A 50,631-nucleotide genomic window follows, 5' to 3' on the forward strand; every position below is an offset into this window, starting at 1 on the left:
GGGCGCTTTTTTTCTCGCGGGTTTAGCCTTGTCTTTGACGCCTTGCGTATTCCCAATGATTCCTATTATATCCAGTATTATTGCGGGGCATGGACATAAAATAACGACTAAACGAGCAGTTTTTTTGTCGACGGTTTATGTTCTGGCGGTCTCCGTTACCTATACCGTGGCGGGTGTATTGGCCGGTTTGTTTGGTGAGAACCTCCAGGCTGCTTTTCAGAATTCCTGGATTATTGGATTTTTCAGTCTGATATTTGGCTTGTTGGCGCTCTCAATGTTTGGTTTTTACGATCTTCAGTTGCCTAATACATGGCAAAGTAAGCTCAGTAAATCGAGCCATCATCAGCAGGGCGGTACGGTGGCAGGTGTAGCAATTATGGGTCTGTTATCCGCACTCATTGTTGGACCTTGTATGGCCGCACCATTGGCAGGTGCTTTGATCTATATCGGTCATACAGGAGATCCTGTTATGGGAGGGCTTGCCTTATTTACTCTCAGTATGGGTATGGGTGTGCCGATTCTGCTGGTAGGCGCATCGGCTGGTAAGTTGCTACCTAAAGCCGGTTTATGGATGGATGCGATTAAAGCCGGATTTGGTGTGGCGTTGTTACTGATGGCTATCTGGATGTTGGATCGTGTTGTTTCTATTGAGGTGACGATAGGATTGACCGCCGTTGTCTTGATTATCACCGCTATCTATATGCGTGCAATCGATCCATTACCTAAAGATTCCAGAGGGTGGCATAAGCTCTGGAAAGGTGTAGGCATCATGTTTTTGCTCTACGGCGTTGCTTTGTTAATCGGTTTGTTATCGGGCGGTAACAGCTTGCTCTATCCACTGAAAGGGCTTGCTTCTAACTCCGTTAATGTAGCTCAGGCGCAGGAAATCAGCTTTATAACGGTAACCTCTATCAAGCAGTTAGATCCCGTATTGCAGGAAGCGAAAAGGGCGGGTAAGCCAGTAATGCTGGATTTCTATGCTGACTGGTGTATCTCTTGTATTGAACTGGAGCACGTAACCTTTGCCGATACAGAGGTGCAGCAGGCGCTTTCGCATTTTGTTAGAGTAAAAGTGGATATCACGGCGAACGATAAAGAATCCAAAGCACTGAATAAAGCGTACCAAGTGATTGGACCGCCAGCGCTGATCTTTTATAATCAAGCAGGTACGTTGCATCCGGAGTTGACGCTAGTGGGGGTAATAGACCCTAAAGATTTCATTCGTCACTTGATGCGTGTAAGTGGTACTTAATAATAAAAAAATGGTGATAAACCATAAGGAGGAAAGAGATGAAAAGTAATTTGCTAATGGCTCTTTTGTTGTTAAGTGTTTCATCGGTGTATGCCGGTGATGCAGAGAACGGTGAACAACTTTATAAAGAAGTTGCATTAGAACGTACGATCCGAGGTGAGCAGTATACCGACGCCAATTGTGAAACGTGCCATGAGTCAGCGTTTTACCAGCGTGAAGATCGTAAAGTAACCAGCTATTCAAAGTTGGAAAGTATGGTGGAAGGCTGTAATACCAATCTGGATGTTGGCTGGTTTCCGGAAGATGTCAGTGATGTGGCCAAGTATTTGAACCGGGAATACTACAAATTTAAGTAATAATGACAAGCGTTGGCCGATATTCGGCCAACGCTTTTTTATAAGCACTCGAGAGAATCTACACGATGAAACTTCTATTAACGTCAATCGTGGTCATCTTCTCTGCCATAATTATCTATTTTTTCGTGTTGGGCTATATTTCAAAAAAAGGCCAGCCGTTAGGGTTGGTTGACTCCAAACTTGCCCCCTGCAGTCAAAAACCTAACTGCGTATGCAGCGAATATCCTGCTGATCTGACGCATTATGTCCAACCGCTTGATGTTGTTGTAGATGCGGCAAACGTTAAAAATACCCCCGCGCTGGTTATGGCCACTGTCAAAAAAGCGGTAATTGAAGCGGGTGGTAAGCTGCAACCTGTATCAACATCAGAGAAAGATTATTATCTGGCCGCCACGTTTAAGTCCTCACTGTTTGGATTTATTGATGATGTTGAAATGCGCTTCGATATTGAAGGTCGAAAGCTCCATTTACGATCGGCATCCCGTGTAGGGCGCAGCGATTTTGGTATGAACCGTAAGCGAATGAAAAAACTGAGTGAGAGCATTACGCGTCGATTACGCTAAATCAGGTATGTTACGAATAACAATTAAGTATTATGGGTTATATATGATGAAAATATTAGCGTTTGCTGCCAGTAGTAGTACGCGGTCCATTAATAAAAAATTAGTGACCTACGCGGCAACCTTGCTGGCCGATTCACAGGTAGAGGTGCTGGATTTAAATGATTACGAGTTGCCGTTATTTAGTGAAGATAAAGAAATTGAGTTAGGTCAGCCTTCGCTAGCAAAAGACTTTTTGGATAAAATTACTGCCAGTGATGCCATTCTTATCTCGTTTGCCGAACATAATGGATCTTATAGTGCAGCGTATAAAAATTTATTCGACTGGTGTTCACGCATCAATCCAAAAGTGTTTCAAAACAAGCCAATGGTTTTGCTCTCGACCTCTCCGGGTGCCGGAGGGGCTGCTAGTGTGTTAGCGCAGGCGTTAAAGTCCGCGCCATTTTTTGGCGGCGATGTAAAAGCTAGTTATTCGATGTCTGGTTTTTACGAAAATTTTGATGTTGAGAATGGCCGTATTAAGAATCAGGATATGAATGCATCATTAGTGTCGGCTCTCGGGCAACTAGCGCAGTAAGTGAGTGAATATTTATTCTTGACTGCATAGGGCTACACAGCGGCTTGCTTTGCGAAGACTGATAGGCGCAGTGTTGGCGGTGTTACTTTAACAATTTACTAAAATAACCACATAGCAATGAGAATTGATTGATGAGAGATGTTGAGATAACGAAAGAGCCTGTTGAACTTTATAAAATTCTGAAGTTTGAAGGCATTGCTTCTAGTGGCGGTGAGGCAAAAGTGGCTATCGCGGATGGTCAGGTGCGTGTGAATGGTGAAGTAGAAACCAGAAAACGGAAAAAAATTGTGTCGGGTGACATTATCGAATGTGGCACGGATAAACTGAAAATAGTACTCAAATAAGGTGTAATTTGTGCCTTGTTCAGTTCAGTGATAACAAAATCATAGAACAGTTGTCCTACTTTTAATGGTCTTACTTTTTTTATTTTCTTGATCATTTCCATTAATAATCAAGTGGCTGCTAATTTTAAGAGAGATCTACTATGAAAAACAAACTGGTATGGCTGTTAATGGCAGGGTTACTGTCTTATGGCACAAATGTAATCGCTGCTAAAACAGTACTAGCTGGCGGTTGTTTCTGGTGCATGGAATCTGATTTTGAAAAATTAGACGGTGTGACGGGTGTGGTTTCAGGATTTACCGGCGGGACATTAAAAAATCCAACCTACAACGGTAATCATGCAGGCCATTATGAAGCGGTTGAAATTACCTACGAGCCAGACAAAGTAAGCTACAAAGAGCTGCTGGCGCATTACTGGGTCAATATCGATCCATTTGATCCGCGAGGTCAGTTTTGTGATAAAGGCCACAGCTACTTAAGTGCGATTTTTGTCGAAAATGATGAAGAAAGAGCGATTGCTGAAGCCTCAAGAAAAGAGGTAGTAGCAGAGTTTTCGAATGAGAAAGTGATTACGCCTATTTTGGACGCCTCGACTTTCTATCCTATTCAGGGGAATGAAAGCTACCATCAGGATTATTACAAAAATAATCCTTTGCGTTATAACGCGTATCGATGGAATTGTGGGCGCGATAAACGCCTTGAAGAGATCTGGGGCGAAAGAGCGACACACTGACACATTTATTACGTTCATATTACACTCACACAAATAAGAAGGCGTTGGCGAAACATGAAAGGAAGCTGTTTATGCGGAGCTATTGAGTACGCAGCGGATTCATTGGATATGCCAATCATTCATTGCCATTGTTCAACCTGTCAGAAAGCGCATGCGGCTCCGTTTGCTGCAACAGCAGGGGTGATGCGTGAGCATTTTCGATGGTTGAAGGGTGAGTCGTTATTGTCTTCTTTTGAGTCTTCTGCTGGAAAACAGCGCTATTTTTGTTCAGTGTGTGGCACGCATCTGGTCGCAGAAAGAGAGAACCAGCCGCACGTGATTCTTCGTGTGGCGACCTTAGATAAGGATCCAGGTATTAAACCAGAGGCCCATATTTGGGTGTCGCATGATAAGGCATGGCTGGAATATAAAGGTATTCCAGCTCATGCAGAAGGGCGCTAATAGCAGGCGGCTGCATAATCGCTCGATAACATAGGCCGTAGAACTGCTAATCAGTCAGCGTATTATTCTGGTAATCTTCTATGGCCTGCTCTACTTCTTCCATGGTGTTCATGACAAAAGGCCCATATTGAGCAATGGGTTCACCAATTGCTTTGCCTGCAATCAGCAATAATCTGGCGGGTTGATCGGTTGCATCCGCTGAGTTGATTGAGTCAGCTGCAGAGCCAGTTGAATGAATAGTTACCTGGTCACCCGCACCTAATACGGCGGCCACATTATCTGCCAGAATTGAATCACCTATCTTTGCACCGCCCTCAAATAGATAGATAAAAGCACTTAACGTATCTGAGACAGGTAGTGTCAGTACTTTACCCGCAGGTATCTGGATGTCCAGATAGATAGGAGCAACGCTGCCTCCGGCAATAGGTCCGGTAGCTTGCTGGCCTTCTAGTTCACATTCACCGGCAATCACTTTGATAATGCAGCCATTGCTCAGTGTTATGACAGGAACTTCTTCCGGTTCTATATTCTGATAGGCCGCCGGTTTCATTTTTTCGTTGGCGGGCAGATTTATCCATAACTGGAACCCCCGCATCAGACCTTCGGCCATTTTTGGGCGCTCTTCATGTATAACCCCGCGCCCTGCTGTCATCCACTGTACGCCGCCTGAGCGTAAATCGCCTTCATTGCCCATATGGTCCCGATGCAGCATGTGGCCATCCAGCATATAGGTCACCGTTTCGAAGCCGCGATGTGGGTGTGGGGGGAAACCGCCAATGTAGTCATCAGGATTAATAGATGAAAAAGCATCTAGCATTAAAAAAGGATCAATCCGTGTTGCCGGATTGCGGCCCAGACTACGTTTCAATTTCACACCGGCACCGTCCTGGCTATTCACCGCTGGGATGAGGCGGGCAATGTTTCTTTCTTTCTGTGATGTGTTCACAATTTATCTCTCCCATGTATTTTATTAAGATCAAATTCTGGCCCCGTCGGAATAATACCCGTTGGATTTATCATGGTGTGGCTGCAAAAATAGTGCTGCTTTATGTGATCAAGGTTGACGGTTGCGGCAACGCCGTCTTGCTGATAAATATCTCTGAGATAGCCCGCGAGTGCTGGATAATCTGCGATACGTTTATGGTCACATTTAAAGTGGCTGACATAGACAGGATCGAAGCGTATCAGTGTGGTGAAAAGGCGTATGTCGGCTTCGGTTAAATCTTTGCCCTGCAAATATCGCTGCTTCGTAAGACGTTCTTCTAAGGTATCTAAAGACGTAAAAAGTGCTGTAACAGCTTTGTCATAAGCGGTCTGTGTGGTGGCAAATCCAGCCTTATAAACACCATTGTTAACAGTGTCGTAAATCCATCTATTAAGCTCGTCTATTTCTTGGCGTAAGGCGAGTGGATAATAATCAGCGTCGTTGGCGCCAACATCATTAAACGCAGTGTTGAATAGACGGATAATGTCAGCTGATTCATTATTAACAATGCATTGTTGTTGCTTATCCCACAAAACCGGCACGGTCACTCTGCCTGTGTAGTCAGGCTGGTTATGACGGTAGACCTGATAGAGATAATCCGTTCCTTGCTGTGAATCGCTATCAGATCCGAATGACCAGCCATTTTCCAGCATAAGGGGGTCAACAACATCCACCGTTATTAAGCTCTCGAGGCCTTTAAGTGCCCGCATGATTAAAGTGCGATGTGCCCAAGGGCAGGCAAGAGACACATAAAGGTGATAACGCCCGGCTTCTGCAGGAAAATCAGAAGAGCCGTCGGCTGTGATCCTGTTCCGGAACTGCGATTCATTGCGGATAAACTCGCCGTTATGTGTTTTGGTGTCATACCACTGATCGTGCCATTCACCGTTAATCAACAGTCCCATTACTTTTCTCCCGGTTGTTTCTCATTATGCTTTATGTGATTTAATTAAAGAGTTGAATTAAAGAGTTGAATTAAAGAGTTGAATTAAAGAGGCAGCAATCTGAGTTTTGGTATTTGCCAGTTTAATTAACAGTGGCAGCAATCTGAGTTTTGGCGGCAGCTAAGGATGTTTCAGCTACAGCACCCATGTTAAGGCCTTCGGCATAGATAACGTCTATGTTTTTAATGCCCAGTAAACCGAAAAACTGTGTCATGAATGGGATCTGGAAATCAGCACCGGATTCATGATACAGGCCGCCGCGCGTAGCCAGCAGATAAACAGGTTTGTCTTCCAGTAAGCCAACAGGGCCTGTTTCAGTATATTTAAAGGTGGTGCCTGCACGTGCAATCTGATCCAGATAGGCTTTCATCTGTGATGGAATACCGAAATTGTACATAGGCACACCGATGACGATCAGGTCGGCATCACGGATTTCATTAATCAGGGTATCAGAATGATCGGCGATGGCTTGTTGCTCTGCCGTTCTGTCTGCTGGTGGTGTCATGAAAGCCGTTACGCTAGTCCCATCAAGATGGGGCGTGCTATTGCTAATCACATCACGTACAACAATCTGGCCGTCGGTATGTTTGTTTTGCCATTGTGCGATAAAGTCAGCTGCCAGCTGACTGGATTTTCCGCCGTCACCAAAGATGCTGCTTTTGATATGTAGAAGTGTTGTCATGATTTGGTTCCTTTATGTATGAGTGAGCAGACAGCATGTGCCGCATTGCTATGGTCACTATTTTATATTTAATATAGAGATTGAAAACGGGTATAATTAGTGCAATTTAATCTAATTATTAGATGTATATAAAATGACTACACATGTGACACTGGAACAATGGCAAGCCTTGATCGCGGTTGTCGATAATGGCGGGTATGCGCCTGCAGCCGAAGCGCTCAATAAAAGTCAGTCCTCGATTAGTTATGCTATTCAGAAACTGGAAAGCGGTCTTAATATCCGGGCTTTTAAGATAGAAGGCCGCAAAGCGGTGCTAACCTCCGCCGGGCAGACTCTATACCGTCGTGCAAAAGTACTTTTAGAAGAAGCGGAGCAGATGGAAACAATGGCGCGTGGCTTTGCGACAGGCAAAGAAGCAGAAATAAAAATTGCGATGGATACCTTGTTTCCTGATTATGTGTTGTTAGCAGCACTGCAAACATTTATCACTGACAACCCCATGATTAGAATCGAGTTAAAAGAGACCGTACTTAGCGGTTCCGATGAATCCTTATTACGAAAAGAGGCCGATATCGTTATTAGTGGGCATGTTCCCCCTGGATTTTTAGGTGATCCGCTAATACAGGTTGCCTTTCGCGCAGTGGCTGCACCAACCCATCCTTTGCATCAATTAGCCCGGACGTTGGACTACCAGGACCTGCGCTTGCATCGGCAGCTGGTGGTAAAGGATTCAGGAAGCCGGGGGCAAGACGCAGGTTGGTTAGGCGCAGAGCAACGCTTAACCCTGAGTCATAGCAATACGTCCATCCGTTGTGCGGTAATGGGGTTGGGGTATGCCTGGTTTCCGCTGTTAAAAATACAAAACGAACTTAATCAAGGCTTACTAAAACCTTTGGAACTCGCCTCCGGTGCTGAGCGCTTGGTTGAATTATATTTGATCTATCGTGAAGGCAGTTATGCAAGGCCCGCCACTAAACAGCTAGGTGAATTGATCCGGGATAATGTGAAAAAAGCCATGCTATAGTCAATGCTGACGCCTGTATGGCCGTAAGAATAGCAGTAGGATTAATTATAGAAAATCACAGAAAGCTAAAGAGGTATCGGTAAATTGAGATCGTTAAATTGGGATAGCTATGTCATTAATCCGTGAAAAGTGGAACCGTCGTTATGCGAACAAATCAGATGAGATATCATCGGTACCCGCCGCAGTAACGATAGGCTGGCCTTTATTAAAACAGGGTTTAAAAATGAGCTCTGTTCTGGATCTTGCCTCGGGCGATGGCGGCACTGCATTGTTTTTAGCGAGTAAGGGGTTTGATGTTACAGCCGTGGATATCGCAGAAGAAGGGCTTAAGCGATTAACCGAGTCGGCACAGGCGCAACAGTTGAGCATACGGACACAGCAATTAGATCTTGATGATAGGGTCGCTTTAAGCGCGTTGGGTGCGTTTGACAATATCGTCATTAACCGTTTCCGGCCATCGTTGCCGTTATTCGCGTGTTTACCTGAGTTACTGCGCCCGCAAGGCAGATTAATGCTCAATAGCTTTAATCTTCAGCAACATAGAGAAAAAGGATTCTCGGAGCGTTTCTGTCTGACCCATCAGGAGTATCTGAACATCTCATCGTTATTATCGCTTGAATATTATCGCTCGGTAGCACGGGAAGGAGACTATATGGATGAATACTTGTTTTTGAAAAAGTAAGTAATGGATTACATTGAGATTTGGTGAGGGATGTTGCCGCTATTCAAAATGTACCTTGTCTCTGCATTGTCTTATGATGTATCTCTTTTATCAATAAGTGGCAATCATTCTTATGGCGGACGCTCATTTTATGACGAAAACTAAGCAGCTGACCGTTTATCATCAGGATTTGTTTCCGACCCGAGTCTGGACGGTTGACTTAGGCGCGTTGGAGTCATATCGGTCTGGCTGGATTGATATGATTACGCATATGCGTAGTAACCGCCCTGATCCTGCCGGACGCTCAAATCGCTTGGGTTGGAATAGTGAGCCGACGTTATTTGAAGATAAACAATTTGCACCCTTGGCAGACGCAGCTCGTGGTGTTGTTGATCTTATTTTCAATGAAATGGGTCCCCCCGATTTCCCCAATAAGCTTGAAGCATGGGCTAACGTCCATGATGCTGGTGGTTACAACACCTATCACAACCATTCAGGTGCGTTACTCAGTGCTTGCTACTATTTAAGTGTGCCGTCAGATAGCGGCGCTCTGGTTTTACGTGATCCGCGTCCGGGTGCGATGCTCTCTCCTTGGCAAGGGAGTTTACGCCCTAATTGTGGGAGCGAGATATCGATCACGCCACAGGTGGGGCAGTTAATCGTATTTCCCAATTGGCTAGAGCATGGAGCTGAAGCGCATGCCGGGTGTGAATCTCGCATTTCTATTCCAATAAATGTCGTTTTACAACTTTGAAGCTGTTCACTTACTAAATAGTCTATTTTTTCTCTTGTTGCTCCTATATTCAGCTACATAGTATATGCTTTTATTTTGTCGTTTATATAATGCTGCTATCTTCCGAGGTTTTTAATGCGCAATCTTCAATTAGTTGAATCCATGCTAGTTATTCCAGAACAATCGATCGCTAACTCTCAAATTATGCTTGGTATTAAACCCATTGTAAGTGCTGTCGCAGTGGCTATGCTCAGTATGGGCGCAGCGCAGGCGCAGGCATCACCTTATCCTATCTGTGGGTCAGTGAGTGACTCGCAAACAACTACTCATCAAGTGACGAGTAGTTGTACGGTTACTTCTGGTGGCGCGATTGATGTGATAGGTGATAATGCTGTCTTGGTATACAGCGGTAATGAAAACAGTACGAGCATTACCAACAGCGGTCAGATCACAGGTACAACAGGTATTTATGTTGAAGATACCAGCCCTGGCTATTCAACAACAGTTTATAACACTGGAACGATAGCGGGAACGAGTTATGCAGTAAATCGAGCGGTAGGTGAATCAGCACAAGATATCAGCATCTATAATTCTGAGGGTGGACAAATTATTGGCAATATCGTTGCTACTGATATTGTAAACTATGACTCTGGTACCGTAACCCTCAAGAGTAATGTTGATCTTAACGATATTAGAAATTCCGGTGGTTCCGCCTCCGCAAGATTAAGCCGAGACTTTTACGGAGAGTCGGGCAGTACGCTGCGTATCGCTATTGTCAGTACCAGTGGAGAGATGGATTACAGTTACCTACAGGCGGCTAATGCTTCCCTTGATGGTAATACGACTCTTGATGTCGATGTTAAGAGTAGTAGTGGATTATCTCTTGGCCAGGAGTTTTATGTTATCCGTGCACCAGGTATGACGGACCTTTTTGATCAGGTGACTGACAACAGCGCGATGTTTAATTTTGAACAGCGTCTCAATACAAGTACCGGTTTAGACGGTGGTATTTATATTGATTCGGTACGCGCTTTATCTGCTTTTCAGGCTTCGGGTAAAAATGCCGGATCAGCATTGGATTCAGGTGCTCCTGGTTTAGCTGGCGTGGTTACTGCATTAGGCCAGTTATCCACTACGCAGCAAGTATCTGATGGTGTTTCGCAAACTGAGCCTCTTAGTGGCGTGAGCCAAGCTACGGGTAATGCTTTACAGGGCAGTAATCGCGTTATTCAGGCGCGTCAGGAAGGTCAGAATGGCCGGTCGTCAGGTGATGATCTGATGACGGACAAGCACGCCTGGGTAAAACCCTTCGGTAGCTGGACGAATCAAGATGACCATAAGGGTGTATCAGGTTATGAGGCCAGCAGCTACGGCATAGTGGTAGGTGCTGATGCAGAAGTATCTGACGCTAGCCGTTTCGGGATTGCTTTTGCGTATGCCAATAGCAACGTGGATAGCAATTCAAGTGTGGCGCCCCAATCGGCCGACGTGAATAGCTACCAGCTGGTTGCTTATGGTAGCCACAGTCTCAATGAGAGTACGGATATTAATTTTCAAGCGGATATTGGTAGGCATGACAATGAGGGCTTACGTCAAATTGCTTTAATGAACACCACTGCAAAAAGTGATTATACCAGCTGGAGTGCGCATGTAGGGGCTGGGCTATCACGTACCTACACACTCACTGAACAAACCACGCTCACGCCTGCAGTGCGTGCAGACTACACGCGGATTCGCGCACAAAGCTACACTGAAACAGGTGCCGGGGCTCTGAACCTCGCTGTTAATAGTAATGATAGCGAGGAGTTGATTCTCGGTTTAAATGGCAAGCTGGTGCATGCTTTCTCAGACCAGTCTTCCTTTACCGCGAAGCTGGGTGTTGGATATGATGTGATGGATCAAGACACGAGCATCACTTCCGCCTTTGCCGGCGCACCTTCCGCTAGCTTTGTTACAGCAGGGTTGGAGTCTAGCCCATGGTTAGTGCGTGGTGGTGTTGGTTTTGTCAATAAAGTGAGCGACAGCGTCGAACTTTCCGCTAATTACGATGTTGAAGTGCGTCAGAATTTTGATAACCAAACGGCATCTGTGAACCTCCGCTGGCTGTTCTGATAGGTTGGAGTGATAAGAAAGTGAGTTGATAAAAAGGCCAAGTGTGAATAGCGCTTGGCCATTTTTTATGGATAAAAGCTGTTTATAAGTGCTCTCTGTTTTATAAGTGTTATTGATTTTAGAGGTGTTCTTCAGATATGACGCATAAGTATGTTGCCGCCTTACACCGGTCCAGCGTTTCAGGGTTCCGTTATGGGCTGCGTCAACCTGATCAGTTATTGCATTTAAGCTTCGCTAAGATAGAGCAAAATTTTCCTTGGCCAAAAATTGATATCTGGTTGGCTGAAAAGCTCAATGTAGAGATGGTTGATCCCTGTTCGCTGGATGGTTTAGTTCAAGCACAGCATCCGATGACCTTAAATGCCGTTGCGTGGTGTTGGCGAGTATTACTCACAGCCCGTGCGCTGTTATGTATTGGTGGCGTACCCGTGTTTGAGTCGGGTCGATTGCTTCGGTTATCCACGGATGCCAATGATTCTCACCTATGGCATGCAGAAGCGGCTGTTGCACAGGTGGATTATGTGGCGGAACAATGGTTTAGTCGTGCTTATGAAGCGGCAGCCATCATAGTTACGGGTCTTGCCGCTCATCTTGATGATTTTTCTGACCCGGAGCCACTTTACCGTCAACTTGAAACTCACTTGATCGGGCCCATGTGGGCGGACAACGCATCCTCGCATTCAAACTTGGCTCTACTGCGTGCTGCTGATGCAGCGCACATCCCCTGGCATCATCAAGGGGGTGGTGTTTATCAGCTTGGCTGGGGTAAGCGCCTTCGGCGTTTCCAGCATAGCCAGCTTGAGAGTGATTCGTTTATGGGTAAAAAAATTGCCGGACATAAATATGCCACTGCGCAGTGGCTGAGCCGTGCAGGGCTGCCAGCGCCCCATCATCTATTAGTGAATACGCAAGAGGCAGCCGTTCACGCGGCGCAAAGTCTGGCACAAAAGCTGGGCTGGCCCGTCGTCATTAAGCCCGCTAACAGTGTAGGCGGGCAGGGCATAACGCTTAATATATGCACCGAAGCCGGAGTACGTGCTGCATTTACGCATGCGTTACAGGTTTCCAGGCAGGTGCTGGTAGAGAAGCAGGTAAAAGGCTGCGTTCACCACGTGCAAGTAGCGAACGGCAAGGTTGTTTATGTACTGCGTCGACAACCTGTTGCCGTAAAAGGTGATGGTGAGCATACCATGGCGGAGTTGATAGCCGCTGAAAATAGTGCACGACAGCAAGCAATGTTGTGGCAACGCAAACCGACGTTACCGCAAGATGATTTAGCGATAAACTGTATTCAACGTGCTGGTTTTGCGCCTAACCATATTCCGCCCGCCGGCATATGGGTGCCCCTACGCAGCATGCCGACGAATATCGATGGTGGTCGTGATGATGATGTGACGAGTGTGATCCATCCCGATAATGAGGCGCTTGCCTTGCGTGCTGCAAAAATATTGGGGCTTGGATTGGCGGGTGTCGATATTATTTCATCTGATATCAGCAAGCCCTGGCATGTCAATGGTGCCATTATTAATGAAGTAAATAATGCCCCAATGATCGGTGTCGGAACAAGCTCGATAGGCGCAATACCTGAAATACTAATGGAACTAGTTGACGGTAATGGACGCATCTCTGTTGAAGTTTTTGTAGGCGATAGAGAGGCCTTTGAGCAAGGACGTAAGCGGCAGCAGGTGTTGATCGGTCAAGGGGTTGCCTGCTTTTTGACTAACCATGCGATCACTGAAGACCCGAAAGGCATTCTTTGGCCGGTCATTGGGCAAGGTGTTCATTCTCGAATACGCGCTCTGCTGATGGACAAACAAGTTGAAGCGATTGTACTCATATTGCAAACCGATGAGTGTTTGGCAGCAGGGCTACCTGTTGACCGACTATCACGGCTGGAGATTGTAAACGCAGTGCTGGTTAGTCATAACGCCATGCCCATAAAGCCGGATAGCGCGTCACAATTACTCGCACTACTGAAGCAGCACATGTCACAGTACCATTCAGATTCTCTTTCTGCGTATAAGCAACCGATAAACAGGAGCCCGCATGTCACAATCTGAGCACAGGGTGGTTTTGGCACCCAATGGTGGGTTTCAAGGCTATGCACATGGGTTGCACCAGACTGTCCAGATTCTGAGCTTGTCTTTGCCTGCGTTACCGTCAGCACTTCCGTGGATGAGGATAGATGCATGGTTGGAAGGGTGGCTGGATGATCCGTTAGATCAGTATCCGGAGGATCAAAAATGGCTGGAATCAGGCCAGCAAAACAGTAACGCAGCACGTTTAGCATGGCGCATTGCTGTAGCTGCAGCAATGCTATTCCGGGTCTGTGGAATCCCATTTTTTGAACCGGGTCGTGTGCTCGCTGTCTCTTCTGCTTCTACCACTATCAATAGCCCAATCAAAAGTGCTGCGTGGCAGTGTGAACTAGCGATACCGAGAATCGACGGCATATCGCCCCAGATTATCCTAATGACGTATGAGACCTGTACAGCATGGTTTATCCATGTTGCTACTGCGCCACACAGCGAAGATTTGCTTAGCCGCTTCTATCAACAGTTGGAAACTAAGACGTTGCCTCACTTGCTGGCGTCTACTCTACTATCGTCATCGGCGATGGTTTTATTAGGTGCCGCCCATGAAAAAAATATTCCATGGTCTTATGAAGGGCAAGGCATATGTCAGCTTGGCTGGGGTGAAAAGTCATTACGCTTTCTTAATTCCAGTATAGCGTCCGATTCAGTAATAGGCACTGAAGCGGCAGGCCATAAGTACATTGCGGCGCAATGGTTACATCAGGCCGGCTTGCCTGCATCTGAGCATTATTTAAGTAACAGTGAAGAACTCGCTATTGAGGCTTCGCATCAATTAGGGTGGCCTGTTGTTATTAAACCTGCTGATTGTGAGCGTGGAGAAGGCGTCAGTGTTGATGTTGATAGTGACGCAAAGGTGCGTGATGCTTTTGAAAATGCACGGCTCTTATCTGTTCAGGTATTAGTTGAACGCCAAGTACCAGGGAATTGTCATCGTGTGCTGGTGGTTCGCGGTGAGGTTATGTATGTGGTTAAGCGATTACCCATCGCGGTAGAGGGTGATGGGTACCATACAGTTGCAGAGCTGATAGCGACTAAAATGGATAACTGGAGAAAACAACCTCCATGGCGCAGACCTCCTCCGCTGATAGTAGATGAATTAGCTAAGCAGTGTCTTTACAGCGTTGGACTTACCTTTGATTCAATTCCTCAAAAAGGAGAATGGGCACCGCTGCGGCGTATTGAAAGTACGGCTGATGGTGGCCGTGATGAAGATATGATCGCCGTATTACACCCCGATAATAAGGCGTTGGCTATCCGTGCGGCTGCATTGTTTGATATGGACGTTGCCGGTGTGGATATCATCTCTACTGATATTAGCGTGCCTTGGCACATGAATGGCGCGATCATCAACGAGATTAATGCCGCGCCTGCCATGGGTGCGGGTCCAAGCGCTAAGGCGGCGATGCCTGCTGTGATGGAGTGCTTAATAGACGGTGATGGTCGCATCAAAATTGAAGCCTTTATCGGTGGCGATTCCGCCTTTAAACGGGCGCTGCAGCGTCAGCAAATACTGGTGACTGAAGGTGTTACCTGTTATTTGATCAGTCATCGGTTGACTCTGGACGAAGCAGGCAATAATCAACCAATGGCGTGCGAGGGTTTGTTTTTGCGTTGCAGGGCGTTGCTGATGGATAAATCAGTTGGCGCTATCATGCTTGTCATACAGAACGATGAGTTGATTCAAACGGGCTTACCTGTCGACGTACTGGACCGGGTTGAAAAATTCGATGATGACTTATGTGGGAACGTTAAGCAGATGTTAGATTGGCTCAATGACTATGTGGCCGTGTAGGTTGCCGATTATATTGAATCGCTATGTGAACAGCCATGCTGAAACCTCGTAAGGAATTTATCTACTTGAATATAAACATTTTTCAGTTACCCCGCCGGGTTTGTTGTGCTGCGTTCCTGGCAGTGCTTGCGATGCTGCATGGCTGTGTAAGCATTCCATCGGTTCAGGACAGAACCAAAAATGCACAACAACTTGCCGCTCAGCAGGGGTGGGAAGCGCATATTATAAAAACACCTTCTTTTAATCTGATGAGTTATCAGCCGCCGATGCATCAGATTGAGCAGCTGACTATTTATATTGAGGGTGACGGGCTGGCATGGATAACGAGTAGGCAAGTATCTTCCAATCCTACACCTAGTAATCCGCTGGCGTTAAAGCTCGCACTAAGCGACTCGACCAGCACATCGGTTTACCTCGCCAGACCTTGCCAGTTTGTGACTGATAAATACCGGCACGGTTGCGAAAATAAATATTGGACAAACGCTCGTTTTTCACCCGAGGTTATCAGTGCAATGAATCAGGCCGTTAGCCAGTTGAAAGAAAAATTTCAAGCGAGCCGTCTGGTTCTGGTCGGGTACTCAGGCGGCGGTGCAGTAGCCGCATTGTTGGCCTCCATGCGTGATGATGTGGTTAAATTAATTACCATTGCAGGTAATCTCGATCATCAGGAATGGACTGATTTTCATCATATCAGCCCCCTAAAGGGATCTCTTAATGCGGCTGATTATCGCCAACAACTATCGGCTATCGAGCAAATTCATTTTGTCGGCGAAAAAGATAAAGTGATACCGCCATTTTTAGCTCAGCGCTTTATCGGTGGATTGTCAGTCAGCGCGAAGGCAAAAGTAGTGGTGGTTCCAGAGCAAACTCATGGCTGCTGTTGGGATAGTCTTTGGCCTGATGTGCTGCTTGGTTTGCAAAAATAGTTCAGGATTCGACTTTTGATTTTTATTGGCTATTTATTTTAGCTATTTGTTTTAGATATGTGCTTTAGCTATTTGTTTTGTGGATGGAATGATTATCAATAAATCCCGATGTATTAGTCGGCGTGTGTGCATCTGATCTGCTATTATGGGTGCCATTTTGGTCATCTTTACTAAAAAACCGACCTCGTACAGGATTGCACATTGAGCTTACTTGACTTTTCGACCCTTAAATTAAAACCCGCGTTGCTTCAAAATCTGGAATCTATTGGCTATACGGCGATGACGCCGATCCAACAGCAGAGTTTGCCGCATATTTTGGCAGGCAAGGATGTTATTGCACAGGGGAAAACCGGTTCAGGGAAAACAGCCGCCTTCGTTTTAGGGATGCTGGAGAAGCTTGATGTTAAACGCTTTAGGATTCAGGCGCTGGTGCTTTGTCCAACACGTGAACTGGCCGATCAGGTGGCTCAGGAAGTGCGTACGTTGGCGCGTACTATTCACAACATCAAAGTACTGACCTTGTGTGGTGGTACACCGTTAGGCCCACAGATTGGCTCGCTGGAGCATGGCGCACATATTATCGTCGGCACACCGGGGCGTATTGAAGATCATATTTTAAGAAACACACTGAAATTAGAAAACGTCGAAACGTTAGTGCTTGATGAAGCTGACCGTATGCTGGAAATGGGCTTTCAGGATGTGCTGGACGCTATCATTGAAAAAATTCCTGCGCAGCGTCAAACCTTGTTATTCAGTGCGACGTTTCCGCCTAAGATTGAGTCTGTTGCTAAACGTATCATGATCGACCCTGTGATGGTGCAGGTTGAGTCGACTCATGACGATGATAGTATTCAGCAGCACTTGTATAAGATCAATGATGAGTCAGAGCGCCTGACCGCTTTGCGGTTACTGCTGTTGAAAAACCGTCCTGAATCGACAGTTGTCTTTTGTAACACCAAGATTGAAACGCAGGACGTAGCCAACGAGCTGCGCAATTACGGTTTCAGTGCGGTGGCATTGCATGGCGATCTCGAACAACGGGATCGTGATCAGACATTGATACGCTTCTCCAATAAGAGTGTGTCTATTCTTGTTGCCACCGATGTAGCGTCTCGCGGGTTAGATATAGACGCGCTGGATGCCGTTATTAATTATCAGATTGCGCGTGATATTGAAGTCTATGTTCACCGTATCGGGCGTACCGGACGTGCCGGCCGCAAAGGGTTAGCCTGTACCTTGTTCAGTGATAAAGAAACGCACAAGGTTGCCAGATTAGAAGAATACATAGGGCAGCGAATCAGCATCGAGTCTCTGCCGTCAGACAGCGCTCTGGATAATCCTATATTCACGCCGGTTATGTCTACAATACAAATTGACGGCGGTAAAAAGCAGAAAATCAGAGCGGGTGATATTCTGGGAGCACTAACCGGTGACAATGGTATTGAAGGCACGCAGGTCGGTAAAATTCAGGTGTTGGATAATAAATCCTATGTCGCTGTGCATCAGGATGTTGCTAGAATCGCCCTCAAAAAAATCACAGAAGGTAAGTTAAAAGGGCGAACCTATCGCGCCCGCCGCCTGTAGTCGCTTTTCTTTTCCAAATACAAACAGATAACCGGGGCGGTCACTTGTCTCTCTCGGTTTTAGATTCATAAAAAGGCTTTCATCCATAGGATGGAAGCCTTTTTTCTTTGAAGTAGAAACTTTGTAAAACCCGTTAACTTATTTTGTATCTAGAAACCTCCTGCTTTCGTTTCTATATTAAAGAGTCTTTCTTATCTAAACGAGAAGGAATGACTATGACTAAACACCCATGTGTATGATTAGTATTGAGTTTACGTAATCGAAAGAATACGATTAATTTGTATAATAATTTTTGTTTTTACTGGGATTTTATCTAGTAGTTCTCTTTTCGACGACTAGTTTAAATAGGTTATTTTTCTAATTTATTGGTTCATATTGGGGATCCTATGAAACGCTATCCATCCATCATGGCGCTGCGTGCTTTTGACGCTGTTTGGCGTCTTGGTAGTGTCTCGTCAGCGGCTGAAGAGCTCAACCTTACCCGAAGTGCTGTGAGTCACCAGCTTAAGATGTTAGAGGAGGCCGTTGGGTTTCAGTTAACTCAACGCGAGGGGAGAGGTATTGAGTTAACCCAACATGGGCAGCTCTATGCATCAGAAGCTAAGCGGGCATTGAATATTCTTCAGGAAGCCGCGCGTGTTAATAGTGGGCATAAGGTTACGGGTAGGCTGAACATTAGTTGTGCCCCAGGTCTGGCTAACTACTGGCTTTGTCACCACTTATCAAAATTTATGCGTAAATTTCCTAAGCTCACGTTGTATATATCTTCTCCTGAAGAACCTGCTGATACCAGCAATGACAATATTGATTTGTTTATTGCGTATGGCAACGGAAACTGGCCGGATCAATATGTGAAACAATTAATTACTATCAGATTGTTTCCAGTATGTAGTCCGTTATTTTTTCATAGTAAAGGAGGGCTTGGTTATCCCTCAAATTTAGTGAATATGCCCTTGCTCCACTTGGTAAATTATACAGACTGGAGGGTATGGCTTGCGGCCAATGGGGTGAGCAATATTCAATTAGAAGGAGGAATCGTTTTCTCCGATGCTAATTTCGTACAGTCTGCAGCAATATCCGGGCAGGGTATTGCTATGGGGGACAATATGGTAAGTGGAGACGCTCTTGCTAAAGGGCTCTTAATTAGACCTTTTGATATTAGTATTGAGTCTCCCCGCGCATACTATTTAGTATCATCGCCTGAGAAGGTTGAGAGACCAGAAGTTCAAGCATTTATGGAGTGGCTTGAAAGTTTGGTATCAGATGCGCAAGCACGTCATGACCGTTTAGATCGCTAATGCTTGATTTACTATCACTTCCCCATCTTGTTTATCACCCTTACTTATGCTCTTCTTTAGGGCGTTGAGCTAAAGTAGGGCGCTCTGTAACTTCTACTTAGTACGTTTACCGCTTATTTTTAGAAAGAAATGCTATTTGAGTAAGCGGGTATAGCATCAAATAGAAAAAGGTCTATTTGGCCCATATATTGCTTCCATAAAAATATAACGAATTCTTTTTGCAAACTAACATTCTTCGCTTTTGGTTTTATGCCTCTTCTCCATTCTCGCCTTAATTGTCAAAAAAAATCGAACAATCATGCCTATTTTATTCGATTGATATCAAATTTTATTTGATCAAGAATGAAATCTAGATTTTAAAACAACTTTTTGAGCTTGAGGCCTTCTCGTTGTTAACGAATGATCAGATTTATTAAAGGCATTCTATGAGTAATCAAACAGGAAATGATTTTGTTCGAGATGTATATCCGAATCTGCCAGAGGTAGAGCGTGTACGCGTTGACCTAGCGGCGGCTTACCATCTTATTGAGTATTTCTCGATGAGTGACAGCATCTATACACATATCTCAGCACGTGTACCGGGTGATAAAGAACACTTCCTGATTAATCCTTACGGAACAAGGTTTGGTGAAATTAAAGCTAGCGAGCTAGTCACCATGGACTTGGACGGAACGATTATTGATGACCCTTGTGATATGGGAGCTAACCCAGCAGGTTTCACTATTCATTCGGCTATCCATGGTGCTCGCCCTGATTTGAAATGTGCCTTACATACGCACACCGTTTCGGGTGTAGCGGTATCCTCAACACAAACAGGAATATTGCCTATCAATCAATGGGCATTGCAGTTTTATCATGGCGTTTCTCGCCATACGTATGAAGGAATAGCCCTTAACCTTGAGGAGCGAGAACGCCTCGTAAATGATTTAGGCCGTACTAATAAAATACTCATCTTAGACAACCATGGGTTAATGACGATGGGAAGTAGTGTCGGCGAAGCATTCACGCTGATGTACAACCTAGAGCGTGTTTGTAAAGTACAGCTGGCTGTACTGGCGAGTGCTCAACCCATCAATAGTATTGATTCTTCAGTGTGTGAATCGACATATGAGCAATACAAACATTTCGCTGAGATCAGTCAGCGCCATGGTTTTCACGCCGAATGGCTCGCTTACCTTAGGCTCTTAGAGAGAGTCTCACCAACGTACAAAGAATAATTGCTCACTCAGTAGCAAAAATCAGAAAAGAGTCTTTATTCGAACTAAGGAGAGAAAAATGAAGAAAATAGTTATGGGAGTTGTTATCGCCTGCTTGCCTTTCGCTTCAAGTGTTTATTCGAAGCCTAGCGATGGTGGAACTATTAATGTTGTCGTGCAACCAGAGCCGCCAAGCTTGATGATCGGTATGTATTCCAACGGAACAACACAGCAAGTTGGAGGTAATATTTTTGAAGGGCTGTTGCGATATGACAAAGACCTTAACCCTCATTCATTGCTTGCAACGTCGTGGGAAAACTCCAATGACGGCAAAACCTGGACATTTCATCTAAAGCCAGATGTGCTTTGGCATGATGGTCAGGCTTTTACTTCTGCTGATGTTGTCTTCTCTGTTGATAAACTTCTTAGGCAGACTAACGCTCGCTTGAGAACGTCGTTGGCGTTTGTGGATAGTATTACTGCTACGGATGATTACACCGTAGTGTTTCAGCTGAAAGAGCCATACGGTCCATTCATTCGTTTGTTTGAGGTCGGCACCATGCCTATGATGCCCAAACATATCTACGCGGGTACAGATTATAAAACTAACCCCGCAAACCATCATCCAATAGGTACAGGACCATTTAAGTTCGATGAGTGGCAGAAAGGTTCATTCATTCATTTGACGAAAAACGAAAATTATCACGTTAAAGGTCTACCTCATATTGATGATATCTACTGGCACGTTATTCCCGATGCCGCTTCTCGTGCGGTAGCTTATGAGACCGGTAAAATTGATGTATTACCAGGCGGCTCCGTTGAGAATTTTGATGTTGCGCGTCTAAGTGAGCTCGACAACACCTGTGTAACGACGGATGGTTGGGAATTTTTCGCTCCTCAGGCATGGTTGTGGCTAAATAATCGTCAGGGCCCTACGGCGGATAAACGTTTCCGTCAGGCCGTTATGTACGCAATGGATCGCGAATTTGCTAAATCAGTGCTGTGGAATGGTTATGGGGAAATTGCTAAGGGGCCCATAGGTTCAAAAACAAAATTCTTTGATGACTCCCTGCCTGACTATGAATACAACCCGGAAAAAGCCAAAGCACTTCTAAAAGAGATGGGGTATGACGGCACGCCTGTACGTTTGATGCCCATGCCATATGGTGAGACTTGGCAGCGTTGGGCCGAAGTTATCAAACAAAACCTGAAAGAAGTGGGCATCAAAACAACGATTGTTTCCACTGATGTCGCTGGATGGAACCAGAAAATATCGGACTGGGATTACGATATTTCGTTTACCTATCTTTATCAATATGGAGACCCGGCACTAGGGGTCGCTCGATCATACATTTCTAGTAATATTGCTAAAGGCTCTCCGTGGAATAATGCGGAAGGTTATAACGATCCGCAGATCGATAAATGGTTTGATGAAGCGGCTGTTGCATTCCCAGACTCAAAGCGAGCTGAGTTATACAAAAAAATTCAGCACAAGCTTGTTGAAGATGTGCCCGTAGCTTGGTTGATGGAGCTTGAATTCCCCACTATATACAACTGTAAAATCGAAAATCTTATCGACTCAGGTATTGGTATAAACGATGCCTTCGGGACTGCTTGGATTAAACAATAGTCGCCTAGGGACGGCTCCAGGGCTGTCCCTTTATTTTTAAACGGTGCGGATAATGAGTATTAAAATCTTACTTTATATTGCTGGCAGGGCAGTCAAAGGGCTGCTGGTGCTACTCGTCATTGCAGTGTTTAATTTTTTCCTGATTAGGGCTGCACCAGGAGATCCTGCACAAGTTATGGCAGGTGAAGCGGGTGCCACAGATGAGGTTTTTCTTCAGCAACTTAGGGAACAATTTGGTCTTGATCAACCCCTCTATTATCAACTGTGGGTCTACATTAATAACATGTTGCATTTCGATATGGGGATTACCTATCGTCAGCAGATGCCAGTCTTCGATCTGATTATGGATCGTATGCCAGCCACTTTATTGCTCACTGGAGCGGCCTTTGTCTTGTCTTTGTTATTGGGTGTTTTAGCGGGGGTAGTGGCGGCAGCAAAGCATAGGAAATGGCCTGATTCAGCGATAACTGTTGCAGCGTTGGTGTTTTACGCCACACCTCTCTTCTGGTTAGCAATGATGGCTTCACTCTTGTTCTCTGTGTACCTGGATTGGTTGCCAAGCTTTGGCATGCAAACCGTAGGAGAAGATTTTGCTGGCTGGGATAAAGTGCGGGACATCGGAATACACTTAGTGCTACCTGCAGCGACGTTAGGGCTGTTCTTTACTGCGGTATATGCCCGCATGACGCGAACATCTATGATCGAAACCAGTAGACTCGATTTCGTTAAAACGGCAAAAGCGAAAGGTATGAAACCCTCTCGTGTCCTTTATCGTCATGTTCTTCGTAATGCATTATTACCCGTTGTCACTCTTGCTGGTCTTCAGGCAGGTCAGCTAATAGGCGGTGCAGTTTTAACAGAAACGGTATTTGCCTGGCCTGGCATTGGGCGACTGATGTTTGATGCTTTATTCCAGCGAGACTACAACCTGCTACTGGGCGTGTTTTTCATATCATCAGCAATGGTCGTTCTTTTCAACCTGATCACCGACGTTATTTATTGTGTGGTTGATCCCCGAATCGAGTTATAAAAATGAATATTATCAAAACTTTAAGTCAAAATAAGGTGGCGATGGTTGGGTTTGCTGTTCTCGTAATGCTAATACTCGTAGCTGTTCTAGGCCCCTATGTTTACGAAGGAACGCCTTGGAAAATGGTACAGAGACCCTTTATTCCGCCGTTCGAAAACAGCAGCTACTTATTAGGCACTGATATCCTGGGTCGCGATGTACTCGCTGGTCTGATTTACGGTACCCGGATTTCGCTTCTTGTTAGTTTTGTGTCTACCGTTATAGCCTTATTAATTGGCATTCCTTTAGGCGCCTATGCGGGGTATTTCGGTGGATGGGTCGATGAAGTATTAATGCGCTTTACTGAAATATTCCAAACGGTTCCAAGTTTTGCATTGGCGATAGTGCTGGTCGCTATCTTTGAACCTTCTGTTTATTCAATCACTGGCGCGATAGCGCTGGTCAGTTGGCCTCCCGTAGCGCGTCTGGTTCGAGGTGAGTTTCTGCGGTTGCGCAATCAAGAATACGTTCTGGCAGCAAAACTGAATGGGCAAAGTAACCGAAATATTATCCTTAAAGAAATCTTACCCAATAGCCTATCTCCCATTATTGTGCTTGCGTCTTTAATGGTAGCGACTGCGATATTGCTGGAATCTTCGCTTGCATTTTTAGGACTAGGGGATCCCGAAATCATGTCGTGGGGCTATATGATTGGCTCTTCCAGAACCGTTATACGCCAGGCATGGTGGCTAAGTTTCATTCCGGGTGTTGCCATCGCCGTGACGGTACTCGCCCTAAATCTCCTTGGTGAAGGGCTCAACGACGCCTTAAACCCTAAATTATCTGGTAAACGGGAGAGTTGATATGACGCCTTTATTGAAAGTAGAGAACTTAAGTATTCGTCTTCCTGAAGGCGCTGATCGTGAGTTCGCTATCAGTAACGTGAACTATGATCTTCTGCCTGGTGAGATTCTCTGTGTTGTAGGCGAGTCAGGCTCAGGTAAGTCTATGACAGCGAATGCCATCATGGGGTTGCTTCCAGCTACCATTGAGGTTAATCGGGGAACCATAATATTTGATGGTTATGATCTCGTTTCCCTGGAAGAGCGACGCGCCAGAGCGCTGCGTGGAAATCGTATAAGCATGATCTTCCAAGAACCAATGACGGCGCTTAATCCTTTGATGCGGATTGCAGATCAGATAAGTGAAGTCTTTTTGATCCACACCGACATGACGTCAAAAGAACGTGAGACAAGGACGTTGGCATTGTTAGAAGATGTTGGACTACCGGATCCTGAAAAGATGATGCGGGCCTACCCACATCAGCTTTCAGGAGGGCAGCGCCAGCGAGTTATGATTGCCATGGCGCTGGCATTAGAACCTTCAGTACTTATTGCGGATGAGCCTACCACTGCATTAGATGTCACCACACAGGCACAAATCCTTAAATTGATTAAGGATCTTCAAAAGAAACATAACACTGCCGTTATGTTTATTACCCATGATTTTGGTGTGGTCGCAGAGATTGCAGACCGCGTTGTGGTTATGGAAAAGGGAATAATGGTAGAAATCGGCAGCCGCGATGAAGTGCTAAATAATCCCCAGCATTCCTATACTCAAAAGCTAATAGCGGCGGTCCCCCCACTCACTGCACCGGAGCGAATCAGCCATAAACAATCTGATCGAACGCCTGTGTTGTCCGTCAATAATTTGTATAAAACTTTCAGTACTGGTGGTAGTTGGTTCCGAAAAGGTCGAGTCGTTAAAGCTGTTGATAATGTCAGTTTTGATCTGTATAGAGGTGAAACGCTTGGGCTTGTTGGAGAGTCAGGTTCAGGAAAATCGACGGTAAGTCGCTGTGTGGTGCGTTTATTGGATTCAGATAGTGGTGAAATAGTATTGGGAGGAAGCCCTATTCAGTTGTTGAAAGGCCGCGATCTCGCTCCCTTCAGAAAGCGCATTCAGATGGTTTTTCAAGACCCTTACGGGTCGCTTAATCCCAGAAAAACAATTGGCCAGATAATTGCCGATGGACCCATAGCCCAGGGCATGTCTCCCAAAGATGCTATGGCTAAGGCCGTTGAGTTGCTGGAACTAGTTGAGCTTCCTGCGGCTGCTTTAGATCGATATCCTCACGAGTTTTCCGGCGGGCAGAGGCAGCGAGTGGGTATTGCCCGTGCTCTCGCGCATGATCCGGAAGTGTTGGTAGCTGATGAGGCAATCTCTGCTTTAGATGTTTCGGTACAAGCTCAAATATTAGATTTGATCGAGACGCTTAAAAAGCGATTAAACCTGGCGGTTCTTTTTGTGGTGCATGATTTACGCGTGGCTGCGCAAGTCTGTGACCGCGTAATTGTTATGCAGCGAGGAAAAATTGTTGAATCTGGTAACACTCGCCAAGTATTTGTTTCTCCGAACCACGCTTATACCAAGAGCCTGATTGCTTCTATTCCGGGTGCTCATTGGCGGTCAGGGAAGGACGCTAAGCCTCCGATACCACAGGAGGTTGTTGCGTAATGCTATATGGAATAGTACATAGCAGCCAGCTGGATATGAATGTCTATCTGAAGTGCTTTGAAGACTATGCAGATGAAGTAACGGTCGTTACAGAGGATATGCCGCATGATCCTTCAAAAATAACTTTCGCGCTGTTATGGCACCCTAATATAGATTTCTTTGAACGTTATCCAAATGTGCGTCTTGTCGCCTCAATAGCTGCTGGCGTGGATAATATTTTTGCGTGCCAAAGTATCGATGCCCGGGTTCAAGTCTGTCGTAATCGCGATCCAGAGCAAGCTTCTATAATGAGTACTTTTGCTCTTTGGCACATCATTAATCATCAACGCAATTTTCCGCTCTATCTGCAGCAACAACGAGAAAGTCGATGGCAAAGTCTGCCCATGAGAGCGCCCAGTGAAGTCAATATTGGAGTGCTGGGCTTGGGTTTTTTAGGGGAGCATATTGCTAATGATTGCCAGAGGTTAGGATTTTCCGTTGCCGGTTGGCGTAAGCATAAAAAAGACATCAAAAACCCTAATGTGCCGGTTTATCACGGCGCAAATCAACTTTCAGCTTTTTTATGTCGTACGGAAGTATTGATATGCGTTCTTCCCCTCACCGAAGAAACCCGAGGGATTTTAAATAGGGCTTTATTTGAACAATTAAAACCTAACGCCTATTTAATTCATATTGGTCGGGGTGGGCAGCTAGATGCGAAGGATTTACTTGAAGCGTTAGATGAAGGATTTCTTTGCGGTGCTTCTGTTGATGTTTTTGAAGAGGAGCCGCTTCCGCAAACTAGTCCTTTCTGGAAACATCCTAATATTATAGTTACGCCTCATGATGCAAGTGATGTACGCCCCGTCGCCGCTGTTTTCAACCTCATCGAAGAGGTGCGTCGATTTTCGGCGGGGATACCTTTGATGAATAGTATTCAATCTAACATTGGTTATTAAGTAGAGATTTATTATGACTGTTGAAAAATGTAATCGTGACCGACTGTGGAGCTCAATCATGGCGATTGGGGAAATTGGGCATGTTGACGTAGTAGGTAGCAAGGTTGGTGGCTGTCACCGTTTAGCCTTAACAGACAAAGACAAGCAGGCCCGAGATCTTTTTATAAAGTGGGCTCAAGATATTGGTTGTACGTTAAGAGTTGATGCGGTAGGTAATCTTTTTCTAAGGCGCAAAGGTAAAAGTGATGAGTTGAAGCCAGTGATGTCTGGTAGTCATTTGGATACACAGCCCACTGGCGGCAAGTTTGATGGTATTTATGGTTGTTTGGCTGGGCTTGAAGCTTTACGTTGTTTAAATGAGCGAAATATCCAAACATTACGGCCCATCGAAATTGCAGTATGGACCAACGAAGAGGGTGCTCGTTTCAAACCGGCGATGCTCGGTTCTGGTGTCTATGCAGGTGTTTTTAAACTTGAAGACGCGCTAAATACTGAAGATGAAAGCGGAGTTAGTCTGGAAGCTGAACTTGAACGCTTAGGGTATAGCGATCTAGCTGACCTTGATGATCCTGGTTGTCATCAATACTTCGAGTTACATATCGAGCAAGGTCCAGTGCTTGAGAGATTAGGTATAGATCTCGGAATCGTATCAGGAGTATTGGGTGTGCGCTGGTATGAGGTTGAGGTTACAGGGCGCTCTTGCCATGCGGGACCAAGTCCTATGGACTTGCGGAGCGATGCATTGGTTGGAACATCGAAAATGATTACTGAATTAACCGATATGACCATGAAACATGGGCAAGATAGTCGCTGTACGATTGGTGAACTGAAAATTCCTAATGCTTCTACAAACGTTTCTCCTGGTAAAGTGAAGTTCTCCCTGGATTTACGAGAAGGAAGTCTCGATCAACTAAACGAGCTAGAGACCAAGGCGTTTGAAACTATTCACCGGATTGCTTATCACCATCAACTAGAAATCGGCATAAAGGAAACGTGGTCATTACCACCTTGTCCCTTCGATACAAAGTGCTTGTCCCTCATTCAACAAGCATGTGAATTAAGCCATCCAGAGGTTGAGCCACATAGCTTAGTAAGTGGAGCAGGGCATGACGCGGTTTACATCAGCCGAGTTGCTCCGACAGCTATGATTTTCGTTCCTTCAGAGGACGGTTTAAGTCACAACGAATGTGAATACACTAGCCCGGATCAACTAGAAAAGGGCTGCGATGTTCTCTTGAATACTCTTATTCTAGCGGCAAACTGCGACTGATTTTTGTTGCCTGTACAGTGTAAGGAGTACCAATATCAAAGCTTTTTATCATCAGAATCAGCATGCTCCTAAGTTCTATATGAGAACGTTAAGCCGCCTCAAGCGCGAGAAATACCAGAGCATGGAGAAATTTCCGCCAGGTATTAACAGATTTAGACATTCCGATTAGTCCTTCAAAAGACTTTGGTATGCCATATATTGCAATGATTCACTCGCCAGACTATTTAAGTTTCTTAAAGTCGGTTTATACCAAGTGGGCTCAACTACCTGAAGCAAATGAAGAGGTCATTCCCAAAAGTAATCCTGGGCGGTATGCCTCGACTTATCCTAAAGATATTATTGGGCAGGTCGGTTGGAATTTGATGGACACCTCCTGTCCACTGGGCGCAGGAACTTGGTCCGGTGTTTATGTTTAGCACAAACTGCAATTAGTGTAATCGCCGCTAAAGAGGGCAACTTTAGAAGAATTTTCTCCAGATGCCATTGTTATTGCATTAGGGCTGGATGCCGCTGAGCAAGATCCTTTTGCCGTACTTGGTTTAACCACAGAAGGGTTCTGTGAAATTGGCAAACGAGTAAAGGTGCTCAATAAGCCTACATTGATAGTACAAGAAGGAGGGTATATTTCGTCAGTTCTCGGAGACTACCTCGCGGCAGTGCTTAACCCCTTTACGCTAAAAAATTAATCATCAATTGAATATTTTCGATTTGAACAGGTAATTCATTGCACTTACATATTAAAATATTTGGGAGTGCAGCAATATGTACTGGTGTTAAAAGACGAATGGAGTAAGGGAGTCGGCATTACTGTTACGTATCTGCTGACTCCCCCGTATTTGTTGCTATTAACTTACTTCATCAACGGCACGCTGACGTAATAGGAAACGCTGTAACTTTCCGCTGGGTGTCTTTGGAAGCTCGTCTATAAACTCAATTTCACGCGGGAATGAATGCGTTGAGAGACGCTTACGCACAAATTGTTGCAGCTCTTCTACCAGTGCCGGGCCGGCTTCATATTCAGATCGGATAACCACATAGGCTTTTACAATGCTGCCTCTTTTCTCATCGGGTTTACCAACAACAGCACTTTCAGTGACGGCCGGGTGTTCTAATAGCGTACTTTCGACATCCGCTGGGCCAATGCGATAACCTGCTGAGGCGATAATATCATCGTCGCGACCCGTGTAAGAATGGGAGCCATCACCGTTACTGATAACGATATCGCCGGTCAGATAGTATTTACCTTTGAAGGGGTTTTTCTCTTCCCAGGTATAGCCTTGAAAGAAGAACTGTGGAGATTGTTCAATATCAATCGCTAACTCGCCGGTTTGCCCAGCGGCGATCTCGTTCAGGTCTGAATCCAAAGCCACTAAGCGATATCCGGGTAGCGGATAACCCATGCAGGCGGTACGTTCTTGATGCGTAACGGCATGGAAGTTAGCAGAGACCATGCCTGTTTCTGTTTGGCCATATTGGTCACACACGGCGCAGTTGAAGACCTTGTACATCCATGAAATTACTTCAGGGTTGAGTGGTTCGCCGGCACTGCTGGCGGCTCTGAGGTTTATATCGTAATTCGCACGCAGTTCAGTGTTGGCCATCAATAGTCGGTAGGCCGTGGGTGCCGCCGCCAGATTGGTGATCTTATAGTTTTGTAAAAACTCGAAGGTGTTTTCTGCGGTAAAGCCCTGCTCATTAAAATGGGTTGTGCAGCCCAGAAGCAGAGGTCCAACCACCGCGTAATAAAGCCCATAAGCCCAGCCAGGATCAGCAACATTCCAATATCTGTCTTCTGGAAGCACTTCTATGGCGTATGTCATGTAGGTCCAAAAGGGGATAAGTGCTTTGGCCGGCACGGTAACACCTTTGGATTTCCCGGTGGTGCCTGAGGTGAACATTTGCAGGAACGGTTCATCTTTAGTGATCAATACGGGTTCGAAAATGTCTGATTGGCTGTCCTGCGCTGCGCTGAACAAGGCGTCGGCATCATCCGCATATTGATCATCGGCTGCAGCGACCAAGAGGGTTTTAGGCAGAATGCTGACATCTAGTAATTTTGGCCATTGTTCAGTGTTCGTGACAATCAGTTTAGTGTCGGCTTTAGTGAGACGGTATTCAATCGCGCCTGAGCCGAAGGCTGTAAACAAAGGTTGGTACACGGCACCGGCTCTGAGCGTACCCAAAACGGTAATCAGTAGCTCAGGTGTTCGCGGTAAAAGACAAGCAACACGGTCGCCTTTACCAATCCCCTGAGACTGAAGGTAGTTGGCGAATTGTGCAGAGCGGCGTTTTAGTTCTTTAAAGCTCAGTTCACCACGCGAGCCGTCTGCGCGTTCGTAGCGTAATGCTACTTTATCCGGGCCTTCTACAGAAACGTCTACACCATCATTTTCAGCATCGGCATAACGGTCACAGATTTCAACACACACATTAATGCCGGTTTCCAGACTCCCGGAGAACTGATCATCAATTTTTTCTGCCGAGAATTGTTTGATTAAATCCTCATAGTTCATTTTTTTCATCACTACCTCAATTCGGTATTTATTATCTTTATAAGTGACATGACGTTGGTTTTATAATAGTCACAACGAAAAATTTATAAGTGTTATAACCTTGGCTTTATTTAGGTTCCATACGAATAGCGCCATCAAGACGAATCACTTCACCGTTAAGGTAGCCGTTATTAATAATATGAATAGCCAATGACGCATATTCTTGCGGTTCACCAAAACGTTTCGGGTGTTGCACCATTTTGATGAGAGGCTCCCGTACTTCATCGGTCATGGCTTTCATCATTGGGGTATCGAAAATACCGGGTGCAATGGTCATCACACGTATGCCCAGTGGCGCAAGATCACGTGCTAGTGGTAGTGTCATGCCGACCACGCCTGCTTTACTGGCGCTATAAGCTGACTGGCCAACTTGTCCGTCAAATGCCGCGACTGAGGCAGTATTGATAATCACGCCTCGCTCTCCATCAGCATTAGGTTCATTTTTGGCCATCTGCTCGGCAGCCAATCGCAAGACGTTAAATGTACCGATCAGATTGATATTGATAACTTGAGCAAATCTTTCGAGGGGCAAGGCACCGTTACGTCCGACTGTTTTACCGCCTGGCGCTATACCTGCACAATTGATGCATACATCGATAGTACCAAATACGTCTACGGCCTTTGCAATGCCCGCTTCAGTAGAAGCAACATCGGTGACATCGACTTTTGCAAAAATAGCGTCCCCGATATGATCGGTTTCAAGTGCCCTGCCTGCTTCTTCATTAAGGTCAAAGGCAACGACTTTGGCGCCTTTTTTGACCAGTTCCTGGCAGGTGATTAAGCCAAGACCGGATGCTCCACCGGTGACAATAACGACTTTGTTTTTCAGTTCCATGAATACTCTCTTCGTGTGTGTTTACGTAGAATGAAGTCCGCTTAGCCGATCTCTCTCAGCAGTTCACGAGAAATAATGACGCGCTGTATTTCGCTGGTACCTTCATAAAGAGAGGTAATTCGCACATCACGTGCATAGCGTTCTAATGGGTAGTCTTTTATGTAACCGTAGCCGCCTAACAGTTGTAGGGCGGTATAGCAGGCTTTATTCGCTTTTTCGGAGGCAAACAGCTTAGCCATCGATGCTTCTTTAGAAAATGGCAGCCCTTTAGATTTTTTGTCGGCAGCGTTCATCAATAACAACCGCGATGCTTCCAGATCAGTGTAAGCGTCCGCCATCATCCATTGTAGCCCTTGGAAATTAGCAATGGGCTGGCCAAATTGCTGACGTTCAGTCGTGTAGGTACGGGCATAATCCATTGCTGCCAAGCCGATACCCAGTGCGACAGAACCTATGCCTATCCGCCCACCGGCCAGTTCTCCTACCGCAATTTTAAAACCTTGATTTAACTCGCCCATCAGAGCCTTTTTGGGAATGCGGCAATTATCAAACAACACTTCATTAGTAGATGAGGCTGTCTGTCCCATCTTTTTTTCTGCTTTCGAAATGAGCAGGCCCGGAGCGCTACTTTCAACCAAGAAGCATGAGATACCTTTACCTTTAGGTAAACTGGCATCCGTCACTGCCCACACGACAAACACTCCCGCATATTCAGCACTGGTAATAAATTGTTTTGCGCCATTAATAACCCATTCGTCGCCCTCAAGAACGGCGGTCGTTTTCATATTGGATGGGTCTGATCCTGCGGTAGTTTCGGTTAAGCAGAAACCACCCGCCGCATATTCGCCACTGCATAACTTAGGCAGGTAGTGGCTTTTTTGTTCTTCAGATGCGATCGCCTGAATCACTTCGGCGACCATATTAGTGACTGACATAGTAACGGCTGTGGATGAGCAGGCTCTGGCAATTTCAGTTAGGGCAAGGCTTAATACGACCGTTCCCGTTTCTGTGCCACCGTATTCGCTTTCAATGTTCAGGCCCATAAAGCCTAGTTCGGCTAACTTTTTCAGATTCTGAAGAAACAGCTCACGATCACCTTCGTGATCTAACTTCTCGGCTATGGGAGCGAGTTCGGCTTGGGCAAACTTTCGCGCCATTTCCTGAATCATGCTCTGGTCTTCAGTTAAGGTAAGATTCATCACTTCTCTCTCTTTATAAAAAGGACGCCAGAAGAGCAGGCCTCGCTTTCTGTATTTATTGTCGTGGAAAGTGTTTGTATATTCGTATTATTAAATCGTAAAGTATTAATCTATAAAGAATTATTTTTTATTTTCTTGGTTCGGCATCTTTTATAAAAAAGGCATTAACTATCAATAATATAAAGGAAAACCCACAGACATAATATGACATTAAATGACTATAAAAATCACATTATGTTACATTTATGAGAGTTAATCAGATCAGCTCTTGATAGGAAGGTTATGGCAACGGTCGATATTCATTATGTGAAAGCCTTACTGAGTTGCAGTCAGAGAAAAGGGCACTCAATTGAATCGCTAATGCTTGATATCGGGATCACACCTGCATTACTCGAGCAACCTGATGCCAGAGTCTATGGTGAGCAGATGAGCCAGCTTGTTAAATTAACCTGGGACTTGCTCCAGGACGAGTTTATGGGCTGTACGCAGCATCCTTGTAAGCAGGGAGTGTTTGCCTTGATGGCGCGGCATGCATTGCATTATGAATCGCTGCAAGCAGTGTTGGAGCAGGGGATTCATTTCTACAATTTATTCACCGAGGATATTCAGATGAGTCTGGTATGCCGTGGTGATCTTGTTGAGTTAATAGCAAATTTTAAGGATCCGTATCTGGACCCGGAACATTTTTATCAAGAATTCTGGTTGGTTATCTGGCATCGATTCGCGAGCTGGGTTATTGGTAAAAAAATACCCTTGATTCAAGTATGTTTTCCTTATGAAAAACCGGTTAATTTTAACGAATTAAAAGATCTTTTCCCTTGTGATCATCTGTTTAACCGTTCAGCACTCACCTTTAGTTTCAGCGCTGATTATTTAGCCTGTTCGCCCGTGCGTACGCAGCATGATTTATCCCGGTTTCTTAAATATTCACCGGCTGATCTTATTACCATACCGGGTGAAGAGCAGAGTTATAAAGCGCGTATTCGTTCAATACTGCTCTATCAAAAATCAGAGATTCTGTTATGTCCTTCGTTCGAACAGCTGGCCATCGACTTTAATGTAAGCAGTCAGACACTTCGTCGTAAACTCAAAAATGAAGGCACATCCTACCCGCAGATTAAAGAGGATATTCGCCGCGATCAGGCAATAGAAAAGCTCTGTTCACAAAAATTATCAGTGTCTGAAATAGCCAGATTACTCGGCTTTAGTGAGCCCAGGTCTTTTACCAGAGCCTTCAAGCAATGGACAGGGTTAATGCCGAAAGCGTATCTGGAAATAAAATCTCGTTCATCTGATTCGGCTATCAAATAGTTAAACTGTCGTCTGCTTTTTTAAAAAAATCAGGTAGTGTTTTCCTCTGAAAGGTGATCTTTGACGAAAAGCATCCAGAAAAAATGCCGGCTACTTACATAGTCGGCATTTTCATAGTCGAATTTTTAAAGAGAGGCCGCAGCCTCGTTAAATTCCGTTATATGTCATCAAGTCCAAGCTCTGCGATTGATATTTCACGCATTTTAAACTTCTGGATTTTGCCGGTGACTGTCATCGGGAACTCATCGACAAACTTGAAGTAACGTGGGATTTTGAAGTGGGTAATTTGCCCCTTACAAAATGCCCGCAACTGCTCCTCTGTCACATTGTCAGCCGTTGGATGTAATTTTATCCAGGCAATCAGTTCTTCACCGTACTTTTTATCCGGTACACCCGTTACCTGCACATCGGAGATGCCCGGGTGTGTATACAGGAATTCTTCTACCTCTTTGGGGTAAACGTTTTCGCCACCACGGATAACCATGTCTTTAATACGACCCACAATCTGAACATAGCCTTCATCGTCCATGGTAGCTAAGTCTTCAGTGTGCATCCAGCCAGAAGAATCAATGGCTTTTTCGGTAGCGTCCTGGTTGTTCCAGTATTTCAGCATAACGCTGTATCCACGGGTGCAGAGTTCGCCAATGATGCCGCGCGGTACGATATTGCCGGTTACCGGATCGATAATTTTGGATTCCAGATGGGGTTGGGTCCTGCCCACCGTGGTTACTTGTTTATCAAACGGGTCGTCAGCGGCCGTTTGTAGAGAAACAGGACTGGTTTCTGTCATGCCGTAGGCGATCTGAACTTCTTTCATGTTCATTTTAGTATTGACGGCTTTCATTACTTCAGCAGGGCAGATAGAGCCTGCCATGATACCGGTTCGCAGTGAACTCAGATCGAAGTTAGCAAACTCAGGATGATCCAGCTCAGAGATAAACATCGTCGGTACACCGTAAAGCGCCGTGGCTTTTTCTTCGGCGATTGTTTCCAATACGATTTTAGGATCGAAGCCTTCGTCCGGATAGATCATGGTTGAACCATGTGTCATACAGCCCAGGTTACCCATAACCATGCCAAAACAGTGATACAGGGGAACAGGAATGACCAGGCGATCTTTTTCAGTCAGATTCATACTCTCGCCAACAAAATACCCATTATTCAGAATATTATGGTGTGAAAGTGCCGCTCCTTTAGGAAAGCCCGTAGTGCCGGAGGTGTATTGGATGTTGATCGCATCATCAAACTGTAGCTGGCTCTGGATCTCTTGTACTTGTTCGTCGGTAACCGATTCAGCCAGGGCGACGAAATCAGCCCAACGCCACATACCTGCGAATTTATCATCCGATAAGTTGATAACGCCCTTAAGGTGCGGGAGCTTCATCGATTTTAATTTTCCTTCGGCAGAGGCTTTCAATTCCGGTGCCAACTCAAACAGCATCTCTGTGTAGTTTGAGCTTTTAAACGTATTCGCGGTAACGATGACATTGACTTCGGACTGATTCAGCGCGTATTCAAGTTCGTGTAAGCGGTAAGCCGGATTGATATTGACCAGAATGGCGCCCACTTTTGCCGTAGCAAACTGTGTGATGGTCCATTGTGCGCAGTTGGGTGCCCACATAGCGACGCGGTCGCCGCGCTTGATGCCAATCGCCAGGAAAGCGCGTGCGGCCTGGTCCACGGCTTCTTTCAGTTGACGATAGCTGTAACGTAAGCCCTGATGACGCACAATCAGTGCATCGTTGTCTGGATAGGTGGCGGCAATCTCATCAAACTTATCACCGATGGTCATTCCCAAAAGTGGTTTGCTGGAAATGCCGCTGCTGTAACTTGGCAATGTAGTGTTCATAATAAAATCCCTGCAATCTTGTTGTTATATCTGATAATCAACGGAATTTATACGCCGCGATGGGCACCGTGATACTGCAGATTAGGCTGCATCTCTACGGCACTGGCCACGCGGTTAGTCATGTTGTAAAAACCGGTAACGTTAGCGATGTCCCAGATGCCCTGGTCACTGAATCCAGCATCGCGCAATGACTGGCGATCGGCTTCATCGATATTGTCTGGCTGATTTGTGAGTTTATGAGCAAAATCAAGCATGGCCCGATGGCGGGGCTCAAGTTCGGCGGCACGATAGTTCATCACCATCAATTCGCCTAAAACAGGATCGCCAGAGTATTCACGAACAGCAGCACCATGAGCGGTCAGGCAGTAATAACAGTGATTTTGTGCTGATACTACAACCGCGATCATCTCTTTTTCAAGCGTGCTTAATTCGCCTTCACCAAACATTATCTCGTTATAAAAACGTGCGAAAACATCCAGTTGAGCCGTGTTTTGGCTATAGGCCGTCAGAACATTAGGTATCATTCCGAGTTTTTCTTCGCATTTATCGAAGTATTTTTGAAACTGTTCTGGCAATTGATCTCGCTCAGGAATCGGCAGGTCAAGTGCGGTAATTTGCTGTGGTTGACTCATTTGTTGTGCCTCATGCTTATTTTTATTTATTGATCACAACCCATGGCGAGACCTACTTTGGATCCGTTGCTACGACCTAATTCTTGTGTAATCCAGTGCCCGATGGGAACCAGTTTATCCAGATCAATACCCGTCTCAATGCCTAAGCCGTTAAGCATGTAGACAACATCTTCTGTGGCGACATTACCCGATGCCCCTTTTGCGTAAGGGCAACCGCCTAAGCCTGCAATGGAGGTATCAATCACACTGATGCCATCCTGCATCACCGCATACAGGTTCGCCAGTGCTTGCCCGTAAGTATCATGAAAGTGCGCGGCGAGTTGGTTAATAGGTACGTCTTTCGCGACCCGAGCGAGCATTTTTCTGGCTTTAACCGGCGTGCCTACACCGATAGTGTCACCGAGAGATATTTCGTAGCACCCCATATCAAGTAACTCACGTGCAACAGCCGCGACCTGGGCGGGGTCTATGTCACCTTCATAGGGACATCCCAGTACAGTAGAAACATAGCCTCGAATACGGATGTTGTTTTTCTTGGCGGCCTCAATAACGGGTATGAAGCGCGCCAGACTTTCGGCAATCGAGCAATTGATATTTTTCTGGGTAAAGGATTCAGACGCAGCGCTAAAGATAGCGACTTCATCTGCGTGTGCAGCAATCGCCCCTTCAGCTCCCTTTATATTGGGTGTTAAGGCGGCATAAGCCACCCCTGTTTTGCGGGTAATGCCTGCCATAACTTCGGCGGCATCGCCCATCTGTGGCACCCATTTAGGCGAGACAAAGCTGGCGGCTTCGATATGGCTTAGGCCTGCTTCAGCAAGGCGGTTAATCAATTCAACTTTAATCGCCGTTGAAATCACCGCGCCTGATTCGTTTTGCAAGCCGTCACGCGGGCCTACTTCAACAATACGTGCTTTGTTTGGCAGTCCCATGAGTTATTCCTCTTCTGCGGCGGGTGTTTCAGCAAGTGTCACGGCTACGAGTGCCGCACCATCGGATACCAGATCGCCTACTGCAAAGAATATTTCAGACACGGTACCGGCATGAGGTGCGCGGATACTGTGTTCCATCTTCATAGCTTCCATGATGACGAGTGTGTCGCCCTGAGCAACAACCTGACCTACTTCTGCCAGTACCGCAACAATGGCACCATTCATTGGTGCTGTCAGAGAGCCACCACTGGTTTGATCGCTATCCTCAAAGGTATGACGGAATAGTTGACACTGAAACTGATGGCCTTCACGGAACAGTGTGAGATCGTTGCCCGCAAGGTGGCCATGAATACTCAGACGGTGACCATTAATAACGGCGCGCAGATGATCGTCGTCTAATGTAGCTGAGACGTTAAAGGACACATTGTCTACGCTGATTTCATAGCCGTTCTGTTTTTCACTAGTGCGATGCTCAACAACCCGAACCTGATGGTGATCTTCACCCACTATCCACTCCATTGGACGTGAATAATCAGCATTCAAACGCCAGCTGGTTTGCAGATTAAACGGCGAGTCAGGGTCATCTTTATTCGGTTGAGTCTTGCGCTCGGTTTCTAACAGAAAGCTGGTGGCCAAGGCGAGTTGGCTCTGTATGTCGGTTTTAGCTGTTTGGAAAAGCAGGTCGTTATGCTTTTCGATAAAGCCGGTATCCAGTTCTTGATCACGGAAAGGTTTACTATCAGCGATTTGACGCAGAAAGCCGATGTTGGTTTTCATCCCGCCAATACGGTAAGACTCAAGTGCATGTACCATACGGTTGATGGCTTGCTCCCGGTCTTCATCCCAGACGATTAATTTGGCAATCATCGGATCATAATAGACGCTAACTTCATCGCCTTCGATAACGCCGGTATCGACGCGAACATGGGCGCTTTCTTTCGGGGTGCGCAAGTAGTGAAGGGTGCCGGTTACCGGTAAAAAGTCATTATCCGGATCTTCTGCATAAACACGTGCTTCAAGTGCATGGCCGCGAATCCGGATTTCATCCTGCTGTAGAGGTAGCGGTTCGCCATCGGCAATGCGTAACTGCCATTCTACTAGGTCCTGACCGGTGATCATCTCAGTGACAGGATGTTCAACTTGTAAACGGGTGTTCATTTCCATGAAGTAGAAAGAGCCATCTTCGTCGTAAAGAAACTCTACGGTACCCGCGCCGACATAGTCGATCGCTTTCGCGGCAGCAACGGCGGTATCACCCATTGCTTTACGGGTTTCGTCAGACAGGCCAGGTGCAGGGGCTTCTTCGATGACTTTCTGATGACGACGTTGAACCGAGCAGTCACGTTCAGCCAGATAGATGCCATTACCCTGTTTGTCACAAAACACCTGAATTTCGACATGACGGGGTTTCGTCAGATAACGCTCAATCAGCATGTCGGGGTTGCCGAATGCGTTTTGCGATTCACGCTGTGCTGCTGCCAGAGCCGACTCAAATTCGCCGATATGGTTAACCACACGCATCCCTTTGCCGCCACCGCCAGCTATCGCTTTCAGTAACAGTGGGAAGCCGCATTTTTCTGCTTCAGCTTTTAATAGTGCAGGGTCCTGATCAGCACCGTGGTAACCAGGTACCAGCGGTACATCAGCCTGCAGCATGATATCTTTCGCCGCAGACTTAGAGCCCATGGACGCAATAGCGGATGCGGGTGGGCCAATGAAGGCAATATTGTTAGCTTCACATGCGTTGGCGAAATCTGTGTTTTCAGACAGGAACCCATAACCTGGATGGATTGCCTGGGCGCCAGATTTTAAGGCGATCTCTAAAATTTTATCGGCGCGTAAATAACTCTCGCTGCTGGGCGCAGGGCCTAATAAAAAGGCTTCATCCGCCATGGCAACATGGCGAGCATTGCGATCGGCTTCTGAATAAACGGCGACACACCGAATACCAAGACGGTGCGCTGTCTGTATAACACGACAGGCTATCTCGCCACGGTTTGCAATTAAAATCTTGCTGAACATAGTGACTTACTCCTGAATCCAGTTGGGTTTACGTTTTTCAAGAAAAGCACTCAGGCCTTCCTGTCCTTCAGCACTGACACGGATGTCAGCGATACGTTCTGCCGTATCCTGGATTACTGTTTGTTCAATAACTTTATGGCTGACAGCAAAGATAAGCTCTTTGGCTGCCCGCATTCCCTGAGGGCTATTTTTGCTAAGCGTGCGGGTTATGCGCGCACAGGCATCATCAAAAAGCTCAGGTGAGGCAACAACTTCATGAACCAGACCAAACTTCTGAGCGGTAGCGGCAGAAAATGCTTCTGCCGTCAAAAAGTAGCGACGTGACTGTCGCTCACCGATTGCACGGACAACATAAGGGCTGATAACGGCTGGAATAAGACCGATTTTTACTTCGCTGAGACAAAACTGGGCTTCTTCAGAAGCAATGACTATGTCACAGCAGGCGGCCAGACCCACGGCGCCCCCATAAGCGGCACCCTGTATTAAGCCGATAGTCGGTTTGTTCAGGCTATTAAGAAGCTCCATCAGTTTGGCAAGACGGCCCGCGTCTTTTAAGTTTTCCTGATGGGAATTCCTGGCCATACGTTTCATCCATGCAAGGTCAGCCCCCGCAGAGAAGTTTTTACCATTGGAGCGCAATATCAGTGCGCGAACGTCGTTATTGTTGCTAACACTTTCAAGTTTTGCGATTAGCTGTTCAATGACATCGTCATCAAAAGCGTTGTGTACTTCAGGTCGGTTCAATGTCAGCTCAGCGATACCGTCTGCGCTAATGCTAAGGAGAACCTGTTTATTATCAGTCATGACAGTCACTCCATTACATCCGGAATATGCCGAAGTGGGTATCACCGATGGGCTTATTCAACGCGGCTGAGAGACCCATACCGATAACCGAACGTGTCTGAGCCGGATCAATAACGCCATCATCCCAAAGACGTGCAGAGGCATAATAAGGATGGCCCTGATGTTCATAGGTATCGATGATCGGTTTTTTGAAGTTGGCTTCAGCTTCTGCAGACCAGGTTTCGCCTTTACGCTCTTTACCGTCGCGAGTCACAGTCGCCATTACGCCAGCGGCTTGTTCGCCACCCATCACCGAGATGCGCGCATTCGGCCACATCCACAGGAAGTTAGGGCTGTAAGCGCGACCACACATGCCGTAGTTGCCGGCGCCGAATGATCCACCAATCAGCACTGTGAGCTTCGGCACAGCCGCGCAGGCAACCGCTGTTACCAGTTTGGCTCCGTGTTTAGCGATACCTTCTGCTTCATATTTTTGACCTACCATAAAGCCGGTAATATTCTGTAAGAATAATAAAGGAATTTTACGCTGGCAGCAGAGTTCAATAAAGTGAGCACCTTTCTGTGCAGACTCGCTGAACAGAATCCCGTTGTTGGCAATAATACCGACGGGGTAACCGTAGATATGTGCAAAGCCGGTGACCAATGTTGTACCGTAGTTCTTTTTGAACTCATCAAAATCAGAGCCATCAACAAGGCGGGCAATCACGTCACGCACGTCAAAGGGCTTTTTCAGGTCGGTGCCGACAATGCCATACAGTTCTTCAGCCGGGTAGAGTGGCTCAACGGAAGGTTTGATATCCAGAGTGATCTGTTTTTTGCGATTCAGGTTGGCCACACAGGTGCGGGCAATCTGCAGCGCGTGTTGGTCATTTTCGGCATAGTGATCGGCAACACCCGATACTTTACAGTGCACATCCGCACCACCAAGATCTTCGGCACTGACGATTTCACCGGTAGCGGCTTTCACCAGAGGGGGCCCGGCAAGAAAAATGGTGCCCTGATTGCGGACGATAATCGACTCGTCAGCCATGGCAGGAACATAAGCACCGCCGGCGGTACACAGGCCCATTACCACAGCAATCTGCGGAATGCCTTTAGCTGACATGCGCGCTTGGTTGAAAAAGATACGACCAAAATGATCGCGATCCGGAAAAACATCATCCTGTTGTGGCAGGTTAGCGCCACCAGAATCAACTAAATAAATGCATGTCAGGTTGTTTTGCTCAGCAATTTCCTGAGCACGAAGATGTTTTTTCACGGTTAAGGGAAAATAAGTGCCGCCTTTTACCGTCGCGTCATTCGCAATGATCATACATTCCTGGCCAGATACACGGCCGATACCCGTAATAATACCGGCGGCTGGAATGTTGTCTTCATATACTTTATAGGCAGCCATTTGGGACAGCTCAAGAAAAGCTGAACCCGGATCAATCAAGGTGTTGATACGCTCGCGTGGCAGTAATTTTCCGCGCGCGGTATGGCGTTCCTGATAAGACGGGCCACCACCTTGTTCTATGATGCTGACTTTTTCACGCAGATCTGAAACGGCGGCTTGCATTGACGTGTGGCGGGCAATGAAGTCTTCGGCGCGTGTATTGATCTTGGATTGGATTATCGACATATCCGGTCCTCATTAGATTCAACTGATACAGTGTCAGTTGAATCTATTGGTTCTTTTATTTGATAGGGATGTTGAATAAGAAACGAATGTTTACTTATTCAAATACAGCTCACGCCCAATTAGCATACGACGGATTTCAGAGGTGCCTGCGCCGATTTCATATAGCTTGGCATCGCGTAGTAGGCGGCCTGTTGGGAATTCATTGATGTAACCGTTGCCGCCGAGTAGCTGGATAGCATCCAATGCGATTTTGGTTGCCATTTCAGCCGTGAAAAGAATGCAGCCTGCCGAATCTTTACGTGAGGTTTCGCCGCGTTCTGCTGCCATACCATTGAGATAAACATACGATTTTGAGGCATTCATCAGCGTGTACATATCTGCAATTTTACCCTGCACCAGTTCAAATTCACCGATGGGCTTACCAAACTGCTGACGATCACGAATGTAAGGAACGCAGATATCCATGGCTGCCTGCATGATACCCAGTGGGCCACCTGACAGTACAAGGCGTTCATAGTCGAGGCCGCTCATCAGTACTTTTACGCCGCCGTTGAGTTCGCCAAGAATATTTTCTTTAGGCACAGGGCAGTCCTGGAAAACCAATTCACAGGTGTTAGAGCCACGCATACCCAACTTGTCTAGTTTCTGATGACGCGAGAAACCCGGGAAATCACGCTCTACGATAAAAGCAGTAATGCCGCGCGGGCCTGCTTTAATATCGGTTTTGGCGTAAATAACGTAGGTATGAGCATCAGGACCGTTAGTGATCCACATTTTGGTGCCGTTCAACAGGTAATGGTCACCGTTGTCACGCGCACTGAGTTTCATCGATACGACGTCTGAACCTGCATTGGGCTCTGACATTGCCAACGCGCCGATATGCTCGCCGCTGATTAGCTTAGGCAAATATTTTAGTTTTTGTTCTTCTGAACCGTTGCGATGAATCTGGTTAACACAAAGGTTGGAATGCGCACCGTAAGATAGCCCTACAGACGCTGACGCCCGGCTGATCTCTTCCATTGCGATAATATGGGAAAGATAACCCATACCTACACCACCGTATTCTTCTTTGACGGTAATACCCAGCAGTCCCATGTCGCCAAATTTGCGCCATAAGTCCATTGGGAATTCGTTGTCTTTATCGATCTGCTCTGCGCGTGGTGCAATTTCCTTAGCGGCAAAGCTGTTAATGTGCTCACGTAGCATATCGACCGTTTCGCCAAGTCCGAAGTTTAGTTCTGTGTATTGTGAAATCATCAGTGACACCTTTTGTGTTAGCTCATCCTGATATGAGGTTTCTCAGAATGGATTCGCTTTTTGTATTTTTTTATTCGACAGTTCCTGAAGTGCTTCAGTACAACGTGTTTCAGCGTTTTCAAGTTCCAGCCGAACCATTGCGATATCGTTGAGTTGTTGTTCTAACGCTTTTTTTCGTTCGGTAATCTTATTCAATAGCAAATTCAACTGCTTTTCGCTACCGGATAAGGTTTCATCCCAGAGGGCAAATAGCTCTCCTGTTTCCGCAAGCGAAAAACCTAATCGCTTGCCACGTAAAATTAATTTAAGACGAACTCTGTCTTGACGGCTGTATATGCGGGTTTGTCCCCGGCGGCTGGGCGACAATAATCCCTGGTCTTCATAAAACCGAATACTGCGAGTCGTAATATCAAACTCGGTTGATAATTCGCTGATTGAATAAGACGTCTTTGTTTCCATAATTCTATGCCGTACTATAGTTAAGGTTAATGTATCGGAAGTTTACGTTAACGTAAAGCATGTAAAAGTTGTAGATCAAGTATACATGAATACTTTAATATTTTTTTTATTAAGTAAGTACTTGTTTTATAAGAAATAATATATATTAAAGAGGGGTGTTTAGTGTCGTATACTACCAAAGGACTACTTGGCTTCCAGTAGGGGAAATTGCTAATTTCTATATAGCGCTTACGTGAAAGTAAGTTTTCCGCGCAGCGAAAGATGCAGAATAAGAACAAGAGGCATAGTACGCATGAGTGCAGATTACGTTCTGGAAACCCAGAATCTCATAAAAGAATTTAAAGGCTTTACCGCTGTCGATGATGTGAGTCTTAAGATACAGCGTGGCCATATACATGCGCTGATTGGCCCGAATGGTGCTGGTAAGACGACCGTTTTTAACCTGTTAACTAAATTTTTAACACCTACTTCGGGAAGAATTCTCTACAACGGACACGATATTACTTCGTTGCAATCTGCTGCTATTGCTCGTAAAGGTGTGGTGCGTTCGTTCCAGATTTCAGCGGTGTTTCCGCACTTAAGTGTGTTGGAAAATGTGCGTATTGCGCTGCAGCGTAAAGAGGGGAACAGCTTTCATTTCTGGAAATCAGAAAAGGTCCTCGATAAGCTGAACGACAGGGCAGTAGAGCTACTTGAGTCGGTTGGTTTAGGGAATTTTGCAGGTGCGAAAACGGTAGACCTTTCTTATGGCCATAAACGTGCTCTGGAAATTGCTACAACATTAGCACTGGAGCCAGAGCTAATGTTGTTGGATGAGCCAACGCAAGGTATGGGGCATGAAGATGTTGATGTTGTCGCAGACCTGATTAAGAAAGTATCAAAAGATCGTACCATTTTGATGGTTGAACATAACTTGCATGTGGTTTCAAAGCTCGCTGATCAGATCACCGTATTGCAACGCGGTGCCATTTTGACAGAAGGCGATTACGAAACAGTGTCTGCTGATCCGCGTGTTCAAGAGGCTTATCTTGGTGTTGCCGTCGAGGAGAATGGGGCATGAGTACTAACCATACAAGCGCTGACCATACAAACAATACGCGTCGCGAAAAACTCCGTATTAGTGACCTGCATGCATTTTATGGTGAGTCGCATATTCTTCACGGTATCGATCTTTCAATCGGGCAAGGTGAGCTTGTCACATTGCTTGGCCGTAATGGTGCCGGTCGTTCAACGACTCTGAAAGCCATTATGAACATGGTAGGGCGTCGCTCTGGTTCTATCGTGATTAATGGTACTGAAACCATCAACATGGCTGCGCATAAAATTGCCCATTTAGGTATGGGTTTTTGTCCTGAAGAGCGCGGTATTTTTTCCAGTCTTAATGTTGAAGAAAATCTGATGCTACCACCGGCAGTACGTTCTGACGGTGTCAGTGTTGATGAAATCTATGAAATGTTTCCAAACTTGTATGAACGTCGTTTCAGTCAGGGAACCCGGTTGTCGGGTGGGGAGCAACAGATGTTGGCGTTGGCCCGAATTTTACGAACAGGGGCCAATATTCTGCTTCTCGATGAGATTACCGAAGGCTTAGCGCCTGTTATCGTACAGAAATTAGCCGAAGTGCTGATGCAGCTAAAAGCGCGTGGCTTGACTATCTTATTAGTCGAACAGAATTTCCGTTTTGCAGCGCCGATTGCAGATAGACATTATGTAATGGAACATGGGCATATCGTAGAAGAAGTGCATGCACACGAGCTAATAGAAAAAACAGAACTGTTGAATACGTATTTGGGTGTTTAATATAAACGCCTAGTTTAGGTGTCGAATTTGGATGCCTGGCATACGTCAGGCGTCTATTTAAAGCTATAACAATAAAAATGCTCTAACCAGGAGAGTCTCAATGAAATTAATGACCAAAACACTTTTATCAGCGGCGATGGCCGTCGCTTTAACGTCAACCGCTGCACACGCTTCTTTGTCAGATGATAAGGTTAAAATTGGCGTGCTGGCAGATATGGGTGGGGTTTATGCAGATATCTGTGGTAAAGGCTGTGTGACTGCCGTTGAAATGGCAGTTGAAGATTTTGGTGGTACTGTACTAGGTAAGCCAATTGAAATTGTTTCAGCTGATGATCAGAACAAACCGGATGTGGGTTCTGCCATTGTGCGTAAATGGATTGAAAATGAGCAGGTTGATGTTATCACCGGTTTAGTGGCTTCCAGTGTTACGGGTGCCGTTACTCAGGTCACAACAGATGCTAAGAAGATTGCCTTGATTGCTGCGTCTGCCAGTAATGCGTTTACTACTAAGCAGTGTTCACCTTATAACGCCCATTGGACGTACAACGTGGTTGCGCTGGCTAACGGTACAGTTAAGCCGATCGTGCAGTCTGGTAAGAAAAAATGGTTCTTCATTACTGCTGATTATGCGTTTGGTCATGCCTTAGAAGGTATCGCGACTAAAGTTATCGAGTCTGAAGGTGGTGAAGTTGTCGGTGCGGTACGTGCGCCATTGGGCACAACAGACTTCTCTTCTTATATTCTTCAGGCGCAGGCTTCTGGTGCTGAAGTGGTTGGTTTGGCAAACGCCGGAGCTGATTTTGTTAACTCGTTGAAAACCGCTGCCGAGTTCGGTCTGACCGAAATGATGGATGTGGCTGGCCTGCTGGTGTTTACACCCAATGCGCAAGCACTTGATCCGGCTATTGCGGGTGGCATGTTAACAACCACCGGTTTCTATTGGGATCGCGATGAAGAATCACGTGAGTGGAGTGCTCGCTTTAAAGCGCGCCATGGTGCTATCCCTGCAATGCCACATGCCGGTGCTTACTCTGCAACCATGCATTATCTGAATGCAGTTAAAGCGGCGGGTACTGATGAGTCTGATGCCGTTATGAAAATAATGAAGTCGACTAAGCCAGACGATTTCTTCGCGAAGAATGCAACTCTGCGTGCCGATGGACGTATGGTTCACGATATGTATTTGGTGAAAATCACTAAAGCATCTGAGCGTAAAAGCGCAGATGATATCTTCGCCATTCAAAGTGTTATTCCAGGTGATCAGGCGTTCGCTCCTATGTTGCCAGAATGTGACTTTAAATAATAAAAAAATAGCCCATCAGTGATATCACTGAATTCCCTCTATAGCGTTAAAGTTGCGAGAAGCGACGGGGCGTTACGGAGGGAAACGGGCGCGTGTTCGCATCTGTTTTGATATTCAGAGCGAATTTTTGAGGTAGAGATATGGCGGAGTTTCTGGGAATCAACCTGTTCGGCTTGTTTGGTCAGCTTCTGGTTGGCTTAATCAACGGATCTTTTTATGCCTTGCTGAGTTTGGGCTTGGCAATTATTTTTGGGTTGCTGAAGATCATCAACTTTGCACAGGGTGCTATCTACATGCTGGGAGCCTTCCTGGCTTATCTGGCATTGCAGTATCTTGGCATTAGTTATTGGGCAGCACTTATTGTTGTGCCACTGGTGGTTGGCCTATTGGGCATTCTGATGGAACGTTTCCTGATTCGCCCGATAGCTAATGAAGATCACTTGTATTCATTGCTGCTTACGTTTGGTGTAGCGCTGGTACTGCAAGGTTTATTCACACACCTTTTTGGTTCTTCAGGTATGTCTTATCCGATTCCTGAGGCGTTTAGCGGGGGTATAAAGCTTCCCTTTATGTATCTGCCAAATTATCGTGCCTGGATTGTTGTTGCTTCTTTGGTTGTTTGTGTCGGTACATGGTGGATGATAGAAAAGACCAAATTAGGCGCTTATCTGCGAGCAGGAACAGAGAATCCGGCGCTTATGCAGGCCTTCGGTATCAATGTTCCTCTCATGGTAACACTGACATTCGGATTTGGTGTGGCGTTGGCGGGTTTTGCAGGCGTCATGGCTGCTCCTGTCTATTCAGTTTCGCCCGATATGGGCTCCAACTTATTGATCGTCGTATTTGCTATCGTTGTTATCGGCGGAATGGGGTCGATCGGTGGTGCCATCATTACCGGTTTAGGTATGGGTATCGTTGAAGGTTTGACTAAATACTTTTATCCGGAAGCTTCTAACACAGTCATTTTCCTTGTCATGGTGATTGTATTGTTAATCAAGCCTGCGGGTTTATTTGGTAAAGAAGCCTGAGGAGGACCCGATTATGAAAATATCTAAGTTATCTATCGTTTTATTGGGTGTTGCTCTGGTAGCTCCATTCGTAATGTATCCTGTCTTGTTGATGAAGATATTATGCTTTGCACTGTTCGCTTCCGCATTTAATCTGTTGTTAGGTTTTGTTGGGTTACTGTCTTTTGGGCACGCTATTTTCCTGGGGACCGGTGGCTATGTAACCGGTTATCTGGTCATGAATAGCGGGCTTTCTCCTTTGCTGGGTATTCTTGCAGGTACTGCGGCAGCGGCAGCGCTGGGTGCCGTTTACGGTAAGCTCTCCGTGAAACGTGAAGGCATATATTTTGCGATGGTAACGCTTGCGTTAGCGCAGCTGATGTTCTTCGTGTTTCTGCAGGCACCTTTCACCGGCGGTGAAAATGGCTTACAGGGGATTCCGCGTGGGTTTTTATTTGGGTTTATTGATTTATCCGATAACTTGAATATGTATTATTTCGTACTGGCTATTTTCTTGTTCGGTTTTTGGGTTATCAACCGCACGATACATTCACCCTTTGGGCAGGTGTTAAAAGCCATTCGTGAGAATGAACCCCGTGCTACGTCGCTGGGTTATAATGTGAATGATTACAAATGGGCTGCCTTTGTTATCTCTGCCGCGTTGTCTGGATTGGCGGGATCAACCAAAACACTGGTGTTTCAGTTAGCTTCTCTTACCGACGTGCATTGGCACATGTCCGGTGAAGTGGTGCTCATGACATTAGTCGGTGGTATGGGTACGATTTTTGGCCCACTCGTGGGTGCGGCCGCTATCGTTGGATTACAAAACTTCCTGTCAGGTGGTGAGTTAGGCAACTATGTTCATATCATCATGGGCTTGATCTTTATTGTCTGTGTACTGGCATTTCGTAGTGGTATTGTTGGCGAAATACAGAAAATTGTTAAACGCAATTTCAGTTGATCGATATAAACCTCGCTATTAATAGTGAGGTTTTTTTTGTTGATTTTCTTTACGTTAACGTAAGCGTTTGTGTAAGCAGTTACTAAAAGGGGATTTTATGATTCAGGATTCAGTCGTTATTGTTAGTGCTGCCAGAACTCCAATGGGCGGCATGATGGGGGCGTTAAGTGAAGTACGTGCTCCCGATTTGTGTGCTACTGCTATTAAAGCGGCAGTAGAAAGAGCAGGCATCAAGGGTGCCGATATAGATGAAGTTATTATGGGGTGTGTTTTGCCTGCAGGTTTAGGGCAGGCGCCCGCTCGACAGGCCTCTCGCGGTGCGGGTATTCCTGATGCTGCCGGTGCCACCACCGTCAATAAAATGTGTGGTTCAGGCATGAAAGCCGTTATGTTAGCGCATGACCAGATAATGGCGGGACAGGTGAATATTATGGTGGCTGGCGGCATGGAGAATATGAGTTTGTCTCCCTACCTGCTGCCTAAGGCACGCGCAGGAATGCGTATGGGCCATGCGCAAGTGTTAGACCATATGTTTTGTGACGGTCTTGAAGATGCCTACGAAGGCGGCCTGATGGGAGCTTTCGCGCAACAAAGCGCTGATGCTTTTAATGTCACGCGTGAAGCGATGGATGATTTTGCCATCGGTTCACTCAATAAAGCGTTAAAAGCGATAGAAACGGGTGCGTTTAAAGATGAGATAGCAGCGGTAACAGTGAAGTCTCGCAAGGGTGATGTGGTTGTTGATACCGACGAACAGCCTGGTAATGCCCGTATCGATAAAATCCGCTCACTAAACCCTGCTTTTAAAAAAGACGGCACAGTTACTGCCGCTAACTCAAGTTCGATCTCTGATGGCGGTTCTGCGTTAGTGCTAATGAAAGAGTCAGACGCAAATGCACGCGGTTTAAAACCATTAGCACGCATAGTGGCGCATTCTACACACGCACAGTTGCCCGCCGAGTTCTCGATTGCACCCATTGGTGCTATCCAGAAAGTATTGAAAAAAGCCGGTTGGAGTAAGGATGATGTCGATCTTTACGAAATAAATGAAGCCTTTGCTGTGGTCTCCATGTTGGCTATATCTGAGCTGGGCCTTGATGCTGATAAAGTGAATGTGAAGGGTGGTGCCTGTGCGCTAGGTCATCCTATTGGCTCAAGCGGTTCACGTATCTTAGTGACGCTGCTGTATGCGTTGAAACATGCTGGTAAATCCAAAGGTGTAGCATCACTTTGCATCGGTGGTGGTGAGGCAACGGCAGTTGCAGTTGAGATGATATAAGAATTTTATCAGAGTTTTAAAGGTATCTTTTAGAATGCCTTTAAAACTCTTTATTTAAACTCTCTATTAAAGACGCCTGCTCTTCGTTTTAGCGGGTTCTATCAATAAACTATTTACTAAAGTAAATGTGGATAATCCCTACTTCCGTTGGGTTTTCCTGTTAGATAAATTATTATCAATCAGCAAATTAGCTGAGGCCAATTGCGCGCTATTACCACCGCGTTGTTTTGCTATATACATAGCCTTATCAGCCACCTCCAGCAGATTTTTTTCATTCTTACCGTGATCTGGGTATACAGCAACACCTATGCTAGCTTGAATGACAAATTGTTCGCCGCTCGCGGTTTTGACTGAAACCGACGTTCTTAACTGATTCAATATCTTGTTGGCGATAGCCATCGCGCCGTCCACACTTTTTATGCGGTCAAAAATCACCACAAACTCGTCTCCTCCAAAGCGGGATACGGTATCTGATTCACGTATGCAGCTGGATAAGCAGTTCGCCGTACTGAATAGCAAGCGGTCTCCAGTTTGATGGCCGGCGGTATCGTTAACGTATTTAAGTTTATCTAAATCAATAAATAATAAGGCAAACTGCCCCTTTTCCCGTCTGGCTCGTGCTAATGCTTGATGCAAGCGGTCGCTGAAGAGAGATCTGTTGGGTAGGTGGGTTAACTTGTCATAAAAAGCCAGATTCTGCAGAAAACTAAGCTGCGCTTTATGTATGGTGATATCACGGGCAACGGCAACACCGATCTTATCTTGGGTATTCCAATGAGCGTTCCAGAGTAGATGGACTACTTTTCCATCCTTGTGAATGTAACGATTTTCAAACTCAATCGTAGATTCATCTTTCATAATATTCTGTGCGGCCGTCTGAGTTAGTTCGCGATCATCAGGATGCACAAACTCAATCATGGTATGCCCGAGTAGCTCTTCGACTTTATAGCCTAAAATTCTCGGAAATCCTGAACTTAAGTAGATAAAATTACCACCCTCATCTACCAGGCAAACGGCTTCCAAAAGATTGTCGATATAATCACGTAACGAAGCGAGCATATCGTCTCCTACAGGGCTGGTAGATAAAGTAATCCAGGTTCTTATATGATAAAACCAGCATAAGAATTATCATATTAATAAAATTTATTAT

At 45.9% G+C, this 50,631-nt stretch carries 46 protein-coding genes and 1 pseudogene (1 of these 47 cut by a window edge); 32 read left to right on the forward strand and 15 right to left on the reverse strand.

From position 1 onward, the window contains the following. From dsbD to Nant_RS12475, 7 genes are all read left to right on the forward strand, one after another. Nucleotides 1-1,252, forward strand: the 3' portion of a protein-coding gene (gene dsbD, locus Nant_RS12445; RefSeq protein ID WP_054341988.1) for a protein-disulfide reductase DsbD. 647 nt of this gene lie to the left of the window's left edge; 1,252 of the gene's 1,899 nt are visible here — the last part of the coding sequence; its start codon lies beyond the left edge, outside the window; the stop codon is at nt 1,250-1,252. 38 nt (nt 1,253-1,290) lie between these two features. Next, a complete protein-coding gene (locus Nant_RS12450; protein WP_054341989.1) occupies nt 1,291-1,608 on the forward strand; it encodes a hypothetical protein in 318 nt (105 codons plus the stop codon). 65 nt (nt 1,609-1,673) lie between these two features. Further along, nucleotides 1,674-2,171, forward strand: coding sequence for a DUF1499 domain-containing protein (locus tag Nant_RS12455; protein ID WP_054341990.1), 498 nt, complete (start codon nt 1,674-1,676; stop codon nt 2,169-2,171). 43 nt (nt 2,172-2,214) lie between these two features. Next, on the forward strand, nt 2,215-2,745 hold the full coding sequence (locus Nant_RS12460) for an NADPH-dependent FMN reductase (RefSeq protein WP_338011161.1): 531 nt from the start codon (nt 2,215-2,217) through the stop codon (nt 2,743-2,745). Nucleotides 2,746-2,876: 131 nt separating this feature from the next. Further along, the gene (locus Nant_RS12465) at nt 2,877-3,089 is read left to right on the forward strand and encodes an RNA-binding S4 domain-containing protein (protein ID WP_054341991.1); all 213 of its coding nucleotides are present in this window, start codon (nt 2,877-2,879) and stop codon (nt 3,087-3,089) included. Nucleotides 3,090-3,229: 140 nt separating this feature from the next. Next, entirely contained in the window at nt 3,230-3,820 is a 591-nt protein-coding gene (gene msrA / locus Nant_RS12470) for a peptide-methionine (S)-S-oxide reductase MsrA (protein ID WP_054341992.1), read from the forward strand. Nucleotides 3,821-3,874: 54 nt separating this feature from the next. Next, a complete protein-coding gene (locus Nant_RS12475) occupies nt 3,875-4,261 on the forward strand; it encodes a GFA family protein (protein ID WP_054341993.1) in 387 nt (128 codons plus the stop codon). Nucleotides 4,262-4,307: 46 nt separating this feature from the next. Here Nant_RS12475 and Nant_RS12480 read toward each other — a convergent pair whose 3' ends face one another. The 3 genes from Nant_RS12480 to Nant_RS12490 all read right to left on the reverse strand — a co-directional run bounded on the left by Nant_RS12480 (nt 4,308) and on the right by Nant_RS12490 (nt 6,872). Continuing rightward, a complete protein-coding gene (locus tag Nant_RS12480; RefSeq protein ID WP_054341994.1) occupies nt 4,308-5,207 on the reverse strand; it encodes a pirin family protein in 900 nt (299 codons plus the stop codon). Next, nucleotides 5,204-6,151, reverse strand: a complete 948-nt coding sequence (locus tag Nant_RS12485) for a glutathione S-transferase family protein (RefSeq protein ID WP_054341995.1) — start codon at nt 6,149-6,151, stop codon at nt 5,204-5,206. Before Nant_RS12485 ends, Nant_RS12480 begins: the two co-directional genes overlap by 4 nt. Nucleotides 6,152-6,272: 121 nt before the next feature. Continuing rightward, complete coding sequence (locus tag Nant_RS12490; RefSeq protein ID WP_054341996.1) at nt 6,273-6,872, reverse strand: FMN-dependent NADH-azoreductase; 600 nt, start codon at nt 6,870-6,872, stop codon at nt 6,273-6,275. A 133-nt stretch (nt 6,873-7,005) separates the two neighbouring features. Here Nant_RS12490 and Nant_RS12495 point away from each other — a divergent pair, with 133 nt between their 5' ends. The 18 genes and pseudogenes from Nant_RS12495 to Nant_RS21915 form a co-directional block, all read left to right on the forward strand. Then, nucleotides 7,006-7,896 carry a LysR family transcriptional regulator gene (locus tag Nant_RS12495; protein WP_054341997.1) on the forward strand — a complete coding sequence of 297 codons (891 nt, stop codon included), beginning with the start codon at nt 7,006-7,008 and terminating at the stop codon, nt 7,894-7,896. A 109-nt stretch (nt 7,897-8,005) separates the two neighbouring features. Further along, nucleotides 8,006-8,578 (forward strand): class I SAM-dependent methyltransferase, encoded by a 573-nt coding sequence (locus tag Nant_RS12500; RefSeq protein WP_054341998.1) that lies wholly within the window; start codon nt 8,006-8,008, stop codon nt 8,576-8,578. A gap of 130 nt (nt 8,579-8,708) precedes the next feature. Continuing rightward, nucleotides 8,709-9,311 carry a TIGR02466 family protein gene (locus Nant_RS12505; RefSeq protein ID WP_162224946.1) on the forward strand — a complete coding sequence of 201 codons (603 nt, stop codon included), beginning with the start codon at nt 8,709-8,711 and terminating at the stop codon, nt 9,309-9,311. 114 nt (nt 9,312-9,425) lie between these two features. Then, entirely contained in the window at nt 9,426-11,402 is a 1,977-nt protein-coding gene (locus tag Nant_RS12510) for an autotransporter family protein (RefSeq protein WP_054342000.1), read from the forward strand. Nucleotides 11,403-11,539: 137 nt separating this feature from the next. Further along, nucleotides 11,540-13,462, forward strand: coding sequence for an ATP-binding protein (locus tag Nant_RS12515; protein ID WP_054342001.1), 1,923 nt, complete (start codon nt 11,540-11,542; stop codon nt 13,460-13,462). Further along, nucleotides 13,449-15,290, forward strand: coding sequence for an ATP-binding protein (locus tag Nant_RS12520; protein ID WP_054342002.1), 1,842 nt, complete (start codon nt 13,449-13,451; stop codon nt 15,288-15,290). The genes Nant_RS12515 and Nant_RS12520 overlap by 14 nt, the downstream gene beginning before the upstream one ends. Nucleotides 15,291-15,355: 65 nt before the next feature. Next, a complete protein-coding gene (locus Nant_RS12525; RefSeq protein WP_202905006.1) occupies nt 15,356-16,216 on the forward strand; it encodes an alpha/beta hydrolase family protein in 861 nt (286 codons plus the stop codon). Between the two features lie 201 nt (nt 16,217-16,417). Further along, a complete protein-coding gene (dbpA, locus tag Nant_RS12530) occupies nt 16,418-17,800 on the forward strand; it encodes an ATP-dependent RNA helicase DbpA (protein ID WP_054342003.1) in 1,383 nt (460 codons plus the stop codon). Between the two features lie 386 nt (nt 17,801-18,186). Then, entirely contained in the window at nt 18,187-19,098 is a 912-nt protein-coding gene (locus tag Nant_RS12535) for a LysR substrate-binding domain-containing protein (RefSeq protein ID WP_054342004.1), read from the forward strand. Nucleotides 19,099-19,523: 425 nt separating this feature from the next. Next, complete coding sequence (locus tag Nant_RS12540; RefSeq protein WP_054342005.1) at nt 19,524-20,315, forward strand: class II aldolase/adducin family protein; 792 nt, start codon at nt 19,524-19,526, stop codon at nt 20,313-20,315. 58 nt (nt 20,316-20,373) lie between these two features. Beyond that, nucleotides 20,374-21,924 carry an ABC transporter substrate-binding protein gene (locus Nant_RS12545; RefSeq protein WP_054342006.1) on the forward strand — a complete coding sequence of 517 codons (1,551 nt, stop codon included), beginning with the start codon at nt 20,374-20,376 and terminating at the stop codon, nt 21,922-21,924. A gap of 52 nt (nt 21,925-21,976) precedes the next feature. Further along, the gene (locus Nant_RS12550) at nt 21,977-22,954 is read left to right on the forward strand and encodes an ABC transporter permease (protein ID WP_179078950.1); all 978 of its coding nucleotides are present in this window, start codon (nt 21,977-21,979) and stop codon (nt 22,952-22,954) included. A gap of 2 nt (nt 22,955-22,956) precedes the next feature. Next, nucleotides 22,957-23,796 carry an ABC transporter permease gene (locus tag Nant_RS12555; RefSeq protein ID WP_054342007.1) on the forward strand — a complete coding sequence of 280 codons (840 nt, stop codon included), beginning with the start codon at nt 22,957-22,959 and terminating at the stop codon, nt 23,794-23,796. 1 nt (nt 23,797) lies between these two features. Further along, on the forward strand, nt 23,798-25,450 hold the full coding sequence (locus Nant_RS12560; protein ID WP_054342008.1) for an ABC transporter ATP-binding protein: 1,653 nt from the start codon (nt 23,798-23,800) through the stop codon (nt 25,448-25,450). Further along, nucleotides 25,450-26,388 (forward strand): 2-hydroxyacid dehydrogenase, encoded by a 939-nt coding sequence (locus Nant_RS12565; protein WP_054342009.1) that lies wholly within the window; start codon nt 25,450-25,452, stop codon nt 26,386-26,388. The genes Nant_RS12560 and Nant_RS12565 overlap by 1 nt, the downstream gene beginning before the upstream one ends. Nucleotides 26,389-26,401: 13 nt before the next feature. After that, nucleotides 26,402-27,658, forward strand: a complete 1,257-nt coding sequence (locus Nant_RS12570; protein ID WP_076496114.1) for a Zn-dependent hydrolase — start codon at nt 26,402-26,404, stop codon at nt 27,656-27,658. Between the two features lie 188 nt (nt 27,659-27,846). Then, the gene (locus Nant_RS12575; RefSeq protein WP_054342011.1) at nt 27,847-28,074 is read left to right on the forward strand and encodes a hypothetical protein; all 228 of its coding nucleotides are present in this window, start codon (nt 27,847-27,849) and stop codon (nt 28,072-28,074) included. 51 nt (nt 28,075-28,125) lie between these two features. Further along, a pseudogene (locus Nant_RS21915) lies at nt 28,126-28,344 on the forward strand (histone deacetylase family protein); the annotation flags it as partial. A 159-nt stretch (nt 28,345-28,503) separates the two neighbouring features. Here Nant_RS21915 and Nant_RS12580 read toward each other — a convergent pair. From Nant_RS12580 to Nant_RS12590, 3 genes are all read right to left on the reverse strand, one after another. After that, entirely contained in the window at nt 28,504-30,180 is a 1,677-nt protein-coding gene (locus Nant_RS12580) for an AMP-binding protein (RefSeq protein WP_054342012.1), read from the reverse strand. A 97-nt stretch (nt 30,181-30,277) separates the two neighbouring features. Further along, nucleotides 30,278-31,045, reverse strand: a complete 768-nt coding sequence (locus tag Nant_RS12585) for a 3-hydroxyacyl-CoA dehydrogenase (protein WP_054342013.1) — start codon at nt 31,043-31,045, stop codon at nt 30,278-30,280. Between the two features lie 41 nt (nt 31,046-31,086). Next, on the reverse strand, nt 31,087-32,244 hold the full coding sequence (locus tag Nant_RS12590) for an acyl-CoA dehydrogenase family protein (protein WP_054342014.1): 1,158 nt from the start codon (nt 32,242-32,244) through the stop codon (nt 31,087-31,089). Between the two features lie 282 nt (nt 32,245-32,526). Between Nant_RS12590 and Nant_RS12595 the strand changes: the two genes are divergently transcribed. Continuing rightward, nucleotides 32,527-33,555: an AraC family transcriptional regulator gene (locus Nant_RS12595; RefSeq protein WP_054342015.1), complete on the forward strand. Its 1,029-nt coding sequence runs from the start codon at nt 32,527-32,529 to the stop codon at nt 33,553-33,555. A 157-nt stretch (nt 33,556-33,712) separates the two neighbouring features. On the opposite strand, the gene Nant_RS12600 is transcribed toward Nant_RS12595, so the two are convergent. The 8 genes from Nant_RS12600 to Nant_RS12635 form a co-directional block, all read right to left on the reverse strand. Continuing rightward, nucleotides 33,713-35,404 carry an AMP-binding protein gene (locus Nant_RS12600; protein ID WP_054342016.1) on the reverse strand — a complete coding sequence of 564 codons (1,692 nt, stop codon included), beginning with the start codon at nt 35,402-35,404 and terminating at the stop codon, nt 33,713-33,715. Nucleotides 35,405-35,451: 47 nt separating this feature from the next. Beyond that, entirely contained in the window at nt 35,452-36,036 is a 585-nt protein-coding gene (locus Nant_RS12605) for a peroxidase-related enzyme (RefSeq protein WP_054342017.1), read from the reverse strand. Between the two features lie 26 nt (nt 36,037-36,062). After that, nucleotides 36,063-36,968: a hydroxymethylglutaryl-CoA lyase gene (locus tag Nant_RS12610; RefSeq protein WP_054342018.1), complete on the reverse strand. Its 906-nt coding sequence runs from the start codon at nt 36,966-36,968 to the stop codon at nt 36,063-36,065. A gap of 3 nt (nt 36,969-36,971) precedes the next feature. Continuing rightward, complete coding sequence (locus tag Nant_RS12615; RefSeq protein ID WP_054342019.1) at nt 36,972-38,990, reverse strand: acetyl/propionyl/methylcrotonyl-CoA carboxylase subunit alpha; 2,019 nt, start codon at nt 38,988-38,990, stop codon at nt 36,972-36,974. Nucleotides 38,991-38,996: 6 nt separating this feature from the next. Next, entirely contained in the window at nt 38,997-39,794 is a 798-nt protein-coding gene (locus Nant_RS12620; protein ID WP_054342020.1) for an enoyl-CoA hydratase/isomerase family protein, read from the reverse strand. Nucleotides 39,795-39,807: 13 nt separating this feature from the next. Next, on the reverse strand, nt 39,808-41,415 hold the full coding sequence (locus tag Nant_RS12625; protein WP_054342021.1) for a carboxyl transferase domain-containing protein: 1,608 nt from the start codon (nt 41,413-41,415) through the stop codon (nt 39,808-39,810). A 90-nt stretch (nt 41,416-41,505) separates the two neighbouring features. Further along, on the reverse strand, nt 41,506-42,672 hold the full coding sequence (locus Nant_RS12630; protein ID WP_054342022.1) for an isovaleryl-CoA dehydrogenase: 1,167 nt from the start codon (nt 42,670-42,672) through the stop codon (nt 41,506-41,508). 42 nt (nt 42,673-42,714) lie between these two features. Next, on the reverse strand, nt 42,715-43,131 hold the full coding sequence (locus tag Nant_RS12635; RefSeq protein ID WP_054342023.1) for a MerR family transcriptional regulator: 417 nt from the start codon (nt 43,129-43,131) through the stop codon (nt 42,715-42,717). A 292-nt stretch (nt 43,132-43,423) separates the two neighbouring features. On the opposite strand from Nant_RS12635, the gene Nant_RS12640 reads away from it, so the two are divergent. The 6 genes from Nant_RS12640 (at nt 43,424) to Nant_RS12665 (ending at nt 49,481) form a co-directional block, all read left to right on the forward strand. Continuing rightward, nucleotides 43,424-44,191, forward strand: coding sequence for an ABC transporter ATP-binding protein (locus Nant_RS12640; RefSeq protein WP_054342024.1), 768 nt, complete (start codon nt 43,424-43,426; stop codon nt 44,189-44,191). Beyond that, entirely contained in the window at nt 44,188-44,931 is a 744-nt protein-coding gene (locus Nant_RS12645) for an ABC transporter ATP-binding protein (RefSeq protein ID WP_054342025.1), read from the forward strand. Before Nant_RS12640 ends, Nant_RS12645 begins: the two co-directional genes overlap by 4 nt. A 100-nt stretch (nt 44,932-45,031) precedes the next feature. Next, on the forward strand, nt 45,032-46,234 hold the full coding sequence (locus Nant_RS12650) for an ABC transporter substrate-binding protein (RefSeq protein ID WP_054342026.1): 1,203 nt from the start codon (nt 45,032-45,034) through the stop codon (nt 46,232-46,234). A 140-nt stretch (nt 46,235-46,374) separates the two neighbouring features. Further along, nucleotides 46,375-47,262: a branched-chain amino acid ABC transporter permease gene (locus Nant_RS12655; RefSeq protein ID WP_054342027.1), complete on the forward strand. Its 888-nt coding sequence runs from the start codon at nt 46,375-46,377 to the stop codon at nt 47,260-47,262. Between the two features lie 13 nt (nt 47,263-47,275). Beyond that, the gene (locus tag Nant_RS12660; protein ID WP_054342028.1) at nt 47,276-48,202 is read left to right on the forward strand and encodes a branched-chain amino acid ABC transporter permease; all 927 of its coding nucleotides are present in this window, start codon (nt 47,276-47,278) and stop codon (nt 48,200-48,202) included. Nucleotides 48,203-48,299: 97 nt separating this feature from the next. Next, nucleotides 48,300-49,481: a thiolase family protein gene (locus Nant_RS12665; protein ID WP_054342029.1), complete on the forward strand. Its 1,182-nt coding sequence runs from the start codon at nt 48,300-48,302 to the stop codon at nt 49,479-49,481. 138 nt (nt 49,482-49,619) lie between these two features. On the opposite strand, the gene Nant_RS12670 is transcribed toward Nant_RS12665, so the two are convergent. Continuing rightward, complete coding sequence (locus Nant_RS12670) at nt 49,620-50,540, reverse strand: sensor domain-containing diguanylate cyclase (RefSeq protein ID WP_054342030.1); 921 nt, start codon at nt 50,538-50,540, stop codon at nt 49,620-49,622. Between the last annotated feature and the right edge of the window lie 91 nt (nt 50,541-50,631).

Origin of the sequence: Neptunomonas antarctica (genome assembly GCF_001305295.1) — a bacterium.
GTDB classification, from domain to species: domain Bacteria; phylum Pseudomonadota; class Gammaproteobacteria; order Pseudomonadales; family Balneatricaceae; genus Neptunomonas; species Neptunomonas antarctica.

What these genes read in the sequence shown, in the direction of transcription:
- Nant_RS12570 (WP_076496114.1), top strand. Translation starts at nt 26,402, where the DNA reads ATGACTGTTGAAAAATGTAATCGTGACCGACTGTGGAGCTCAATCATG.
- Nant_RS12630 (WP_054342022.1), bottom strand. Translation starts at nt 42,672, where the DNA reads ATGATTTCACAATACACAGAACTAAACTTCGGACTTGGCGAAACGGTC.
- Nant_RS12595 (WP_054342015.1), top strand. Translation starts at nt 32,527, where the DNA reads ATGGCAACGGTCGATATTCATTATGTGAAAGCCTTACTGAGTTGCAGT.
- Nant_RS12640 (WP_054342024.1), top strand. Translation starts at nt 43,424, where the DNA reads ATGAGTGCAGATTACGTTCTGGAAACCCAGAATCTCATAAAAGAATTT.
- Nant_RS12455 (WP_054341990.1), top strand. Translation starts at nt 1,674, where the DNA reads ATGAAACTTCTATTAACGTCAATCGTGGTCATCTTCTCTGCCATAATT.
- Nant_RS12600 (WP_054342016.1), bottom strand. Translation starts at nt 35,404, where the DNA reads ATGAACACTACATTGCCAAGTTACAGCAGCGGCATTTCCAGCAAACCA.
- Nant_RS12585 (WP_054342013.1), bottom strand. Translation starts at nt 31,045, where the DNA reads ATGGAACTGAAAAACAAAGTCGTTATTGTCACCGGTGGAGCATCCGGT.
- Nant_RS12625 (WP_054342021.1), bottom strand. Translation starts at nt 41,415, where the DNA reads ATGTCGATAATCCAATCCAAGATCAATACACGCGCCGAAGACTTCATT.
- Nant_RS12580 (WP_054342012.1), bottom strand. Translation starts at nt 30,180, where the DNA reads ATGAAAAAAATGAACTATGAGGATTTAATCAAACAATTCTCGGCAGAA.
- Nant_RS12485 (WP_054341995.1), bottom strand. Translation starts at nt 6,151, where the DNA reads ATGGGACTGTTGATTAACGGTGAATGGCACGATCAGTGGTATGACACC.
- Nant_RS12605 (WP_054342017.1), bottom strand. Translation starts at nt 36,036, where the DNA reads ATGAGTCAACCACAGCAAATTACCGCACTTGACCTGCCGATTCCTGAG.
- Nant_RS12665 (WP_054342029.1), top strand. Translation starts at nt 48,300, where the DNA reads ATGATTCAGGATTCAGTCGTTATTGTTAGTGCTGCCAGAACTCCAATG.
- Nant_RS12465 (WP_054341991.1), top strand. Translation starts at nt 2,877, where the DNA reads ATGAGAGATGTTGAGATAACGAAAGAGCCTGTTGAACTTTATAAAATT.
- Nant_RS12545 (WP_054342006.1), top strand. Translation starts at nt 20,374, where the DNA reads ATGAAGAAAATAGTTATGGGAGTTGTTATCGCCTGCTTGCCTTTCGCT.
- Nant_RS12495 (WP_054341997.1), top strand. Translation starts at nt 7,006, where the DNA reads ATGACTACACATGTGACACTGGAACAATGGCAAGCCTTGATCGCGGTT.
- Nant_RS12535 (WP_054342004.1), top strand. Translation starts at nt 18,187, where the DNA reads ATGAAACGCTATCCATCCATCATGGCGCTGCGTGCTTTTGACGCTGTT.
- Nant_RS12460 (WP_338011161.1), top strand. Translation starts at nt 2,215, where the DNA reads ATGATGAAAATATTAGCGTTTGCTGCCAGTAGTAGTACGCGGTCCATT.
- Nant_RS12555 (WP_054342007.1), top strand. Translation starts at nt 22,957, where the DNA reads ATGAATATTATCAAAACTTTAAGTCAAAATAAGGTGGCGATGGTTGGG.
- Nant_RS12645 (WP_054342025.1), top strand. Translation starts at nt 44,188, where the DNA reads ATGAGTACTAACCATACAAGCGCTGACCATACAAACAATACGCGTCGC.
- Nant_RS12620 (WP_054342020.1), bottom strand. Translation starts at nt 39,794, where the DNA reads ATGACTGATAATAAACAGGTTCTCCTTAGCATTAGCGCAGACGGTATC.
- Nant_RS12635 (WP_054342023.1), bottom strand. Translation starts at nt 43,131, where the DNA reads ATGGAAACAAAGACGTCTTATTCAATCAGCGAATTATCAACCGAGTTT.
- Nant_RS12650 (WP_054342026.1), top strand. Translation starts at nt 45,032, where the DNA reads ATGAAATTAATGACCAAAACACTTTTATCAGCGGCGATGGCCGTCGCT.
- Nant_RS12565 (WP_054342009.1), top strand. Translation starts at nt 25,450, where the DNA reads ATGCTATATGGAATAGTACATAGCAGCCAGCTGGATATGAATGTCTAT.
- Nant_RS12505 (WP_162224946.1), top strand. Translation starts at nt 8,709, where the DNA reads ATGACGAAAACTAAGCAGCTGACCGTTTATCATCAGGATTTGTTTCCG.
- Nant_RS12540 (WP_054342005.1), top strand. Translation starts at nt 19,524, where the DNA reads ATGAGTAATCAAACAGGAAATGATTTTGTTCGAGATGTATATCCGAAT.
- Nant_RS12610 (WP_054342018.1), bottom strand. Translation starts at nt 36,968, where the DNA reads ATGGGACTGCCAAACAAAGCACGTATTGTTGAAGTAGGCCCGCGTGAC.
- Nant_RS12475 (WP_054341993.1), top strand. Translation starts at nt 3,875, where the DNA reads ATGAAAGGAAGCTGTTTATGCGGAGCTATTGAGTACGCAGCGGATTCA.
- Nant_RS12520 (WP_054342002.1), top strand. Translation starts at nt 13,449, where the DNA reads ATGTCACAATCTGAGCACAGGGTGGTTTTGGCACCCAATGGTGGGTTT.
- Nant_RS12660 (WP_054342028.1), top strand. Translation starts at nt 47,276, where the DNA reads ATGAAAATATCTAAGTTATCTATCGTTTTATTGGGTGTTGCTCTGGTA.
- Nant_RS12450 (WP_054341989.1), top strand. Translation starts at nt 1,291, where the DNA reads ATGAAAAGTAATTTGCTAATGGCTCTTTTGTTGTTAAGTGTTTCATCG.
- Nant_RS12510 (WP_054342000.1), top strand. Translation starts at nt 9,426, where the DNA reads ATGCGCAATCTTCAATTAGTTGAATCCATGCTAGTTATTCCAGAACAA.
- Nant_RS12560 (WP_054342008.1), top strand. Translation starts at nt 23,798, where the DNA reads ATGACGCCTTTATTGAAAGTAGAGAACTTAAGTATTCGTCTTCCTGAA.
- Nant_RS12670 (WP_054342030.1), bottom strand. Translation starts at nt 50,540, where the DNA reads ATGCTCGCTTCGTTACGTGATTATATCGACAATCTTTTGGAAGCCGTT.
- Nant_RS12490 (WP_054341996.1), bottom strand. Translation starts at nt 6,872, where the DNA reads ATGACAACACTTCTACATATCAAAAGCAGCATCTTTGGTGACGGCGGA.
- Nant_RS12515 (WP_054342001.1), top strand. Translation starts at nt 11,540, where the DNA reads ATGACGCATAAGTATGTTGCCGCCTTACACCGGTCCAGCGTTTCAGGG.
- Nant_RS12575 (WP_054342011.1), top strand. Translation starts at nt 27,847, where the DNA reads ATGCCATATATTGCAATGATTCACTCGCCAGACTATTTAAGTTTCTTA.
- Nant_RS12590 (WP_054342014.1), bottom strand. Translation starts at nt 32,244, where the DNA reads ATGAATCTTACCTTAACTGAAGACCAGAGCATGATTCAGGAAATGGCG.
- Nant_RS12550 (WP_179078950.1), top strand. Translation starts at nt 21,977, where the DNA reads ATGAGTATTAAAATCTTACTTTATATTGCTGGCAGGGCAGTCAAAGGG.
- Nant_RS12655 (WP_054342027.1), top strand. Translation starts at nt 46,375, where the DNA reads ATGGCGGAGTTTCTGGGAATCAACCTGTTCGGCTTGTTTGGTCAGCTT.
- msrA (WP_054341992.1), top strand. Translation starts at nt 3,230, where the DNA reads ATGAAAAACAAACTGGTATGGCTGTTAATGGCAGGGTTACTGTCTTAT.
- Nant_RS12615 (WP_054342019.1), bottom strand. Translation starts at nt 38,990, where the DNA reads ATGTTCAGCAAGATTTTAATTGCAAACCGTGGCGAGATAGCCTGTCGT.
- Nant_RS12500 (WP_054341998.1), top strand. Translation starts at nt 8,006, where the DNA reads ATGTCATTAATCCGTGAAAAGTGGAACCGTCGTTATGCGAACAAATCA.